This is a genomic window from Parafrankia discariae, assembly GCF_000373365.1.
Classification (GTDB): domain Bacteria; phylum Actinomycetota; class Actinomycetes; order Frankiales; family Frankiaceae; genus Parafrankia; species Parafrankia discariae.
On the sequence record NZ_KB891232.1, the window covers coordinates 1 to 46,031 of the forward strand.

Here is a 46,031-nt window from a genome sequence, read left to right on the forward strand (position 1 = left end):
GTCGCGGACCCGGTCCTCGGACGTGAACGTCACCTCCGCGATCTTGCCTGGGGTCATGGCCTGCGCGGAGAGCAGGATCATCTGCGCCCGCCGCCACGTCACCACCGACCCCGACGAACGGCGCACGATCCGCAACAGCCGCTGCCCCTCGTCCGGATCGATCTCCCGGACCCCCACCCGTTCCGCCACACCACAGATCATCAGCCGGACAGCCAGGCCTCTGCGGGACCCGACCCGGCGCGCCCTCACAACGGGCAAACCTTCACGGATGCGGCACTAGCCCGGCTGCTCGCCGCGGCCGGGCGGCCGACGATCGCGGCGCACTGGAGTGACACCATCTTCCGCTCGCTGCGCTGGCGGGCCCGCCTGCCGCGCGAGGTGCTGGTCCTGACTGTCGCCGAGGTGTGCACGCTGCGCTACTTCCAGGTGGTCCGTGACGGCGTCGGCGACCGGCTGACCCGCGAGGTCGTGGCGCGCATCCTCAGCGACGAGCAGGAGCACGTTCCCTTCCACATCCGCCGCCTGCGGCTGGACCTCGCCGGCCTGCCCGTGCCGAAGCGCGCCCTGCTCGCCGCCGCGTGGTGGGCCCTCCTCGCTGTGTCCGCGGCGGTGGTCGCGATCAACCATCGCGCCGCCCTGCGCCTGCTCGGTGTGTCCTCCACCCGCTACTTCGCCGACACGCTCCGGCTGTTCGCCCCCGTCGCCAAAGCCGCGCTCGCCGCCGGTCCGGCTGACCGATCCGAAACTCTTACCGGCCCGGGCCGCACAGGCCGGTAAGGGTCGGATTCAGAGGTCGTTCGGCCGACCGGGGAGGCCCACGACGCCACGGCCAATTGCCCGGACCGTCGCGCAGAGCTGGCCGCATATCCGCGCCGCGCCCGGACGCCGTATGGAAGTGGTTCGAAGATGGCCTCGCCTATCTCGACGCCGACCTGGCGGAACCCGAACGGATCCTCACCTCGTCCGAGCTACGCGACACCCTGGACCTGACCCGACCGGTCGCACTCGGCCTGATCTCCGTCGTGCATTTCCTTCCGGACTCCGCCGACCCCCACGGTCTCGTCCGTCGGTATCTGGACGAGCTTCCGTCCGGCAGCTATCTGGCCCTGACCCATCTCACCGCCGACTTCGCGCCGGACGAGATCTGGCGGATGGCCGCCGTCTACGGCCAGCGCGGCGTCGTCGTCAACCCACGCCCCCGCGCCGCGGTCGAGCGTTTCTTCGACGGCCTCGAACTGGTTGAGCCCGGCGTGCAGGCGGTAAGGCCGCTGGCGCCCGCAGGACGTGGGCGACGAGGTGACCGACGCCAAGGTCAACATGTACGGCGGCCTCGCCCGCAAGCCCTGATCCCCTGATCTCCCGGCGCCGCCACCCCGGGTGGCCCCGGTGGAAACGTCGAGCGGGGGCGCCGGCTGCTCGGCCACTGGCTCCCCGGGGCGATGAGCGGACGTGGTCGGCGGCCGTGCTCGGCGTCGATGGCGAGCCGGTCGAGCCGGTCGAGCCGGCAAGTTTGCGGCTAATACGGGGTGCGTGGCTGAAGTCGTCGCAATGCGGCCAGCGCGTCGGCGAGGGGGATGCGTTCCTGTTCGATGCGCCGGTGCCGTGTCCAGGCGGGGTCGGTGAGGGTGTCGTACATGGCGCGCTCATCGGTGGTCAGGTGGGGTAGGTCGCGCCGCTGGCCAGGGCCGAGTGGGACACCGCGGCGGTCGAGTGCGGTACCGAATGGCTCGTACCGGTCGAATGTCGCGATGTCCATGAGCATCGAGGCGGCGGGGACGCCGTCGGCGCGGAAGCCGTCGAGGATTTCGAAGCCGGACGCGTCGAGGTCGCCCCAGTAGACGAGCAGCGGCGCGGTGGTCAGCCAGGGAAGGGCGGCAGCTGTGGCGCCGCCGAATCCGCCGCCTTCGATGCTGACGCCGCCGGGTACCGGGGGGAACGCGACGGCGGTGTCCTTGTTCTCCGAAATGACGACGACCTGCGGTGGGTAGGGCAGCGTGACATGGTCGCCGATGCTGATGCAGTCGTGGTGCCGGCCGCCGGCGGCGCGGTGGCGCGGGTCGAGGTAGGTGAGGTGGACGCGTGCCGGGTGTGGTGGGGCGAGGGGCAGCGTGTCGAGGTCGGCGAGTGCGGCGACGAGGTGCTGGCGGGTGTTGAGCCATTTGGCGTGCATGCCGGGGACGGGGACCTGGCGTGGGGTGAGGCCGGTGGCGTCATGGTCGCGGAACCAGGCGGCGGCGTCGCACAGCAGCGTGAAGTCGGTGGCGCTCCAGGTGTCGACGTCGCGCAGGACGCGCGGCAGGTCCTCCCGCGCCCCGAATCGTTCGACGAGCGTGGTGGCGCGGCTTCTGGCCCGTGCGAGTCGGGTCGTCCACTCGCGGCCGCACAGCGCCGCCGCGGCGTCGACGCCGTCGACCCGCAGGTGCGTCGGGATGGTCTGGGTGGTGCCGTGGACCCGGCGAGTCGCGTCGATGAGCGTGATGCCGGGTCCGTCCTGGCTGGCGTGCCATTGCCGCCAGGCGAGGACCTGGCTCTGGTAGGCGGGAAAGTGCTGCTCGAGTTCTTTCCCGCTCGGCCCTCCGAGGGGAAACGAATGGGGCCACGTCGGTGTCTGGGAAGCCCCCGGTGTGTGCGCGTCCGCGTGCGCGGTCCCGCTCAGCGCGGCGGCGGCCTGCGGCCAGCTGCGGGTCAGGCGGGCGGTGACCTCGGTGACGATCCGTTCGGGAGTCTTCACCGCGGCGGCTTGGCCGGGGTGGTCCTGGCTGCCGGGATCGTGTCGTTGACGGCTCGCAGTCGGGTGACGTGCGAGTAGCCCTTCGGGGACTTGGTGACGGTGAGGATGAGTGGCATGGCGGGCTCGAGAGCCGTCACCTTGTCCAGGGGGGCGCTGACGATCAGTTGGAATCCGAGTTTCTTCCAGGCCTGGACCGACCGGCCGGCGAACTCGGAGTCGGACTTGATGAATCCCTCGTCGAGGAAGATCGGGGCGAACCGGGGCAGGCGGTCCTCGTCGCCGAGTTGGTAGCGCAGCGCGGCGCCGACGACGAACGCCATGAGTTCCTGGGTCTCGCCGCCGCTCTTACCGCCGAGGGACGCGTAGGTGGCGAGCTCGCGGCCATGTGCGTCGACGCGGACCGCGGTGATCTCCACGTGTCGGCGTACGTCGAGGTACACGTCGCGATTGACACCTGCCGGCCGGGCGCCGTCGTCGGGTTTGCGTAGCAGGCCGATGAAAGCCCGTAGCTGCTGGAACCGCTGCTCGGCCTGCTCGTCGCTGACGTTGTCGGTGACGCCGGAGGCGAGGCGCGTGAGCTCCTTGCGGAAGCGGGCGACATCGTCGGAGTGCAGCACCCGCAGGGAGATGCACAGCCGGTCGTTGGCGGGGCCGAAGGGCAGGGTGGCGAGGATGTCGTTGCTCGGGTCGAGGCGGGCGCGGATCTCGTCGAGGGCGGCGGCGAACGCCCCCGAGAGTGGGACGAGGTCCTGCCCGGTCCATTCGGAGAGGCGACGACGCCATTCCTCGCGGCGTTCCGCGAGGCCGGTCGCGACGATCTTGTCGAGGATGTCGCGGTACTCGGAGTAGGAGTCGACGCCGACGCCGCGGTTGGGGTCGGGCCAGCGGGCCTGGAACTGCCCGAAGATGCCGGTCATGGTGGTGGTTGCGTCGGTGGCCTTGGCCTGGGCCTGGGATGATTTTTCGATCAGGCGGGAGCGGAGCCTGGGCAGGCTGCGATCGAAGTCGGCGAGGGTGTCGAGGTTGCCGACCTCGGTGAAAGCCGTGTCGAGGTAGTCGTGCTGGTCGTCGGTGAGGGTGACGGTGCCCTCGGCGTCGATGCGGTCGAGCGCGAGCGTTGTCTCTTCCTGCCGCTCGCACAGCTTCCCGTGCGCGACCTCGTCGATGGCGAGTTGGTCTTTCGCCCGGACGAACTCGGTTCGGGCTTCTGACAGCTCTCTGTCGAGGCGCGAGTGCTGCTCGTCGAGGGCGGCGAGGACGTCGTTGTTCTCCAGCAGCTCGGCGAGCTTGCCCTGCTTACGGGTCAGCTGTGCCTGGGCGCCGTCCACGTCGATGTCTGCCCATGCGGTGGCCTGCACCCGTATGTACGCGCCCTCAAGTTGGCGCAGCTGCTGCTCCTGCGCGTCGAACCCGGCTTCGCGACGTCCGAGGTCGCCCAGCTCGGTGCTGAGATCCTTGATCTCGGCATCGATCTCGACGAGGCGGTCGGCGGAGGAGAACCCGATGATGGACACCTCGGCGAGGTCGCCGTGCGCGCCGCGGCGGCCGTGGCGGGTCTGCCCGTTGCGGGTCACGCGTGGCCCGTCCCCATCGAGGTCCGCGGGTGTCTCGACGCACAGATGGTCGGCCCCGCGGCGGGTGACGCGCTCGCGGATCCACCAGCTGAACGGTGACTGCTTGAACAGCAGCTTCCCGGACACGTACCGCGGATCGCCGGGTTCCTCGACGTGGGGGCGCAGCGCGACACCTTCGAACTGCACGCGCAGCGGCAGACGGATGGGGTCGATGGCGCGGGAGAGCTGCTGTAGGCGCTGGTCGTCGACGAGCATGATGCGTGCGATCGAGTGAAGGGTGACTTCGGCGGCCGTGCGCCAGGCCTGCTCGTCGGGTGCGACGTCGATGAGTTCGGCGACGAACGGAAGCTGGGCCGGGTCGAGACCGGCCGCGTCCGCGATCGCCAGTCGTGCCTCGTGGAGCCGGCGCGGGACGCGGCCGCTGCGCCCGGTGAGCGACTTCCGCTCGGCGATCAGGTCGGCGTGGCGTGCCTGCGCGGGCCAGCCCTTTTTACGTAGCTGTTGCTGCTCGTCGGACAAGTCTTTGATCTTGACCGGGAGTTCGGAGATGAACGCTTCGGCGGCGGTCTGCGCGGCGGCGAAGTCGGCCTCGGTCGCCGGGTCGATCCCGAGGGCGGCTGTACCCTCGGCGAAGCGAGCACGCCGGTCGCGGGCGGTGTCACGGACGGCCTGGGCGGCCTCGATCTCGGCCTTGAGCTGTTCGATGGCATCGCCACCGGCGTCGCGTTGCGCCTTTTCGACAGCGGTGAGTTCGCCCTTGAGTCGCTTCTCCTCATCACGAGCGGTACCGACTCGCTCTTGGAGCAGTGCGAGGGATCTGAGGGTGGTACGGACAGCGGTGTCGAGGAGCTCGTCGCGGGTGCGCAGCTGCCACAGCAGGAACGGCGTGTCGCCGGCGCGGGTGGCACCGAGGATGTCGATGAGCCGCTCGGTGGCACGGGCCTGCTCACGCTCGTCCCACAGCTCCGGCAGCCGCGCGAGTGTCTGCTGCTTCTCCGCGGCAGTCTGCATCTCCTGGTGGGACGCGTCCAGGTCGTCGAAATGCTTCGCGGCGTTGTCGGCGGCAGCGTAGGTGGCGGGCTGCTCGAGGACCATCGCCTTGTACAGCCCGTCGACGGTGCGGACCTGCTGCCCGGCCTGGATACGGGCGAGCAGCCGCAACGCCTTGGCGCCGTCGCCCCCGGCGCCGATGCTGAGCCGGCCGAACAGCCACTGCGCGAAGTCGGTGTAGCCGGTCGCGACGAACATCGACGGCCAGCGGGTCGTCAGGGTCTGCTTGTTGAACCTGGCCGCGGCCAGCGGCTCGAGTTCGCGCAGGTCGAGGCGCCCGTTGAGGGCCGCCATCTTCATGGTGATGTCCTTGAACGCGACCGCGCCGCGTGGCACGTGGTAGCAGCGCAGCGCGGTGATCCGGCGGCTGACACGGTCGGTGAACGTCACCGCGATCGCACCCCAGGTGGGACCGTCGACGCCGCGCAGCACCTTGTCGGTGAGCACCCCGGTGCCGGCCTCCCGGCTGTCGTCGGTCTTGCCACGCAGGTAGGAGAGCAGGTTGCGCTGCTCCGGGTTACGGGCGCGGCCGGTGGCCGCATCGTTGGACGCGCCGTTGAACGGGGTGTCCGAGGGCATCATCAGCGCGAGGTAGGCGTCGAGGATGGTCGACTTCCCGGTGCCGGAGGCGCCCGAGATCAGGGTTGCTTCCGCGTCGAACTCGATGACGGTGTGCCCGTGGAAACCACCCCAGTTGACCAACTGCATCGCCTCGGCACACCACTGGGTCTCGCCGGCCTCGGCCGGGTCGGGCAGCAGCGCCGGCTGGCTCATGCGCGCCCCGCTGCCGGGTCGGTGTCGTCGGCGGCGGCGGTGATCCAGCCGAGGTCCTCCCCCGGGCCGGTGCTGTCGACGGCGGGCTCGGTGCCGAGGTCGAGCTCATCCGCTTGGGCACGGTGACCGGTACCGGCCGGGCTGCTCTGGCGGTTGAAGGTGAGCAGGAGTTCGCGGAGCTCCCGCAGGCGCGGCAGCGGGAGGAGGACCTCGATGACGGGGGCGACGCGCAGCCGCTGCTCGTCCGCGGTCTTGAGCAGGATGCCGGAGCGCTGCAGCTGCAGGATCGCGTTCTCGACCTTGCGGGCATCGCCGGAGCGGTCGTTGGCATCCGGCGGACGGAAGTGCGCGACGGCGTCGAGGAGCTGGTCTCGGTCGACGAGGACGGCGTCGGCGCCGTCGGCGCGTTCGGACCGGAACCGCTGCCGCAGGAAGATCAGCAGGATGGTCTCTTCACGGGTGTGCGCGGTGTCGCGTAGCAGCGTGGGGAACTGCCCGTCGCCTTCGGGGATGGCTCGACGCTTGAACGCGACCTGCGCGTGCGGGTCGACGTGCAGGTCGAGGAACAGGTCGTTGAGCCGGGACCGCAGCACGAGGCGCGAGTCCAGGAGAGTGTGCCATTCGGCAGGGTTCTGCTCGGCGCTGACGTAGCGGTGTTTGAGGAGGTAGACGAGGGTGCGGCGCTGCTCGTAGGTCAGCGAGCCCTCGTCCCCCTCGAACAGCGACAGGCTGCGGCCGTCGATGTCGGCGTCCCCGATGACGCCGGGCCCGTCGACGAACGGGTCGCTGCCGGCCTCGCCGGGATCATCGTCGGTGTCGAGATCGTCGACGGAGCCCAGCGCGGCCGGCTTGAAGGCGGCTGCCGGAACCTGCGCGCGGTGGCCGTCGGGGTGTCGCTGGGCCGGCTGGCCGGGGTTGCGGTCACTGGAGGCGGTGCCGGCTGTGGTGGTCAAGGCCGGGCTCCTTCCGCGAGGTCGTCGGCGTCGGTCGTGCGGAGCGGTAGAACCGGCAGAGCGAAGATCCGGCGGGTGCCGTCAGGGCGGATCGCCTCGACCTGTTCCTCCCGCGTGAGCGCGGCGACGAGCGTTTCGGCGTCCTGCACGTCGCTGTCGGGGTCATCGGCGCGGGCGCCGAGAAGCAGGTGGATGAGCCCGAGGAGCTCGACAGGCCGGCGCAGGTCGTCGGGCAGCGCGGCAAACACGTCGGCGACGCTGTCGAGCCCGCCGGCGGCCGCGGCGGCGATGAGTGCCTCACGGAGCCGGGTGAGCGTGGGACCGCCCTGGTTACGGATGGCGTCGAAGTCGAGCGCGGGCGGGGCGGTGTCGGAGACGTTCTCCAGCGGCGGTGGCGGGGCGGCCTCGGCGGGATCCCAGAAGCGTTCTCGCAGGTACTCGATTTCGATCTTCTCGGGGACGAGTTCGACGCCGATGGTGGAGCGTGGGCCGGCCGTGCGCATCCATATCTCGAGCTGCTGGTTGATCTGCCGCAGGGTGGCGTCGAGTTCGCGGTCACGGACGACGTCATAGTGGCGGATGTGATCGGCCAGCGTCGCGGACAGACGTTGCCGCTGGGTGAGGACATCCTGAATCCCATCTCGGATGATCTTCACGGTGCGGCGGAACTCGCGCTGCTCGGCGGGCATCTGAGTGCCTGCGCGAACGGGTGCGTCAGGATGATGTCGAGGTCGCGGCGTAGGTCGACGAGCAGCGGTTCGTCCCGTAACAGGGCGAACGCGCCCTCGAACGCGCGGCCTTCCGCGGTGAGCTTCATCAGCGAGTCGGACTTCGCGAGGTAGTCGTCGAGGACTTCGGCGATCGGGCGGGTCTCACCACGGAAGTCGCTGATGATCTGCCGGTGCATGCCGGCGACCGCTTCCTCGACCCGCTTGAAGTCGCTGGGCAGCTGCCCGATCAGCGACAACAGGTTCGTGTAGCCGTCGAGCATCTGGTCGTCGGTGGCAGGCTCGATCTCGCCACCGGCTTCGAGACGGTCGCGTTCACCGGTCAGCTCCTCGATCCGCGTGTTGAGCCGCTCGACGCGCGCCTGCCGGTCGGGGCTCGCGTCGGTGGCGAAGCGGCGGACGACGTCGAGGATGGTGTGGATCCGTGACTCGCTGATGAGGGTGCGGTTACGGGTGAGCGACTGGACCAGGTCGAGTGCTTCGAGGGCGTGCGAGGTGAGGGTGTAGTGCTCGGTGCCGTCGTCGGCGCGGGTGCGGACAAGCCAGTTGTGGCTGAGCCACTGCACGCACAGGGCCCGGCCGGCGCCGTCGGGAACCTGCTCCCCGACGAGACGGAGCTCGTCGAGATAGCTGTCGACCTGCTGGTGCAGGCGCTCGGCAGGAACGGCGCGCTCGTCCCGAGTGAATGTCGTGCGGAAGACGGCGAGGACCAGCGGCGCCCACTTGCGATCGAGCAACTGCAGGGTCGGCTTGTCGAAGGCATCACGAACGCGTGCGAGCTCGCCGAGGATTTCGTTCACATCGGCCGCCTTCCTGCCAGGTGCCACCACACGTTAGATGCTGGATACGACAGTTCCACGGTGATCGACCGAATCGGCGACCTTCTCCGGAAGGGGCACAGCAGAATGCGGCCGCAGCCCACAATCAAGGGCTGCCTGTGGTCTCTGACCAGGGAAAACGTCTTCGTTCGGTCATGATGGGCCGGTGCTGATCGTGTGCCGCTGGTGCGTCGAGGAGATCCTGGTGCCGATCGTCGGGGCAGCCGGGTACTGCTCGGTGGACTGCCAGGAGGCGGCCGTCCACCGCCCGCTGCCGACGACGAGCGGCGCCCACCGCTGGCCGGCCGAGGCTACCAAGGCGGGTTCGGGTGCGCCGACGGCCTGTCCGACCGGCCCTGCGCGATTCTTGAGGGCCCCCTCGGAGGCACGCCCGGTCTGCCGGGGAGCGAGGTGTCACTCGTGCGCGGACGACGCCGGCCGCCAGCGGTGGCGGGGTGTCCAGCCCAGCAGGGAACGGGCGCCGGCGGTGTCGATCAGCGACCGGAACGGTTCGTCGTCGTACTCGGGGCCGCCCCGCCACGGCACGTCGGGAAGAAGCCGTCCCACCAGCTCGCGGGAGCCGTGCTCGGCCGAGGAGATGTCGGCGGCGCACAGCAGGAGCCGGTGATGGCCGGCCAGCGGGACGGTCAGCGCACGCTCGACCGCGGTGGCGAGGTCGCGCACATCGAGGAAGGCGCCGTACTCCCAGATCGGGGACCATTCGAAGGAGGGGCTGTCCCGCCGGGCCCACCGGATGCCGGTGTAGGTCGCGGCAGTGAACACCCCCGGTGGGCGCAGGCAGACCGTGGCGACGCCGGTCGCGGTGGTGGCGGCCGCGCACATCTGCTCGGCGAGCCACTTCGACAGGGCATACGGCCCCGCGGGGGCGGCGGGGTGCTGGTCGTCGAGGGGCAGGTAGACGGGTTTGCCGCGGCCGCCGAAGCATCCCAGTACGTGCACGCTGCTCATCAGGATCACCCGCGACAGGCCGTGGCGTTCGGCTGCCCGCAGGACGTTGCCGGTGCCGAGCACGTTCGTCTCGAAGATCAGCCGGTCTGGTCCGGTGGTGGCGGGTCCGAACCGTGCCAGGTCCGGGTCGGTGGCGGGTTCGTCGACGGCGGCCAGGTGCACCACCGCGTCGCAGCCGGCGCAGGCGCGTTCGACAGCGGCGGTGTCGCGGACGTCGTGACCGTCGACGAGGTCGAACCCGACGGTCTGATGCCCGGCCGTGGCCAACGCGGCCGTGACCGCCATGCCCACGGGGCTCCGGTCGCCGGTGACGAGGACGCGCACAGCGTGAGCCAACCAGCCGAACGCCGCCTCAGCGAACCCATTTCGGGCCGGCCAGGCCGGACGGTGAGTGCGGGGCATTCGCGCGTCCGGGCCGGTAGGAGTCCAGGTGGTGCTCAGGCGGTGCGGAGCTCGACCTGGCCGAGGGCGGTCCGGTAGGTGGGGTCGCGGGCGACCGTGGGCGTGACGGCCAGCTAATAGATTTCGTTGGTGGAAAGACATCGGGATGTGTTCCCTCTGTCCGTGGCGTGGGGGACCGTGCGAGACGTCCACGAGGACGAGGACGTGACGACCAGCGCCGACGAACCACCGCTCGTCCCCAGCGAGCATCTGCTGGCCGGCCGCGGAAGCCTCGAGAACATGGTCGCGGCGGTGCTGACCGAACTGCTTCCGTACTCGCGGCGGCTCTCCGTCACCATCGCCGATCCGGAGAACTCCGAGCTGGCCCGCGTACAGGAATGGGTGACCAGCAACAAGATCACCGAAGCTCAGGTCGGCGAATGGGCGGGAACACCCGTGGCCGGGCCGGACGTGCTCGGCTGGATCAGCCACTGGCCGGTGTCGGCCCAGGGACGGACCGGCACGGCCGCCAGGTTCTTCCAGCCCGGCGGTGACGCCGCCGAGCTCGCGGTCGACCTCGCGGACTGGCTGCACACGGTCCTGGCCGACAACGGTGTCTCCGGACCCGTCCCGCCCTGCCCCGGGCATCCCCATCCCCATCCGATGCGGCCGGTGGTGCACGAAGCGGCCCCCTGGTGGCAGTGCCCGCAAGGCGGGCTTGTCCGTCCCTGGCTGGCCCTCCCTGCGCGGTGAACATGACCGCTGGCAGCGGACCGGTTCGCCCGTGGGGCTGGCGGGGCTGATCAATGCCTCCCCTGGCCCGACAACTCGGGCGGAGAAAAGGTGAGGCTTGCTGGAGACGCTCCTCGCTCATCGCGCCGGACCCGCCTGAGCGTCCTACGCGCCGACCGTCCAGAAGGATCATCGTTGAACGTCGCGATCTCGACCCCCGACATCGACCCCGAGGTCACCAGCGGCGCGACCGCCGTCCTGGCCGCGACCGGCTTCGACGACGTCACAGTCATCGCCGGGACGGTGCCTTCGGTGACCCGCGGGGCGCGTCCCATGATCGGGTGATCGCCGCCGTGGGGATGTGGGACATCCCGAGCGCCTGGTGCGATCAACTCGCCCCGCGCGGCCGGCTCGTCCTTCCGCTGCGCTGGCGGGGCCAGACCCGCGCGGTCGCCTTCCGGCACGACGAGCATGGCGGTGACCGGATGGTGTCCGACGCCGTCGAGCTGTGCGGCTTCGTCCCCATGATCGGACAGGAAGGCCAGCGGAGCGCCCCGATCCACCCCGGCGACCTCGTCGCCCTGCACCAGGACCAGGACATCGACCCCGACGTCCTCACCGGTGTGCTGGCCCGGGAGCGGACGGTCGCCCTGTCCGGCGTCGAGGTCGGACCCTACGACCCGTTCGACGGGATCTGGCTGCGCCTGACCGCCACCGAGCCCGGCTGCTGCCGCATCGCGGCCAACCCCGAGGCCGTGGGCTCCGCGCTGTGCACCCCCGCGATCGCCCAGCGCAGCCCCGCCATCGTCGACGGGGACTCGCTCGCCTACCTCAGCCTGGCCCGTCACCACGCGGGACCCGGACTGAAGATCGCCTTCTGACACGTGCCGCACGCGAATCTCGGTGGCGCCGTGGTCGGTAAGACGCTGCGTGCGAGCGACAAGTCCCTGCTCGCGTTCGGCGACTGGCACGGCCTGCCCGTGGTGATCAAGGCGCTGCGTACCGACGAGGAGTTCTGGCAGACCAGGTTCATCCACGAAATCCGGCTCTACCAGGCATTCGCCGAGAACCCGCCGCCAATACGGGTGCCCAGGCTGGTGCACACCGACGGGTGCGGCGTCCTGATCGTCGAGCACGTTCCCGGCGGTCCGGTGGACGTCGAGCGCTATCCCGAGCGGCCGCTGTCCGCGGCGACGCTGGACGCGGTGCTGGACACCGTCACCGCGTTCGCCCGGTGGACCCCGCCGCCCGGCGTGCTGGCGCCGGTGTTCGACTACCCCGGCCGGGTCGAGCGCTACCACCGCGCCGGGTTCTTCGACGCCGACGACCGGGCCGCCCTGCACGTCTTGCTCGATGCGGCTCCTCCACCGGGGCAGGTGGGGCACGGCGATCCGCTGCCGGCCAACCTGCTGCTCAGCGAGGCCGGCGGGTGTGTGCTGCTGGACTTCGAGTTCACCGGCCTGTTCCTGCCCGGCTTCGACCTGGCGATGCTGCACACCCTGCTCGCCGACACCCCCGGCGCCCAGGACGCCGTCGACGCGCTGGTGGGCGAAGCCGGGATCGCGGTGCCCTTCCTGATCAACCAGGCGATGGTGCTCTCCCGCGAACTGCGCCTGCACACCGAACTCGACGCGGGCGAGTTCCGCGAGAAGCGGCTGGCGCTGCTGCGTCCGCAATGGGACGCCTTCCACGCCCGGCTGCACGCCCATCGTCGTCGACCGCGCCGAGCCCGGCCGTGACCGTGTACCGGTACGGGCATCTGTTCAGGGGCCTGGACATCGCCAACGTCGGCACCGGGTCGGGGTACGAGGCGGCCCTGCTCGCCCGCCGTTACGGGTCCCGGTACGTGCCACCACCTTGGACGTCGACCCGTCCCTGGTGTCCGCCGCCGCCGGCCGGCTGGCCGCCCTCGACCTGTGCCCGACGGCGCTGACCGTGGACGTCACCGGCCCGCTGCCCGGCACCTACGACCGGATCGTCTCCATGGTCTCGGTTCCCAGCATTCCGCCGAGCTGCCGGGCCGCGCTGCGCCCCGGCAGCCGGCTGGTCACCACCATCCGCGGCACGTGGATCATCCTCACCGCGACGAGAACTCCCGCCGGGGTGTTCGGGCGGGTGGAGCGGGACTGAGCCGGGGTTCAGGAGGTGCACCAGGGCGGGCCCCACCGGCTGTGGGACGCACTCGACGCCGTCCGGGACGACTGGCTCCGCCTCGGCTGGGCCCCGTTCCCCGGCGCGCAGGCGATGATCATCGACGAGGCACCATAAAGCTCCTTCGCGGCGACTGCGGGCCGCCGTCCACGCTGTCCCGGCACCCTGGAATCCGATCTTCGGAGAGCGTCGACGTCCATCGGCCGCCGGGCGGGAGCCACCAAGCTCGCGAGAATGGGTGAGTGGATCCCGTCTATCGACCCGGCGTCATTCCGCTGCCTCCCCAGCTGTGGGAGGGTTGGATACAGCTCCGTCCGTGGAAGGACGAAGATCTTCCTTGCATCGAGGAGGCGAGCCGGGACCCGGTCATCCCCCGAGGTACGACGGTGCCGAGCCGTTTCACCCCGGCGGCCGGGCACGCTTTCATCGAGCGACAATGGGGACGCCACACATCGGGAGAGGGGCTCAGCCTCGCCATCACCGAGGCCGATACCGACACGGCCATCGGCCTGATGACGGTGCTCCACCGACAACAGTCCGGTGTCGTCGGAGTTGGCTACTGGACGGTCGCCAGCCGGAGACGCGCAGGGGCCGCCAGCACCGCCCTGACCCTCCTGAGCCGCTGGGCACTGGGCCTGGCCGCCATCGTCCGGCTGGAAGGCCACGTCGAACCAGCCAACCACGGGTCCATCCGGGTACTCGAGAGCGCGGGCTTCCACCGGGAGGGACGGCTCAGGCAGTACCTGGACATCGGTGGGAGCCGCCGCGACGTGTGGCTCTACTCGCTCATCACCAGCGACGTCAGCGACACGTCCCACCGACCCAGGCCCATCACGTGATCCTCGCCAGAGCCAGAAAAACCCGTCGAGCCACCTTTGCCCTGGCCGGGGCGGCGGAGGAGCTCGCCCCGTTCGCGTTTCTGGCATCGGCGCGTTGTCCGGGGACCGGCGAAGCCGCAGTGACCCGGGTCCGAGCGCCCCACACCGTGCGGAAGGTCCGAGAACCGCTGGGCGGGCCGGTACTGTGGCGGAGCGTGGCCGCCGCGGGGTGGTTGACTCGCGGACAGGAGCGATGCGCGATGGTCGACGCGGGGACGTCAACGCACCCCGCTGACATTGAAGAAGGCTCCGCCGCCCGGGCGTGGGTACCGATCCCACTCCCGGACGGCGAAACACCAGCCCGCCGCGGGCCGTCGCGCGCTCAGCCGACGATGACCGTGGTGACGTCCATCTGATGGACGGCCATCGACGTGCAGGCCGTGGCGACCGCCGCCGGGTCGAGCGACAGCGGGTGCATCGATCCCGGCGGGTGGACCTTCAGGGCCCGTACGGGCGCGGTCTCCCCCGGCTGGTCACAGCCGACCTGCAGGCCGGGCTGCACGGTGTGCAGGACCGCGCGTGCGGATTCGCCGGGCTTCAGGAACACGACCGGGCCGGTCGGGCCGATGTGGGCGGCCGGGGCGCCGACCTGCTGGCCGTTGTCGCCGACGAAGGACACATGGGGGAATCCCTGCAGCCAGCAGGCCGCCGCACCGGTGTTGGTCAGGACGAGCTGCTGGAAGATGTTGCCCGCGCCGGGGTCCGGGCGGGTCGAGCTCAGCGCCAGCGACGAGCCCGGACACATCCCGGACGGACCAGCGGCACCGCCCGACCACGCACCGCCCGACCATGTACCGCCGGGCGGCGCGCCCGCCGGAGGACCACCCGCCACGGCGCTGGCACCCCCTCCCACGGCCAGCCCGACGAAACCGGCGGCGGTCAGCGCGGCGCTGGCGAGCAGCAACGCCTCCCGGGAACGAGCCGCGTGCCGGCGGGAAACCGGCCGGGAAAGCGGCTCAGGCCGGCCCAACGACTCCTGCCGGCCCAACGACTTCTGCCGGTCCTGCGGTCCGGGCCCGTCCGACGACCGGTGCCAGCTCAGCCGCCCCAGCACGCCCGAGTGTCCCGGTCGAGTCGAACGCCTGCTCCTGGTCGGCTTTCCGTGGGTGTGCGGCTCGTTCACGGCGACCTCCCCAGTCCGGCGCCCGGATCGGCGCGACGCCGGAATGCTCATGCGGTGCCTGATACGCATCCAGTTGCGGAGCCTCGGTGAGATTTCTCTGCTGGGCGCGACACCGCGTCCAGCAACGGTGCCCGGCCTTTGTCGACCGCTTTCCTTCCCCGGTAACGGTGCGTGACACCCGGGGTGCGGGCTGGCCCGGAGGGCGGGAACCCGGCTGGTCCGATCGGGCGGTGCCGGGTAGGGCGCAGGCCAGTTCCGAGCGGGTCCCGTCAAAGCACTCCGCACCCGAACCGCTTGGACCCCTGCGAAACTGGCGTGATGGAGACCGAACGATTCGAGGTACGGCGGCGGATAGCCGCATCGCCGGAGAGAATCTTCGCGGTGCTGTGCGATCCGCACGGGCACGTCACGATCGACAGCTCCGGGATGCTCCAGTCCGCGCAGGGCGATCCGGTCACCGGGATCGACGACGAGTTCGTCGTCCACATGGACCGGGAGTCCCTGAACGACTTCCCGCTGGGGAGGTACGACGTCACCGTCGTGATCACCGGGTTCGTTCCGAACACCGAGATCGAGTGGACGATCACCGTCAAGGACTGGCCGCCTATCGGGCACCGGTACGGCTACCGCCTCGAAGCGAGCGAGGGTGGCACGCTGGTGACGTCGTACTACGACTGGAGCGCGATCGGTGACGAGTACCGGGAAGGTGTCTTCCCGGTCATCCCGGAGGCCGGCCTGCGGGCCACCCTGGGGATCCTCGCCCGCACCGTCGAACGGCAGCGGTAGCCCGAGTCGTCGACGACGTCGCGGAACAGGGGTCGGGGCAGCCTGTTCCTGTTCGGTGGAGCTCCGCGGGCGGCGCCCGACACGACGCCGGTCGGCCTACCGCCGGCCGGCGGCTCTCAGCGGGCCCGCGCACCAGCGTTCGACGGCGGCGCGGTCGTCCAGACGGACGATCGGGAGTTCGGGCCGCCGCTCCTGCAGGGCTGCCACCTGCAGGGTGCTCTTGTGGTGGGTTGACCAGGCCCAACGTACGACGTGCTCGCGGTCGGTGAGGATCGTGCGCAGGGGCGGCTCGACGTTGCCGTTCCACAGCACCTCTTTGCGCAGCCGCCGGAGCAGTGTCCGACGCACCACCTGCCGCATGACCGTCCGGCGCGGCAGGGCCAGCCAGACCAGCAGCTCGGCGCGCTGCGCGAGCAGATCTCGCACGAGGCCGTACTGCCACTCGGTCACCCACCGGGGTCCGGCGCTGAACGTGTGGACGTCCGCGAGGAAGGTCTCCCGCGGCGTCCAGGCCGGGCCGTGGCGCAGCGCGTCGAGCTCGACGTGCGGGATGTCGAGGACCGTTGCCATCCGACGGGCCAGCGTCGTCTTGCCGGAGCCCGACGTCCCGGCGACGAGCACCCGTCGAGGACGGCCGGGCAGCGGGTCGTCGGCGGACAGCATCATCACCGACCCACGGTAACGATCTACCTCCGGCCGTCCCGCCGCAGGTCGATGCCGATGGCGGCTCTGACCAGCCCGGTCCCATGCAGTGGACGTGGACGTGACCGGTGTGGCCGGCGTCAGGGCAGGACGTCGTAGGAGTACCAGGTGCCCGGATCGAGCACCTGTCGCGGGGTGAGCGACGTGTCGAGCAGGGCGATCATGGCGTCGTCGATCCGGTGCCCGGCCGGGGCTGCCGGCTCGTCGTTCCCGGGCTCGTAGATCCGCCCGTGGCTGGTCATCCAGGACTCCCAGATGCGGTCCACGTTGCAGTGGTTGAGGAAGAAGACCGGGTCGTTCGGGGAGGTGCCGGGCAGCATGTCGCCGCCGACCCAGACGTGCACCCGGTTGTGCAGCTGCGGCCCGTTCACCCAGCCCTCGACGAGGTTGCGGTGGCTGACGAGGGAGGGGGAGGCGTCCCACGGGGCGCTGTCGTAGTCGTCGTTGTCCAGCGCGGCCCGCACGTCGGCCGACCGGGGAAGGGTGGGGGTCTGGGTGCCGGCGGCGCGCTCGACCGGGCGGGGCGGGATGGACCAGATGCCGTCGTCGCGTTCCTCGATGCGCACGAGGTGCGCGGCGAGCGGGCCGGTCGTGACGGTGCCGCGTGACCTGCCCAGGAGCGTGTCGCTCCACAGGCGCTGGGTGCGCTGCGCGGTGGTCGGGAGATCACCGCCGTCTCTCGCCCAGTCCCAGTAGGGCAGGCCGGCGTCGGGGTCGCCGCTGTGGCGCTGGAGCTGCTGTTCCAGCCGGAGCAGGTACATCCGGTGCCAGGGCAGGAACACCGGGCCGCCGTGGGCCCGGTTGCGCATCGTCGCGTCGGGGGAGGTGCCCAGCTGCATCGCGGCCCAGTGCCAGATGACGAACAGGTCCCACACCGACAGGGGCTGCTCGATGCCGCGCATCCGGAACCCCGGGATCACCCGGGCGAGGACCTGGCCCGCCGAGCGCGCGGTGACCGACGTGAGCTCACTGCTCAGGTCGGCGGCCGCGGCGAGGTAGCGCCGCGCCGCGTTGGGGTCCTGAAGGATGTTCGTCCGGACGGCCGTCACCGGTGATCTCCGTGATCGCTTCCGGCGTGCCCCGTGTGCCCCGTGTGGTCCTGGTGCCCGGTGTGGTCGGGGTGCTCGTGGTTCGGCTGGCCGGGTCCGTCGGTGTCCGCGAGCTCGTCGCGGACGGGTGGTTTCTCCCAGAGGGTGTCGATGACGGTCTTCACCACGTCGACGGCGGAGCTGGGCGCGTACTGCGGGAAGCGGTGGTAGTGGACCGCTCCGGAGGGCAGCACCTCGACGTGGCCGGCGAGCGGCCGGCCGTCGATCGTGATCCGGTAGGTGGTCTCGATCCTCACCTGATGGCCCTGGTAGTCGAACTCCCGCGTGCTCGTCGACGTGCCGTCCCCGGGCCCGGACCCGTGGTCGTGCGGGGGCTCCCCCACATCGCGCAGGCCCTCCCCGGAGAGGAAGTACGCCGCGAGATCCTCCGCCGAACCGGCACCCTGCTCGTCCACGGCACCCTCCTGCCTGTCGTCGTCCGCATCTCATCAGAGGCGCGGAGGGTGACACAACGCTCACGACCCGTCGGGCTGGCGACAGTGAGGGCGGCCAGCCGGCGACCCGGCGGCGGCGCGACAGCCGGGTGCCGAGGACGGCGGGGCACGCGGTCGGGTGGTCGGGGTGGTCAGTGGCCTGGCCGGGTGGCTGTGAGTCCGAGCAGTTCCGGGACCGGCTGGTCGCCGTCGTCCTCCGCGGTCTGTCCGAGGACGAGCCCCGCGCCCGTCAACGCGTTCAGCAGCACGGGTAGCGGGACGTTGACGACCCCGACCCGGGAGCGGATCCCGTCACCGAGCAGCGGATGCCGCTCGACGCGCCGGTGGCGGCGATAGCCGGGGTGGACGGTGCAGGCGCCCCGGCTGTCGCGTTCGACGAAGACGCCGCCGAAGCAGGGATGCGCGCCGACGACCACCAGGCGTCCGCCGGGCCGCAGCACGCGGTGGGCCTCGGCGAACACCGGGGGCAGGTCGTCGAAGTCGGTGCTCGTCATGATCATGGTGGCGGCGTCGACGGACCGGGCACCGAGCGGGAGCCGCTCGGCGCTGGCGACCACCGCGGTGAGGCCCTTGCGGCGGGCGAGGCCGATCTGGGGCGCGGAGACGTCGACGCCGACCGGCTGCCAGTCCAGGCCGGTCAACGCGGGGGCGTGCGCACCGCCGCCGCAGCCCAGGTCGAGGCACAGCCGGCCGTGGCCGGCGCCGAGAAGCCTCGCCAGGAGGCGGTCCGCGGCGCGGGCGAACGGCAGTCCCACACCCCGGGTCGCATAGGCGTCGTACCAGTCAGCGAAATCGTCGTAGCGCTGTCGCATCGGACAACCCGAGCAGAGAACCGCCACACCCCGCCACCCAATTGACGGGCGACCAGGTCGGATCCGATGACGCGGGACCAGCGACCGGCCACCATCACCGACCCGGTGGCTCCCGTCAGGCGTCGAGGACGATGTCGGTGACCGGGGCCGTGACGCAGGGGAGGATCTCCCCCTCGGCCAGGTCGCACGTGGGTTCCGTGAGGTAGTGGACCGTCCCGGACACCAGCGTGGACCGGCAGGTGCCGCACACCCCGCTCCAGCACATCGAGTCGAGCTGGACACCGGCCGAGTCGGCGAGCAGGAGAATCGTGTCCTCCGCCGGATCCCAGCGCAGTTCCCGGCCCGAGCGGGTGAACGTCACCCGCGGGTCCGAGAGCCGGGACAGCAGGTCCACGGGATGGCCGGGTTCGCTGCCGCGGCCGAGGAGACCCGGGCCGTGGGACTCGTCGGCGAACGCCCGGCGGTCCGCCGGGCGGGCGTCGAGGCTCACCGGGGTGAAGCCGTGGCGGTGGAACCATCCGGCCGCGGTCCGGGGCAGCAGGACGACCTGGTCGCACCCGGCCGCCGCGGCCCGGGTGAGGGCGCAGGCCAGCAGCAGCCGGCCGAATCCGCGCCGCCGCCAGTCCCGTGCCACCCAGAGGTCGTGCAGCTCCGCCGTCCCTGTTGTCCCCGCCGTTCCTGTCGTTCCCGGGGCCAGTGGTCGCAGGCCCACGGTCGCCATCACCGCGTCGTCCACCGTCAGGACGTGGAACTCCGCCGCGTCGGCGGCGTCACCAGGGCCGCGCCGGACGGGAATCCGTCCGACGGCGGAAGGCACGACAGCGGACGGTTCGACGGCCTGGGGGTCGGAGATCGGGTGGACGTCCACCAGGTCCTCCGGGCGGGCCGGGCGGAAAACCACGCGCAGCGGGGTGCCCCGGGCCGAGCCGATCACGAACTGGACGGGGACGGCGACATCCGCCCGGGGTCGGAAACCGGCGTGGGGGTGCGTGATACTCACGTGGTCTCCTGCTGGGGTGCAAGGGCGGCCTTGTCGAGGACGATCCCGTCGACGACGGCCGTTTCAAGGGCGACGGTTTCGAGGGCGTGAATCACCCAGCGACGGTCCGTGTCCGCGTCCGGGGTCCGGGTCTGCGGCATGAGCCGCCACAGCCGCCACAGCAGGCCCGCGCCGACGACCAGGGCGACGCCCCCGATGACCGTGACGAGCCATGGAAGCGGCAGGAATCCCGCGCCGGCGGCTACGAGCAGGCCGGCCAGGGGCATCGAGGCCAGGTTCAACAGCACGATCACGCCGACGACCCGGCCGAACTCCGCCTCCGGGACCAGGCGGGCCCGCACCACGCGGATGAACACCGTGAAGACGCTTTCGGCCGTCAGGAAGAGGACGGCCAGCACCACGAACCAGCCGAACCCGGGTGCCACGCCCAGCGCCGTGCACGCGGCGAGGGAGAGCAGGGCCGAGGCCACGCCGACCGCGACCAGCCCCATCCGGTCGATCACCCGGCTGGTCACCGCGAGGACGGCCATCGAGCTGAGGCCGCCGAGCAGGTAGACGACTCCCAGGGCGCTGCCGCTGCGCCCGTGGGAGGTCTGGACGAGCGCGGGGCCGCTGGCCAGCAGCAGGCCGAGGGCCAGGTTCACCGTGAAGGCGACGGCCACGACGAGCCGCAGCACCGGCGAGCCGAAGACCCGCCGGACGCCGGCGGCGAGATCGGACCGCAGGTCGGCGAGGCGCGGCGTCGCCGTGGGGGCGGCCGCGGCGCCGACGGCACCCGGGGCTGCACCCGCCGGGGGGTGGTCGGTGCGTGGGAGGGTGCGGGCCAGCAGCAGGCTGACGGTGAACAGTGCGGCGATCACCGTGACGGTCGCGGCCGGGCCGGCCGGTAGGAGCGCCGCGCCCACCGCCGGCCCGGCCAGCAGCATGGCCTGGTCGATCCCGCCGAGCAGCGACTGCGCCCGCTGCATCCGCGCCGGGACGACCAGCACCAGCATCGCTTTCTCGCCGGCGACGAACGACTGCTCGAACGACGCCCCGGCGATCAGGGCCAGCGCGATCAGACCGGTCCGTGCCGCCGACGGGTCGACCGTGACGAGCAGCGCGACGAGCCAGGCCGCCGCGCACCGCACCCCGTCGCTGACGACGTAGACCCGCCGCAGCGAGAAACGGTCCACCAGCGGGCCGGCCAGGGGCAGGGAGGTCAGCCGGGGCAGCCATTCCACGAACAGGGCCACCCCGGACCAGGCCGCGCTTCCCGTCGCCTCGTAGACCAGCACGGGGACGGCGAACTGCAGCAGCTGGTTCGCCAGCGCCCCCACCGCGCGCAGCACGAAGTAGGTCCGCAGCGGCCCCCCGCGCCCCCCGTCGTCGGGGTCGTCCGGTGTCATGGCGCGCACATCATCCGGCGGTGGCGGTGGCGGCGACGGGCCGGGACGGCGACGACCCCGGCGCCGCCGCCAGCGCAGTCGCCGCCGCCGTCGCCACTGGTTCGGCGGTGGCCGTCGGCGCTGGCCGTCCCGCCGGTACCAGGGGTTCCGTGACGATCCGGAAGCCGTCGATGATCCCGCGGATCGCGGCGCGGACGGTCGCCTCGTCCGGTCCCAGCAGCCGGAAGCTGCCGCCGACGTCCTCGTAGCCGCCCGTGCCGTCGAAGACCCGGCCCGGCACCGGGATCCGCTCCGCGACGATCTCGGGAACCCGGTGCCGCATCGAGGTGACGCTGACCAGGCGGCACGGCCAGGGCCGCGGCTCCGGGAAGATCAGCCACCCGCCGGACGGCCCTCCGCCCAACGGGCCGCCGGCTGGCAGACGTCCGAGGGCCGGTAGACGTCCGAGGGGTGGCAGGGCCAGCGCGGCGCGGAACGCCTCACCGACGAGATCGACGCCGAACAGGTCACGGTGCAGGAACGGAACCTCGGCGCCACCGGAGCGCATACCGACCTCGAGGAAGACGAGTCCGCCCGCGGCCGGTTCGATCAGTTCGAGGTGGAACGCGCCGTCGGCCAGCTCCAGCGCGTCCAGGCAGCGGGCGGCGAAGGCGACCGCACGGTCACGGCGCCGTCCCGGGTCGAGCAGGACCGAGCCCAGCGGCGCGCCCGCGGCGAAGTCCAGGCAGGTGTGCACGTACTCGGACACGCTCACGAAACGGAGCCGTCCGCCGCGGCGGACCCCGTCGACGTGCAGGATCGGCCCGTCGACGTACTCCTCAGCCTCGAACCCGGTCGCCTCGACGGTTGGCAGGGCGGCGTGCAGTTCGGGCCGGGAACGCACCTTCACCACGCCCACCGACGCCGCCCCCGAACGTGGTTTGAGGATCAGCGGCAGGCCGAGCCGTTCCACGACGCCGTCGACGTCCGTCGCCGCGGTGAGTTCGACGAACCGGGGGACGGCGAGGCCGGCGGCGGCGACCATCGCCTTCATCGTCGGCTTGTCCCGGAACCGGTGGACGAAGGCGGGCCGGGCGCCGGGGACGTCCAGGTGTTCGCGCAGCCGGGCGGCGGTGGTCAGGTCGTACTCCGACAGGCCGGCGACACCGGCGAACGGGCCCCACCGGGCCGCCAGCTCCTCCGCCACCGGCAGGACGGTCTCGAACCGGGTGTCGGGCACGACGGCGATCTCCAGCGGCTCGTCGGCGTCCACCGGACGTCCGAACCGGCTGCCGTCGACGGCAGCCAGACCGCCGGGGGTCGTGATGTGCACCAGCCGGCAGCCCGGCGGGGTGTAGCGCGCGTAGTCGCCGAACTCGTCGTCGAACCGGTTGAGGACCAGATGAACCGGGGTGCCCGGGTGAACCGGGGTACCCGGAGGGGTCCGCCCGGGCACCGGCCGCGGTCCGGATCCGGATCCGGGCCTGAAGCCGGACCCGGCCCCGGGGCTGGGCCTAGTCAAAGCGCACCTGCTCGCCGAGGTGGTGCCAGCGCCGCTCCGCCTCGGCGGCGGAGTCCGCGGCGAAGAGCACGTGGCCGAGCCGGCACCGGAAGTCCTCCGCGGGTGCGATCGACTCACCCGGCGCGACCGCGACCGCGACGTCCCACACGCCGGGCTCGCGCCCCACCGCGTCCAGGCCCCGGACCGACGAGTAGCTGACCAGCCCGGGGGCGGTGAAGAACCGGATGCCCGCGTGCTTGGCCTGCGGGGCGCGCACGGCCACGTCGGCGTCGAGGCCGGCGGCGAGGGCGACGGCGGCCCGCGGCAGCGAGACCCCCGTCACCGCCTCGACCAGGTCGACGATGTGGTCGCCGGGCAGCCGCGCGCCGAGCTCGATCAGGACCGGGTCCCGGCCGCCGGCGAGGCGCAGCTCGCAGTGGAACGGCCCGGTGGTCACGCCGAGCGCGGCGGTGACGGCGGCGACGTACCGGTCGATCTCCGCGCGGGCCGGGGCGGGGAGGTCGGCGGGCACGAGATGCCCGGTCTCGACGAAGAACGGCTCCGGCCCGAGCATCTTGCGGGTCACCGCCACGACGGTGCTCCGCCCGCCGGCGACGTAGCCCTCGGCGCTGACCTCCGGCCCGGCGATGTACTCCTCGACGAGGACCCTGCCGTCGAGTGCCCGCCCCAGGTCACGGCGCGGGTCGTCGAGCATCCGGCGGTGGGCGGCGCGCAGGCCGGCCAGGGTGTCCGCCCGGGTGACGTGCACGCTGCCCGCGGAACGGGTCGGTTTGACCACGCACGGGAAGCCGACGTGCTCGGCGGCGGCGGCGAGGTCCGCCGCGGTCGCGGCCACCGCGTGGCGGGGCACGCGCAGACCCGCGGCGGCGACGGCGGCGCGCATGAGTTCCTTGTCGCGGCAGGCCTCGGCGGCCCGGACGGGCAGCGCCGGGCGGCCCAGGCGGGCGGCGAGCCGGGCGGCGGCGGGGACGTAGAACTCGAACCCGGGCAGCACCGCCGCCACCCGCCGGCCGGTGAGGGCGGTGAGGACGGCGTCGTCGAGCGCGCGGTCGTCGTTGGTGTCGACCCGCACGACGGTGCCGGCACGCCGGACCGACGGCGACAGGGTCCGGTCCTCGGCGTCGAACGACGCGACCACGACCTCGAACCCCAGGTCGGTGGCCGCCGTCACCAGTGCCTCCCCCGCCGACATCGGCTCCACGACGACGACGGTCCCGGGGCCGTCCTGGCTCTGGCCCCCTTCCTGGCCCTGGCCCCGGGCCGCCGTCGCCGCGGGGGTGGCTGTCACCGGCGGCCGGTCGGTGAACGGTGCGCCGGACATCTCAGGAGCTCACGAGCTGGGCGGACGAGCGGCCCCGGCCCTGGTTCTGGCCCTGGTCCCGGTCTCGTGCCGTCGCGGCGTGGAGCTCACCGAAGTAGTCGCCGATGAGGGAGACGAAGGTGTCGAGATAGCTCTCGGCGGTGGCCGCGGTGCTCCAGGTCTCCACCGCCCGGCTGACCACCCGGAACATCAGGTCGTCGTGGTCGTGGGCCGTGTCGAACTCGATGTGGGTCTGCGACCCGCGGACGAGGTCCGCGCCGAACTCCTCGGCCGCCCGGGTGGTGATGGTCTGGTTGTAGCGGTCGGAGTACCACTCGACGAACCAGTCCCACACCGTCGTCGGCGCCGGGCCCTCCTTGTCCGCCGCCAGCCGAAGGAAACCCATCAGCTTGTTCGTCGACGGGAAGACCGGTGTCCGGTCGAGCTCCTCGGCGGGGAACCCGAACCGGACGAGGTCGCGGGTGAACATGTGTTCGTGACCGAACTCCTCGGCGAGGTACTTCGCGAGGTTCGCGGCGAGCGCGTCGTCCTTCGAGCCGACCCGGAACAGCGCGTAGGTGTCGACCTCGTTGTTGAGGCGGATGCGCAGCACCGTCTCCACGAGGTGACGGACGTAGTAGTCACGTTCGATCCAGGTGCCTTCGTGTAGTTCACGCATCCGGGGAACCCGGTCGAACTCCCGCTCCATGTACTCGGCGGCGAGGTTCTCCAGACGCGCGCGACTCAACGTTGACATGAGTTCTCCCAAGCATCGACAGACCGTGGTCTCCGACATACCCGAGACGGCGGCCGGTGGCGGCCGTCCGTCTCCGTTGCCTCCCGCGTTCCGGAGAACGGCGGGAGCGGTTCACTCGCACCGGAGCAGGTGGCGCCTTCCGAGACCTGACGACCGTGCGGTGCGGCCGAACATAACCAGGAGATCCATTCAATTCAAGATCGAGTTCTGTCGAAAACCGGTGGGCGTGTCGCGGCGGCGTCCTTTTCGGCCGGCAATACACCGGGATCCGGTGCCGCCGGCCCACAACAGACGGACCGGTTTTCCTGTCGTGCCAGCGGGTGGGTGCGGGAGCTGTCTTCAGCGCGACGCCGCACGTGCTTGCCGACCGCGCGCCGCGCGTCAACCGGGCCGGCGCGCGGACACCGGCCTCGCTCCGTCGGCCGGTCGGCGCGATCCCTGCGGCCCCCACTGCCCGGCCCTCACCCGGTCGTTTCTGACACGGCAAGGACCCGGGCGGCGTGGCGGCCGGTCGGTCTTCTCGGGGCGGACGCTCCCGACTTCGTCCGGTGACGGCCGCGGCGGTCCGGCCTTCGTACCGGACCGCCGCCCGGACCGCCGCGGCCAGAGCCCGGCCGCGGCGCGCCCGCGACCCGCCGGACGGGAAGATCCGCCGCGGGCCGACGACGCGGCGCACGGGAATGGCGGGCTGGGCCCGTGCGCCGCCGTGGTTATCGCCGGTGTGGTGTGAACGTGCGGCAGACGATCCCGGTCGAGGGCTTCCCGGACGAAGGGGGTGCGCTGGCGAGGAGGTTCAGGCTCGAACCTTCCTGACCTCGCGCTGGTCAATTTGCTGGCAGCCCGCGGGAAGTGAGGAAAACACCACATCCCCGTCCGGGTTCGGCTTGGCGTTCCGCAGAATCTCGGTGCATTCCTTCGAGGCCTCGACGATGGAGATCTTGAAGTTGTTCCCGATGTCCGATGTCCCGCCCCCGATCGGCCGGTCGATGAAGCTCCACGCCCCCTCGGCGACTTCAAGAGGAATATCGTTGTTGCGGTAGAAAACCCGCTTCCCGTCGGCGTCCAGAGCAAAATCGAAGATCCAGATCGTGCTGTCGCCGAGATTCTGCGCCGTCCCGCTTATTACCACCCCTTCGGCGCCTGAAATCTCAGTTCCGTTCAGTGGCGCGGCAACCGTGATAATCGGCGGCGAGGTGCTGGGGGGAGGCATGGGAGAAGCGGTACCGGTGACCGTCGGAGACGGTGTCGCGGTAGGAGTCCACGTCGGCCCGGTCGTAGGGGGATTTTTTTCGGAGGCAGCCCTGGACGGGCTGTCCGCAAGATATATGTGACCCACGATTGGGCCCACGATGGCGATGGTCAGACCCAGCGCAAGAACTGCCAATCCCGGCGGAAACCTGAATGAAACAGCATTGATTATGGCTTCGGTTTCGGTCGTGTCGCCTTTGGTGAAGTGCTCATACAGGAGATAGGCTCCGAAGCCGGCCGTGGCGAGCCCTACCACGATACATATCGTCAGGAAAAAATAGAACAACACTGCTGCCCGCCCCCCGCGGTTGTGTATCTGTGGATCTGTAGCGACGCGGATCGTAGCAGACCGGACTCGCAGGGTTATGTAGAGGTTGGGGTGGTTCTTCCGGACCCCGCTACGCCGGCCGCGGCGGATCCGGACCAGGCCGAGGGCGAGCCGGATCCCGCCCGCACCCGGGTCAGACAGCGGAGTAGGCGTCCCAGGCGTCGAGGGCGGCCTGGAGGCGTCGGGTGAAGGCCGCGTCGAGGCCCTGTCGGCCGGCCACGCGCCGCAGGTACTCCTCGGCGCCCTGCAGCAGCCCGGACTCGGGATGGGTGAGGATGATGCCGCCCTGGCTGCCGTACTTCTCGATGTGGCTCCACGAGTCGATGTCCGGACCGCCGTCGGCCACGGGGAGGTGGCCCTCGACGAACTGGTCCTCGCGGTTGTGGCACCCCCAGGTGAAATCGTGGAGGGCGCAGGCCGGGCAGGCGATCGTCCCGACCATCAGGGGGAAGCGGCGGACCCACTCCCGGTCGAGGGCGTAGGCGTCCGAGCCCGGGGGGATCGTTCGGCGGCACAGACAGCAGGCGAGGAGGAAGCGGGGGCGCGTCACCTGGCCTCCAGGGATCTCTAGCTACTCGACAGGTCGGTCGTCGGTCACGGCCGTAGTCACGGCCGTCGCTCAGCGCTCCGGCACAACTGATCTCTGCGGCGCAGAGACGAGCATGCCGGTGATGACGGTGGATGCGTCCTGATGTCCCCACACGGACCACAGAGCCGCCACTGTTTCCCGCGTGGCGAAGGAGTTCCTCTCCCGCAGGGGGTGGCATGGGCGTCGCCCGCACTCCGTCAGGCGCCCGGGTCGGGTCATCGTCCACCGGATCGTACGAGTGTTCCGTAGACCTGGCGGTTTCGGACAGGTCGACCCGCCTGGCGGCCGTGCTCGTCGGTGTCGTGGTCGCGTTGTCCTTCTTGGTCGGGCCAGCTGCCGGCGGGGCTGGGCCGGTCGCGGCATCAACGGGGCGTGACGAAAGGTCGACGTTAGGGTGGGGCTATGGCCGGGTCGTTGGTTTCTGCGGTCTGGGGTCGGTCTTCGCCGGGTGTCAGCTTTCTTGCCCGGGTAGGGCGTCGCGCGGTTGTGGAATCGCTGTACCTGCTGACCGCGCCGGTGAGCGCGGCGGCTGGCCTGCTGCTGGTGCTCGGCGGGCTGTGCGTGGGAACGGTGGGTCGGCTGGTCGTGGGCAGGGCGCCGGTTGTGGCCGGTGTCGCGGCGCCGGTGCGGTGGCTTGCCGATGTCGAGTGGTGGCGGGTCGGCATGGTCCGCTCGGCGGCTGCCGGCGCGGAGCGTCCGGGCCGGCGGTTGAGGCCGAGCGGGGCCGCCGCCGCGTCGGATCCGGGGCTGTGGCTCGGCCTGGCCCATGCGGTGGTGGTGCTGCCCGTCGCCCTGGTCACCGCGGTGGTGACGGCGCTGTGGTGGCTCGTCGGGGTCGCTGCCGCGACGACGGCTGTGCGTAACTGGGGTGCCTCCGCCGGGACGATGGCGCCCATGACCTTGAGCGCGGGTGGCGCCCAGTCCCACATCGATGTGAGCCTGGGCCTGACGTCGCCGGCCGAGCGGATGACGTTCGGGACCGTGGTGGGGCTGCTGCTGCTGACGGCGCTGCCACTGGTCACTCGGGTGTGCGTCGCCGTGCAGGCTGGGCTGGGGCGGGCGCTGCTGTCGGATGCGTCCCCGTTGCACCGCCGGATCCGTGGGCTGGAGCAGGAACGCGACACCGCTCGCGCGCAGACCGTCGCCGCTGTGACGGCCGAGGCGGCGGCGCTGCGCCGGCTCGAGCGCGACATCCACGACGGGCCTCAGCAGCGGCTTGTCCGGCTGGCGATGGAGCTGGGTCGCGCGCAGCGCCACTTCGACCGCAGGCCGGAGACCGTCCGGGAGGCGCTCGCCGACGCGATCGTCCAGGCCGAGGAGGCGTTGGAGGAGCTACGGGCCCTGTCGCGTGGCATCGCCCCACCGATTCTGGTCGACCGCGGCCTGCGCGAGGCGCTCGCCGAGCTGGCCGCGCGCTCGACGGTGCCCGCCCAGCTCGAAGCCGGGCTTCTGAGTCACCGGCCGGAGGCCGCCGTCGAGACGGCCGCGTATTTCGTTGTCTCCGAGGCCCTGACGAACGTGGCCAAGCACAGCCACGCCGGCCAGTGCCTGATCGGACTCCGTCACGATGCGGGAGCTCTGCGGGTCTGGGTGGCGGACGACGGGGTGGGCGGCGCGGCCTTCGACAAGGGGCACGGACTGCGAGGGCTGGACGACCGGGTGCACGCGGTCGGCGGCCGGCTGCGGGTCACCAGTCCCCGCGGCGGGCCGACGACGATCACCGCGGAGTTGCCGTGCCGCTGACCGCCGACGACACGACCCCCGAACCATGGTCGGGACCTGCGGCCGGCGGTGGGCTGCGGATTGTCGTGGCCGACGACGCCGTGCTGTTGCGGGAGGGCCTCATCCGCCTGCTCGCCGAGGAGGGGCACCAGGTGGTGGCCGCCGTCGGTGACGCCCCCGCCCTGGTCGAGGCAGTGCTGCGGCACCGCCCGGACGTCTCGATCGTCGACGTCCGGATGCCACCGACGCACACCAACGAGGGCCTACGGGCGGCGATCAGCGTCCGTTCGCGCCTTCCCCGCGCACCCATGCTGGTGCTCAGCCAGTACGTCGAGACGTCCTACGCGGCCGACCTGCTCGCGGACGGCTCCGGCGGGGTCGGCTACCTGTTGAAGGACCGGGTCGCCCGGGTCGAGGAGTTCCTGGACGCCCTGGAGCGAGTCGCCGGCGGCGCGACGGTTCTTGACCCCGGAGTCGTCGCGCAGCTGCTGGCCGGGCAGCGCCGTGGTGACGCGTTGGGGCCGCTGACCCCACGGGAACGACAGCTGCTGGCGCTGATGGCCGAGGGCCATTCGAACACGGCCCTCGCCCGGCGACTGGTCCTGTCCGCCAGCGCGGTCGAAAAGCACATCGGCAACATCTTCGCCAAGCTCGGCCTGCCACCCGACGACGCCCAGCACCGCCGAGTGCTCGCCGTCCTCACCTACCTCCGCGCCTGATGGCGACCGGCGCGCGGCCCGTCACCCATCGCGGCGCGGCCACCGGGGTGGGGCCTGCCACACCCCGGTTTGTCCGGCACACTCCGGTGACCAGGCGACCCTTCCACGAAACCGTGGTGGCCATGGTCACCCTTCCACACCCGACAGGCCCGAACGCGGATCCGGACACGAAACGGGCACTGGTTGCTCGCAACGCCACCTCGCCCCCGGACGCCGCGGACCCGCCTCGCCGACCAACCCGCGGGTCAGCGCGCGGCCACAGGGCTCGGTCGAGCCGAAGGAATCCCTCGCGCGGTGCCGCGTCGCCCACACGGTCCGCGGGCACCTCCGGTCGCGCGCTCGTGGCACTCGGCGTCCTTGCCGCGGCCCTCGTCGGCGCCTTCGTCATCGCCCCGGGTCGGCTGGCGGCAGACGGCGCTTCCGGCGACCTCGCCGACCACCACCACTTCGTCGAAGTCCTGCACAGCGCGTTCATCGAGTACTGGCGTTCCGGCGACCGGGATCTCTCCCCGGACCTCGCGCGGGTTGTCGACTACTGGTTCCGGTACCACGTGGCCAAGGCTGTGATCGCCGCGGTCCTGCTGATCGTGCTCGTCGCGCTGACGGTCCTCGTCTGGAAGGCGTTTCTGAAGGCAGGCGGCCTCGGGGCGGTAACACGGGCGGCCCTCGCGTCGGCCGGCGCTCTCGCGGCGATGCTCGCGCTGCTCTCTCTGGCGGCGGTGATGGCCAACATCCAGGGTGCGCTGGCGCCGTTCTCCTCCCTGACACCGATGCTGACCGAAGGCGCAGCCGACCAGGAGTTCGCGACCACGCTCGGCCAGGTCAGGCAACGGCTGGCTGACTCCTCTCCCTCGGGTGCACGGACCCCGCCGGCCATCGACGTGATGATCGCCGACTTTTCTCGGTACCACGCGGTGATGGCCGTGGTTGCCGTGATCGTGGCGGCTTCCCTCCTCGGCACCAGCGTGCTGCTGTGGAGGAGGTTCGCGCGAACGGCCTCGTCCGACAGGCGAACGAGACGCGTGGTGGGGGCCTTCGGTCTCCTGTCCGCGTTGCTGACGCTGGGCCTGATCGTCCACGCGGCGGCGAACGCGGCCACCGCGGCCGACCGGGGACCAGCGCTCCTCAACGCTCTGAAAGGCGGATGGTGACGCACCTCGCCGCACCCGGCGCTCATGGTCGTTTCGTAACCTGCCCGTCTGCGTGGCCGATCCACGACGCCGTGGCCCCGCAGGTCAGCGAGGACGTCTACCAGGGGCTGGCCGACGCCGGGAAGACCTCGAGCACCCGTGAGCTGCTGCACGGGGCGGTCCGGCGCCTGCGCGGCGCGGCAGCCGGACACTCACCGGCCGTCCGGGCGCCCCACATCCACATCGGCCCCTGACCCGGCGACCACCGCCGGTGCCGCGGACCTCCTCCCCCACCGAACCGAAGGAGAACCGGATGCCCACGACGCGCAGCGTCCCGCACGGTGAGCTCGGGCGTTTCACCGATCGGGTGGTGCTGATCACCGGCGGTGGGTCCGGGATCGGCCGCGCCACCGCCCTGGCGTTCGCCGGGGAGGGCGCCGCGGTCGTCGTCGCCGGCCGCCACCTCGACGCGCTGAGCTCCACGGTGAGAAGCATCGAGGACCTCGGCGGGCGCGCCGCGGCCGTCCCCACCGACGTCACCGTCGCCGAGGACGTCGCCGCCCTGGTGCGGGCCACCGTCGACCGGTTCGGCGGGCTGCACGTCGCGGTCAACAACGCCGGCCTGGTCGGCCCGCCGGCACCGGTGGCCGACCTGCCGATCGACGCCTGGAACACCGTGGTGGGCACCAACCTCACCGGCGTCTGGCTGTCCCTGAAACACGAGGTCGCGCACATGCGGGACAACGGCGGCGGCACCATCGTCAACGTCGCCTCGAACATCGGCGTCCACGGCCGCCGACCGGGACTGGCCGCCTACGCCGCCAGCAAGGCCGCGGTCAGCGTGCTGACCCGGGCCGCGGCCCGCGACCACATCGCCGACAACGTCCGGATCAACGCGGTGAGCCCGGGTGCCACCGACACCGAGCTCTCCCTGCGCCCCGGCGAGTCGGTCGCCGACCGCGACACCCGGATACGTGGCACCGTCCCGGCGGGCCGGGTCGCCGACACGTCGGAGATCGCGACCGCGATCCTGTGGCTGGCCAGCGACGAGGCCCGCTACGTCGTGGGCACCGATCTCGTCGTCGACGGCGGAACCACAGCCTGAGCCCGACCCCTTGGACGTCCGAGCAGCGCGATAGCCGGGCCGGCCGAGCGGAGTACGTCCACGGTGTCTGGGGACAGAAGGCGATCAGGTGGGTGGTCGGCGTTCACTCGGCCGGGCGCCAGGTGCCGGGGTCGTCGGGGTCGTCGGGGTCGATGCCGGCCCATCGCAGGGCGGCGAGGTCCAGGGCGAGCAGGTCACCGGGTTCCGCACCGCGGAGGAGCTCCTTGTAGGCGCGGAACGCCAGGTCCGCGGCCAGGAACTCAGCCTCGTCGCCCCGTATCCGCCGGCCGGCCGGCAGCCGCTGTTCCACCTCGTCGGCGAGCAGCAGCGTGGCGTGCTCCGCTTCGAAGGCTCGGCACCGCGGGCGTGGAGAGGCGGGGGAAGAGATCCACGAAGCGCATCATCGGACCCCACCGGCGCGGCCCGATCGTGACCGGGTGGGGGCGTTCGGTGAGCCGGCCGACCACGGGGCCGATCACGTCGGCGGTGAGCAGCGGATCGGTCGTGGCGGTCGGTGATGGGTTAGTCGGTAGTGGTCGGGGTCAGGCGCCTGGGCCTCCCGGGCCGAGCCCTCCGAGGAGTGGGCCCGAGCGCGCGAGGACCCGGGCCAGCCAGCGCTCGCGTGCCGCGAGGGTGTCGGTGGCGAGTGCGGTGCCAGGCGCGGCGTCCTCGTAGCCGTGGAAACCACCAGGCCACACATGCAGTTCCGCGTCGCCCCCGCACGACCAGACCGTCGTGGCGAACGCGACGCCCTCGTCGCGGAAAAGATCGACAGAGCCGACGTCGAGGAAGGTCGGAGGCAGACCGGACAGGTCGGTCGCCCGGCCGGGCGCGGCGTAGATGGACACGTCGTCGGTTCCGACGCGGTCTCCCAGCAGCATCCGCCATCCGACCCTGTTACTGGTCGCCGACCAGGGCAGCTCACCCGCCATCCGGGCCGACGCCGTCCGCATCCGGTCGTCAAGCATGGGGCTCGCCAGCAGTAGCCCGGCCAGGCTGGGACCGCCCTGGTCACGGACCCGCAGCGCGGTGCCCGCGGCGATGCCTCCGCCGGCGCTGCCGCCGGCCAGCACGAGCGCGTGGGCATCGATCCCCAGCTCGTCCGCGTGGCTGGCGGTCCAGAGCAGGGCGGCGTAGCAGTCGTCGACGGGCGCGGGGTCGGGATGCTCCGGAGCGAGCCGGTACTCGACGGACACGACGACGGCGCCGCTCGCCAAGGCCAACCGGAGAGCCGGGAAGACCATGAAACGGTCACCGGTCACCATCCCCCCGCCGTGGACCCACACGATTCCCGGGCTTACCGCGGTATGACCGGCCGGTGTGAAGACCGAAAGGACGATGTCGGCTTCCGGCCCCGGAACCACACATTCCCGCTCCGTGAAGGGGAATGCCTGCAGGAGAAGGTCGCGGGTCACCACGCTCGCCCCGCGTGCCTTCGGAATCGCTTCTTCCGTCAGCGTCATTACTCCACCGAAATGGCGGTCCACGACGGTCCGCCAGGCGGCCGCGCACTCCCCGTCCATGGCCGGCGTTGCAAGACCCACAGCGTCTTCCTCGCAATTCTCCGTGGAGACCGCCCGTACCCAGGGACCGATCATTGATCCGGCGTCGGCTCTCGACTTTTCGCCGCCGAAACTAGCACGTGATAGCCACGGGACCCTATCATTGTTGAATTCACATGCGCAAGCCTCCGTCGCTCCGCACCGCCACTCGGCGCGGTGTGAAACGTCAACGGGCCGGGCCGGGGCGGGGACCCGCCCTCCAAACCCCGCATGTGCGGTTCGCCGGCTACCGGCTGCTGACCACCGGGGACGACGCCTGGCAGCGGATGGCCGTCAACCTGCGCCTGCTCGACGACGCCGACGAACGGCTGCGGGCCGGCGCACGGGCCGATCTGACCGCCTGGCTCGACCACGAAGCCGCCACCACCCACCACCCGCCGAGCCGCGACCGCGCCGCCGAACTCGACAGCCTGATCGAACGCACCCGCCCGGTCCTCGGCGAGCGCCGGGCCCGCCTGCTGCGATTCCACGCCGGCCTCGGACGGGGGACGTCGGCGGTCGTCGCCCTGGCGGACAGCGTCCGGACCGAGTCACGTCCGCCGACCCGCGCCGAGCGCGGCCGGGGTCGACGGCCACCCGCCTAACTGTCCGTGGGGCGGCTGGGCTCCGCGGGCTGGTTCCGCGCCTCGGGCGTGATGTGGGCGAGGCACGGCGTGGCCACGGGGGCGCAGGTACCCACGGTGCTCACCTCGCTGGGGGATCCGAAGGCTGTGGTGAGGTCCTTGAGGTGCAGCAGGACGGCGGAGCGGCGGCCGACGCCCTGGTCGTCGAGGTGGATGGTTCCGTAGGCGCCGGGATAGTCGGTGCTGTCGCAGAGGCCGGCGGTGGGGCCGCGCAGGCACCGCAGGATCTGGTGGCGGGCGTCCGCCGCGGTGGAGGGCATCCCGGCGCGCAGCAGCGCATCGTTGACCATGAGGAGTGAGTCGTAGCTGAGGGAGGCCCAGCCGCCGGACAGCCACCGGTCCTGCTCGCGGCTGCCGGGTCCGCCGCAGCGGCCCAGGTACGCGCGGATGTCGCCGTAGAAGTCCGTGCGGCGTCCGGCGTCGAACAGCGACTCGTCCGCGCCGGCCTGGGGGTCGCCCAGCCCGGCGCAGGTCTGGATCCGGCCCCGGTAGGCGATGAGCACCTGCACGCCGTGGGGGACGTGGCGGGCCAGTTCCCGGTCGGCGAGGAAACGGGCCGAGGAGTCGGCGACGGCCACCTGGGGCATCCGGGAGCCGCAGGCGAGCCGCAGTGCCTGGGTGAACTCGGCGACGTCGGTGTAGCGCCCCCCGAAGAAGACCAGCGGCAGCGTGGCCCCCGGCGTCCGCGGTGCGGCCTGCGCCGCGCCCGGCATCCGCCCGGTGCTCCCGGTGCCTGCCGGGGTCTGTCCCACCGCGGGCTGGGTGTCGGTGTTCGCCGGTGGGCAGGCCTGGCTGGCGGTCGTGGTGAGTGACCGGCCCGGTGACCACGGCACCAGGGAGACGGGTACCGGTGGCGCGGTCGGGCCGGGTTCCCCGTCCGAGAGCACAGGTTCCGAGAGCACAGATGCGGAGGACGCGGCCGACAGCGCCCGTTCCGTGGCCTGCGACGGGGGCGCGCAGGTGGACGGCGGGCCACCGGCCGGGTCCTGGCCGGATTCCGTGGCCTGGGCGGATCCGGTGGCCTGGGCGGGTTCCGGGTGCTGCTGGCGGCGCAGTACGTCGCAGTACAGCGAGGTCAGGTAGAGGTCGTCGGCGTCCGGTCCGGTCCGGGTGGTGTCGGTGACCGGGTAGAAGAAGGTCAGGGGGCTGCCCTGGCCGCGGGCGTACTCGTAGATCAGTTGGACCTGGTCGTCGTTGGTGGAGTTGATCTGGAAGAACATCGGCTGCCGGCGGGTGGCCGCGCCGAGGCCGTCCGCGTTCACGCCGGGGCCGTCCGGGTCCGTGGCGGGGCTGGCCAGGTTCGCACCGAAGCCGTCCGCGCTCATGGTGGGGCTGATCATCGGGACACCGGCGGCACCCAGCGACGCGCCCAGGACGTCCCGCAGTCCCGTGGTGCTGTTCCCGGTGACGACGGCGGCGGCCAGCGTCGGATCCTCGGCGAGCTGCCGCAGCTTCCCCTCGAGGATTTTCAGATGATCACGGACGGTGAGGTCGCTCATGCCGGCGGTGAGGTCGCCGCTGTTGACGACCGCGAGGCGCACATACGGCAGGGAGGTGCCGCGCATGGCGTTGATCCGGAGCTGGGCGGCGTAGGCACCGGCCAGGCCCTCCCGCTCGGCCACGACGGAGCGGACCGCCCGGGTCGGGGCGGCGGAGGTCAGGGAGGAGACCAGCGCGACGGTGACGATCGGGCGCCGGTGGTCGGCCAGCCGTTCCACCCGCTTGTTCTCCCGGTAGATCAGGGTGTCGTCGAACAGGTCGGAGACGTCGTCGGGCCCGGGCCGGTGCACGGTCAGCCGGGCCGCCACCGAGGAGAGGGTCTCGCCGACGACGTTCCCGGCCAGCTGACGCCAGCCGAGGCAGGTGCGGTAACCGATCCACTCGCCCGCGGAGGTGTCGGTGGACAGGTCCCGTTCCGAGCCGGCCATCGGCCGCAGGCAGTAGGGCTGACCCGGGCTGAGCTGCACGTACACAGCCGTCCCCGCCAGGACGGCGGCGAGGCCGTACGCGGTCAGCCGACGCATCCGCGCGCGGGCCCGCCGCGGCCACAGGAAGACGACGAGCCACCGCACCAGCCGCACGAGGCCTTCCCCCGGCGGCAGGAGCACGGCGCGGGCCACCGCCCCCAGGCGGCGCCACGCCGGGCCGGGCAGGCCACCCCACCAGGCGGCGAGGCCCGCTGGCAGCCCCCGCAACGTCCGCCGGGACGTCCGCAGGCACGTGCGCAGCCGGGCGTGGTGCTCCGCGCGCCGCCGCCACGCGGCCCGGAGCCAGACGCCGGCCGTCACCGGCATCGGATGGTCGGTCACGACGACGGCCGAGGGGCGGCGCAGGGCGGCGGTCAGCCACCACAGCCACCGGGGCAGCCGTGGGGAGTGCCAGCGCAGGTACTCCTCGAGCAGCACCGGCCGCCGGCCGTCCCCGGCGGTGGCGACGAGCAGGACGGGCAGCCGCCGGGGCACGTCACGGGCCCGGAACCAGCCGGTGGGGACGATCCGCCGCGCGTCGTACCGCAGATCACGCAGGAGAGCCCGGGCCAGCTCCCGTTCCGTCGGCGCCGCCCGGATACTGCCCCGGACCAGCCGCCACAGTCCCGCGAGCAGCCGTGTCCCGATGAGCAGGATGGCGGTGAACAGGAGGAACGTGCCGACGTTCCAGGCCAGGTCCCCGCGGCCGAACTGTTTGACGTTGGCGGCGCTCATCAGGGCGGCGCCCAGGCTGGCGACACCGATCCAGAGCAGGCCGACCGGTTCCACGACGTACTTCCACCGCTCCCGCCGGGCGGCGGTCCGCCGCCGGTCCAGCAGGTCCCCGTCCCCGCCCGGTCCTGTCGGCTGGCGCAGCGCGGCGGTGAGATCGTCATAGCGCCGGGTGTCCGGGGCGGCCGGGCCCGCCTCGCGCAGCGCCTCGTCGACCGCCTCCCGCAGGGGCAGGTCCGCGGGCAGCACCCGCACCACCCAGGCGCCGGGCACCTGATCGCTGATCGCCTCCGCCAGAGCGTCGTCCACGACCGACGCCGGGACGACGGGACGGGCCCCCCACCACCGCGCGTCATGGGACACCCGTCCCACGACCTCGCCCACCACGTCCGGCACGTCTCGCCGGCCCGCCGAACCCGCCATCGCCCACCCCGTGATCGCTACCGGCGTACGGGGCAAGAACTGTAGTGGCAGTCGTACGAAACGTGGCCGGCAGGTCCGGGACCGACCGCCTACGCCGCCGGCAAGGCCGCGGTCAGCGTGCTGACCCGGGCCGCGGCCCGCGGCCACATCGCCGACAACATCGCCGACAACGTCCGGATCAACGCGGTGAGCCCGGGTGCGCCGGTGGTGGGAGGATGCCCGGGGCCAGGGCTGGGTCGGCTTCGGGGACTCCCGGGACGCTGCGCATCGGAATCACCCCGGCCCAGTGGGGCAGGGTGAGGTCGGCGGGGTCGTCGTTCGGCCCGCCGGTCCGGGTCTTCACCGCGACCTGGGTGTCCGGCCCGGTCAGCGGGACGGCGAGGACGGCGGTGGCCGCCAGCTCCCTGCGGTTCGGCGGCCGGCAGGCCGCGGACCGGCCGGGGGCGCTCCGGTCGACCAGGGCGTCCAGGGCGGCCCGCCGTTCGGCGTCGTCACTCACGAGTCTCGCGGCCGCCCGGATCATCACCGACCGGTAGTTCACCGAATGGTGGAACGCGGAGCGGGCCAGGACCAGACCGTCGAGCAGTGTGACCGTGACGCACACCGGCAGCGTCCCACCACGCCCGGCGGCCCCCTGACCGTGCCCGGCGGCGAGTAGTCGGGAGGCGGTCGATCCGTGCAGGTAGAGGGTGTCTTCGCGGCGGGTGTGCAGGGTGGGCAGCACATGCGGCCAGCCGTCTACGACCAGGCCGACGTGACAGACCAGCGCCTCGTCCAACACCGCGCGGATGCGGGCGGTGTCGTAGCCCACCCGGTCGCGCGCCCGAACGGGTGCCAGCGGACCCGGAGCGGCACGCACGTCGCCGCCGCCGTCCTCGGTGACTTCGGGAATGACGTCCACGCGTTCGCACTCTGGCATCCACCCGCCGGTTCCGACAGTGATTTTCCATGCCCCGGCCCCGGCGCCCGCGGTCCGCGGCTCGGACCAGCCCCACCGGCCGGCAACCAGCCCGCAACCAGCCCGTGGTCCGACCAGCCGCGACGACCGTGGGCACAGCGCGATGATGGGCGGGGAGCCCATGACCCGGCGAGAGGAGCCAACCGATGCCCGGCCCGACGTTCGGCGACGTGGACTACGAGACCCACGGGGGCGGGTACGCCCACGGGCGCCGTACCGACCCGCGCATCGCCAGCCTCGTCCACGCCGCGCTCGCCGACGCGCGCACGGTGCTCAACGTGGGCGCCGGTGCCGGCTCGTACGAACCCGGCGACCGCCATGTGCTCGCGGTCGAACCGTCCGCCGCGATGCGCGCCGGGCGGCCACCGCACCTGCCGCCGGCGGTCAACGCCGTCGCCGAGGACCTGCCGTTCGACGACGCCAGCGTCGACGCCGCGATGGCGATGGTCACCGTCCACCAGTGGCCCGACCCCGACCGTGGGCTGCGGGAGCTGCGGCGGGTCAGCCGCGGCCCGGTCGTCGTGCTCACCTTCGACCCCGACGCCCTCGACCGGCTCTGGCTCGCCGACTACCTGCCCGAGCTGACGGCCACCGAACGCCGCCGCTTCCCGCCGATCGAGCGCATCCGGACGGCTCTGGGCGGCACCACGACGGTCACCCCGGTGCCCGTGCCCGCCGACTGCGTCGACGGGTTCGCCGAGGCGTTCTACAACCGCCCCGAACGCTTCCTCGACCCGGCCGTACGAAACTGCCAGTCCGCCTGGGGCTTCCTCGACCCGGCCATGGCGCGGCGGGGACTCGCCCGGCTGCGCGCGGATCTGGAATCCGGAGCCTGGGACCACCGACACGGCGCGCTGCGCCACCAGCCGACGTTCACCGGCGCGCTCCGGCTGGTCACCGCCCTGCCCGCCGGCGCCGGAACCGGCGATCACCGGCGTCCGGCATAGCGCCGAGGGGAGGCTGGCCCGTCATGGCAGGCAAGGCGTGCCCGGCGACGGTGCACAGCCTGATCGCGGATCTGACGCTCGACGGCCCCGCGGGCACCGTGGTCGATCTCGGCGCGGGAGACGGTGGAACCCTCGCCGCGATCAGAGGCCGGTCACCGGCCAGCCTGTTGACGGCTCTCGACGTCGACGACACCGCGCTGGCAGCGTTGGCCGCGCGCCTTCCGGACACCCGGATCGTGCGGCATGACCTGGCCGGTCGGCTGCCGCTGCCGGACGGCGGCGTCGACGTCGTCGTCTCGCACAACACGCTGGAATGTCTGACCGACCCGCCCGCGCTGCTCGCCGACGTCGCCAGAGCCCTGCGCCCGGGCGGGCGTGCGGTGCTCGGGCACACCGACTTCGAGTCGATCCTGGTGGCGACCGAGAACCGTGATCTTTCCCGTCGGGTGCTGCTCACCTACGCGGAGCTGCCGGTTCTCTACCGCCACATGGCGGCCGCCGACCCGCAGATGGGCCGTCGGCTGGCCGGTCTCGTCCGCCGTAGCCCGCTGCGCCTGGAATCGGTGCACGCGCACACCACGGTCCTGTCGACGCTGTCCGAGGCGACCACGCTGCGCCTCGGGGAGGTCGCCGTCGCGGTCCGCCGCAGCGCCCGGCGCGGGCTGGGACACGTCACCGTCGGCGAGGTCGACGAGTGGCAGGAGCAGCTCCGCTCCGCGGACGCCACCGGGGAGTTCTTCTTCAGCGAGACCGCCTTCGTCGTGACCGCGTCCCGACCCGCCGTCCCGCCCGAGGAACAGCGGTGGAAGTGACGCGTCCGTGGGCGCCGGCGGACCAGCACCTGCTGCCCGACCAGCAGCCGCTCCACAAGGAAAAACCCGGCCCGCGAGGGGGCCGGGTGGTTCAGGGACCGAGCTAGGCATGCGCCCTGCCCGCCGTCAAAACTCACCATCCAGGCGGGCGGGTGAGACCGCCGATCTCCACCGGGAGCTGTGCCGCGGTGAGGTCGGTGCCGCGCAGGCTGTACCCACCAGTGCCGGCCCGCGCCGGTGTGCGGCACCCCCGCAGCTCCGGGAGGTGCAGGCCGCACTCCCCCATCTGACCATCGATGGAGCAGCAGGCACTGGACGCGCAGACGGTCAGGTCGTCGCAGCCCGCGGCGACGGCCGTCGCCAGGGCCGTGCGGATGGTGGTCAGATCCGCGATCTTCGCGTCGACCTCGGCGAGTTTGACCGCGGCCCGGTCCTGAAGACCCGGCACGGGACGGCCGTGGCGGTAGCGGCCGGTCTCCCAACAGGTCGGCGACCTCCTCCAGCGTGAACCCGAGCCGCTGGGCGGCCTTGATGACCCGCAGCGCGGTGACGGCCTCCTCCCCGTAGAGGCGGTGACCGCCCGGGCTGCGGTCGGGTGCGGCCAGCAGACCGCGCCGCTCGTAGTAGCGCAGGGTCTGGATGTTCACTCCGGCCGCGCCCGCGACCTGCCCGCTGCGCGGACCACCGCCGCTCACGGCACCTCCCAACCGGCCGCCGCGGCGGCCCGCTCCTGCAGAGCGTCCAGCACGGCCTCGTGCGCACCGTCGACCTCGACGTCCAGACCGATGCGCCGCGAGCCCGGGTGGACGGTGAAGGTGAAGAACGAGCAGCAGCCACTTTCCCGGGCCACCAGGTCCCGTACCGTCTCCTCCACGCCCTCACCACCGGTGAGCACCAGCTCCAACCGCAGCCGGTCGGGCCGGGACACGCCGGCCATCCGCCCGGCGAACAGCGCGCCGAATTCCGCCACCCGCAGCGGCCGCTCCGCGGTGGGCAGCGTGCAGGACCGCGGTACCCAGGCCGTCATGGTGACCACTCCCGTCGTCGTGTCCGCGCCCGGTGCGGGCGGGGACACCTCGGACGGTAAACCCGTACCTGGGTACCGATTGCAAGCGCGACAGCGGTGGACACCACTTCCCCCGGCCCCGACAGCAGGGCCGGCGTCGCCCGGCGCCTGATCCGCCTGGTCAGCTCCAGGCGTGGCGGCTGGCGGCGAACAGGACCAGGGCGGCAGCCTGGACAGCAAAAGTGACGGCGACGAACGCGGGTGTGGAGACGGCGTGGAGAGCACCGGCCGACGACACCGCTTCCCACCACACAGGAGGAAAATCACGCCGTGACCCCTCTACGCGCCTTCCCCCTGGAACCCACCCCGATCCAGGTGCCCGACGACGTCCTCGATGACCTGCGCGCCCGTCTCACGCTGACCCGTCCGCCGCTGGACGAGGGGAACGAGGACTGGTCCTACGGCGTCCCGGCCAGCTACCTGCGTGAGCTGGTCGCCTACTGGCGGGACGGCTACGACTGGCGCCAGGCCGAGGCCGCCATCAACGCCTACGAGCACTACCAGGTGAGCGTCGCCGGTGTCCCGGTGCACTTCCTGCGCAGGCCCGGCCGCGGCCCCCACCCGATCCCGTTGATCCTCACCCACGGCTGGCCGTGGACGTTCTGGCACTGGTCGAAGGTGATCGACCCGCTCGCCGACCCGGCCGCGTTCGGCGCCGACCCCGCCGACGCGTTCGACGTGCTCGTGCCGTCCCTGCCCGGCTTCGGTTTCCCCGGCCCGCTCACCGGCTTCCCGGACGTCAACTTCTGGAAGGTCGCCGACCTCTGGCACACCCTGATGACCGAGACCCTGGGCTACGAGAAGTACGCCGCCGGGGGCTGCGACATCGGCGGGATCGTCACCAGCCAGCTCGGCCACAAGTACGCGGATGAGCTGTACGGCATCCACATCGGCTCCGGGCTGCCGCTCGACTTCTTCACCGGCCCCCGCGCCTGGGACCTCGCCCGCAACCGGCCCCTCACCGACGACCAGCCCGCCGACGTCCGCGCCCGCATCATCGAGCTGGACCACCGCTCGGCGTCCCACCTCGCCGTGCACATGCTCGACGGCGCCACCCTAGCCCACGGGCTGAGTGACTCCCCCGCCGGGCTGCTCGCCTGGCTGCTGGAACGCTGGAACGCCTGGAGCGACAACGGCGGCGACGTCGAGTCCGTCTTCACCAGGGACGACCTGCTCACCCACGCCACGATCTACTGGGTGAACAACTCCATCGCCACGTCGATGCGCTACTACGCCAACGCCAACCGCCACCCCTGGGCCCCCGCCCACGACCGCACCCCCGTCGTGCAGGCCCCGGTCGGCCTCACCCTCGTCACCTACGAGAACCCGCCCGGCATCCACACCGCCGCCGAGCGCGTCCGGGCGTTCACGACCGGCCCGCAGGCCGACTGGTTCAACCACGTCAACGTCAACGCCCACGACCACGGCGGCCACTTCATCCCGTGGGAGAACCCCGACGCCTGGGTGAGCGACCTACGCCGCACCTTCCACACTCGTAGACCCTGAACAGCCCTGCAGGCCCACCGGGCAACGGCCGCCGTGCGGCCCACGACCATCCCCCGTTTCCGGGAAGATGATCATTGTGGTGTTCGGGGGCAGGGTGGGTTGTAGGGGAGTTCGGGCACGACGGTTTTCTACTCGGCCTCGGTGAGTCGGTTGGCCTCTTTGGCGCAGGCTGCCGCGACCAGCCGGTTCGCGTCCACATCCAATATCCGGGCGGTGTCGTCGCTGCTGTTGGTGGCGAGCAGGGCCAGCATGCTGCTGCGGGCCTGGGGGGTGGGGAAATTCCCGCGCGCTGGAAACAGAACAAACCAGGACAGCGTGTGGCCGGCCCGGGTAGGTGGCAGGGTTCGGGCCGCGCTGTTTGGCGAGGCGGGCGGTAGAACACCTGTATGCCACTGCTACCCCCTTGTCAGGAACCCCCACCGCCTTCCCCGCAGAGCCCCTCGCCGTCGGCGTCCGACCATCTCCGACAGGCCGTCGAAGTGTTCGGTGAGCGGTTGGGTGCGGCCGACCCGATGGTGCTGTCGAGTCCGTCGCCGTGCGAGGGGTGGACGGGTACGGATGTCGTCGTGCATGTCGCCCTTAACCTCCTGGGGTTCTCGGAGGCCCTGAGGGGTGGCGACTATCGCGCCACGCAGCCTCCGTCAGACCTGGATCCACACCAGGCATGGGTACGGGCGCGAGAGAGCGTCCTGACCGACCTCGCTGCTTTTGACGCACGAGGAATCCCCGACACGAGGGTGCGGATCGGGGAGGAGACGCGCACCGCCGAGTTCCTGCTGGTCGCCCTCGTGCGGGACGTGACGATCCACGCCTGGGACCTCGCTCGCGCCGTCGGCGGGGACGACCGGCTGCCTGCTGATCTCGTGGATGCCGTCCTCGCGGACATGCCTGCGATCACCGAGCAGATGCGAGCATCGGGACGCTACGGCCACATCCTCGCGACCGCGCAGGAGGCCGGGGCGCAGGAGCGCATGCTCGCCCTCGCCGGCCGGGCGATGCTCTGACACGCCGGTTATCCCGTCCCTGCCAAACCGCGCGGACGGAACCCTGCCACCTACCGGGGCCGGTCACAAAACAGGCAGGAAGGGGGGTCAGGAACCCCCACCCGACGGGTCCGGAGGCGGCTCGTACGGCGGCCAGGACTCCGGCCGCGCCCCACCGTCCGGCAACCGTGTCCCCGCATCCCCCCGCGCCACCGCCACCCGCACCGCTGTCAGACCCCCCGCGCTGGTGAGGTTCACCCCATCCAGCCGGGCGTTGGTGAGGTTCGCCTCGCCCAGCCAGGCGCCGGTGAGAGTCGCCTCGAACAGCTGCGCGCGGGTGCGAGCCGCCTCGAACAACTGGGCGCGGGTGAGGTCGGCACCTGCCAGGTCGGCGCGGGGGACACCGCCACGGGCAGGAAGCCGTCCCAGGACCGTCAGTGCGGCCTGCACGTCCGTCACAGGCAGCCGGCCAGTCCCGGCCGTCGCCGATCAGTCGCTGGCAGTGCTCAAGCCGTCCACCAGTTCGACCTTGAGCCGGGCTAGATCGGCCGCTCGGTCCAACATCCTGTGGATCCGGGGGGAAAAGTCCTTCTTGGCCGGATGTCGCGTTTCATGATCGTTTTGTCTCTTCTTCTGGTGTGGTCTTCGCCATCCCTGGCAATGCAGCCCGCGACACGGGCGGCAGCCCATCACACAACGTTTGCGCTATCAGACGTCCTGTTCATCCCACTCTGAACCCGACAGAAGAAGGCGCAACACGCGACACGCGCCGTGGTACACCACGTCCCCCACCTTGGTGCTCGTGTGCGATAGAGATCAGCTATGTCCAGCATGCGTTCACATCCGACTCACGGGCGCCGCTCCCAGGCCCGCTCCGGGTGGCTACGTGGGCGTACGTCGCCCGAGGTGGAGGAGTTGGCGAAGGCGGCCGCCGCCGCCGAAGGGCTGACGCTGTGCCGTTGGCTGGAGAAGCTGGTGCTCGAAGCTGCTCCACCGCTGCTCGGCGTGTCCGTGCCCGACGCTCCACCTGCGTCCGAGTCACGTCCAGCCCGGCGCCGGCCACGGCGGCCGGAGGACAGCGAGGAGCTTCCGATGGCGGGCTAGAACGAGAACGAGGTCGCACCCTGCCACAGGTGCGACCTCGTCTACGTGAGTGCGGGGCCGAGCGACCAACTCGATCTCCCGCGGTACTGCCAGTAACAACCCCTCTTGGATCGCTCCGGCCCGAGCTACCAACTCGGACCGGTCCAGAGTCACTTCCTTACTTGGATTACAGATGCATTGTTGCATGCCTGCCCGCCACAGCCGTGGGACTCACGGCGCGTCGCCGTGTCCTTTTTCCCGGTCAGTGCGGTATGCGCTGACCTGGTTGCTGTTTGTCGTCCCGACAGGGGGCCACCGATGGGCCACATGCGGTGTGCGTCCAGCCGGCTACATACACGCCCTAGCTAGGGCGTTTGCGCTGGTCGTGCCGACGCGGGTGGGTGCGTCCGGCTGATGACCGCGCCCGCCGTCTCGCCGCGCTCCCCCATCCCGCCTGAGGGTCAGGGCGGGATCGTCGGCGTGCCTGGGGGGGCGTGGTTGGAGTTCGACGCGGCCGCGTGGGGACGGTCGGGGCGGGCGTTGCCGGGACGGCCGCGGCGGGAGTTGTCTCCACGGATCGCGGGACTGCTGGGCCGAGGAGACACCGGAGGCCACTTCGGGCATGGGCGTAGCGCGGTGTCGATGTCGGTGGCGCTCGGCGCGGTCGGCGCCGGCTGGTCGCTGGAGGAGCTGCGTAAGGCCTTCGTCGCGGTGGCGCATGTGGTCGGCACGCCCGGGGACTGGATGGTGCGTGACCCGCGGGGCCGGCGTCGGTCGGTGGCGGATCAGGATCATCGGCTTGAGCACATGTGGCGCAACGCGGTGGTGCGTTGGTGTACGCGGTCGCCGGCGTCGGACGTGCAGCAGACGATGGTGGAGATCGCGGTGATGCGGGAGGCGGCGGACGCCCGGCCGTTCCTGTGGGGTGGGCAGGCGGGCGGGTCGAACCGGGCGGTCCTTGAGGCGCTGTGGGAGATCGGTGCCCGGGCGGGCCGGCTGGACCCGACCGCGAGCATCCGTCAGATCGCCGAGGCGACGACGGTGACGGACTCGACGGTGGACCGGGCGGTCCACCGGCTGATCGCGGCGGGTTGGCTGCGTGTCGACGAGCCCGCCGGGGTGGTCCTGGTCGGTGAGGAGGATGAGCACGGCCGCCGTGGCGGTCAGCTACGGGCCCGCCGGCTGCACCTGCTGCTGCCCCGCGCGTTGCCGGATCCGGTGGATCCCGACGAGCTCGCCGACCCCCGATCGGGAGAGCTGCCCGCGACCCGCTGGCGAGGGCGGGCGGTGCATGACGTGTTCACCTGGCGGGGATTGGGCACGGTCGCCGGGCGGATCTATGACACCTTGGAGACCACCGGGGTGCGCTGCGGGTTGCTCGCGGCCCGGGTGGGGTTCACCAGGTCGACGGTCCGTAAGCACCTGCGCCGGCTGGCCGCGGCCGGCCTGGCCCGCCGTGGCGGGGACGGCTGGGTGCGTGGGAGCGCCGGGCTGGACGTGGTGGCGGTGGCGCTGGGAGTGGACGGCACGCTGGCCGGGCGCGCCGAGCGGCATGCCGTCCAGCGGGAGCAGGCGCTGGCGTACTTCGTGGAACGGGCGAACCGACGCGGCTGGCGGGTGGAACGCGGCATGTACCGGCCCTCAGGCCGACCCACCGGGACCCCGACGCGCCTTCCGCTGCCGGTACAGCGGGCCGAGACCCGGATTCCGCTCGGGCTCTGACACCTGCCGTCAGGACAGCCCTGCCCACTGACGATCACAGTTGGTAATCGACGTGGCGTGCCGTCAACCACTACGGGTCGTCAGATCTCCTGGAACGACAGGGATCCTGGTCTTCCACACCTGTTCACACACTGTGCACGAGGCCCGGCGCAGCG

General features: G+C 71.9%; 49 protein-coding genes and 3 pseudogenes. 23 read left to right on the plus strand and 29 right to left on the minus strand.

The genetic code is table 11. The features are described 5' to 3' along the window. Positions 1-189: pseudogene (locus tag B056_RS37620) on the minus strand (IS630 family transposase); the annotation flags it as partial. Between the two features lie 189 nt (positions 190-378). On the opposite strand from B056_RS37620, the gene B056_RS37625 reads away from it, so the two are divergent. After that, a complete protein-coding gene (locus tag B056_RS37625; protein ID WP_018504170.1) occupies positions 379-777 on the plus strand; it encodes a hypothetical protein in 399 nt (132 codons plus the stop codon). Between the two features lie 56 nt (positions 778-833). Further along, positions 834-1,355, plus strand: a complete 522-nt coding sequence (locus tag B056_RS37630; RefSeq protein WP_051105718.1) for an SAM-dependent methyltransferase — start codon at positions 834-836, stop codon at positions 1,353-1,355. Between the two features lie 161 nt (positions 1,356-1,516). Here the strand turns inward: B056_RS37630 and B056_RS39630 are convergent, their stop codons facing one another. The 7 genes from B056_RS39630 to B056_RS0122835 all read right to left on the minus strand — a co-directional run bounded on the left by B056_RS39630 (position 1,517) and on the right by B056_RS0122835 (position 9,999). Next, on the minus strand, positions 1,517-2,731 hold the full coding sequence (locus tag B056_RS39630) for a Wadjet anti-phage system protein JetD domain-containing protein (protein WP_018504172.1): 1,215 nt from the start codon (positions 2,729-2,731) through the stop codon (positions 1,517-1,519). Continuing rightward, positions 2,728-6,129, minus strand: a complete 3,402-nt coding sequence (locus B056_RS37640; RefSeq protein WP_018504173.1) for an ATP-binding protein — start codon at positions 6,127-6,129, stop codon at positions 2,728-2,730. Before B056_RS37640 ends, B056_RS39630 begins: the two co-directional genes overlap by 4 nt. Then, positions 6,126-7,082: a DUF4194 domain-containing protein gene (locus tag B056_RS39635; RefSeq protein WP_018504174.1), complete on the minus strand. Its 957-nt coding sequence runs from the start codon at positions 7,080-7,082 to the stop codon at positions 6,126-6,128. Before B056_RS39635 ends, B056_RS37640 begins: the two co-directional genes overlap by 4 nt. Beyond that, complete coding sequence (locus tag B056_RS44645; RefSeq protein WP_026240030.1) at positions 7,079-7,771, minus strand: DUF3375 family protein; 693 nt, start codon at positions 7,769-7,771, stop codon at positions 7,079-7,081. The genes B056_RS39635 and B056_RS44645 overlap by 4 nt, the downstream gene beginning before the upstream one ends. Further along, on the minus strand, positions 7,735-8,610 hold the full coding sequence (locus B056_RS44650; protein ID WP_026240031.1) for a DUF3375 family protein: 876 nt from the start codon (positions 8,608-8,610) through the stop codon (positions 7,735-7,737). Before B056_RS44650 ends, B056_RS44645 begins: the two co-directional genes overlap by 37 nt. Before the next feature lie 171 nt (positions 8,611-8,781). Then, positions 8,782-8,946, minus strand: coding sequence for a hypothetical protein (locus tag B056_RS43000; RefSeq protein ID WP_018504175.1), 165 nt, complete (start codon positions 8,944-8,946; stop codon positions 8,782-8,784). Between the two features lie 96 nt (positions 8,947-9,042). Continuing rightward, entirely contained in the window at positions 9,043-9,999 is a 957-nt protein-coding gene (locus tag B056_RS0122835) for an NAD-dependent epimerase/dehydratase family protein (RefSeq protein WP_268258387.1), read from the minus strand. 162 nt (positions 10,000-10,161) lie between these two features. On the opposite strand from B056_RS0122835, the gene B056_RS0122840 reads away from it, so the two are divergent. The 7 genes from B056_RS0122840 to B056_RS37660 all read left to right on the plus strand — a co-directional run bounded on the left by B056_RS0122840 (position 10,162) and on the right by B056_RS37660 (position 13,700). Beyond that, on the plus strand, positions 10,162-10,731 hold the full coding sequence (locus B056_RS0122840) for a hypothetical protein (protein WP_020572647.1): 570 nt from the start codon (positions 10,162-10,164) through the stop codon (positions 10,729-10,731). Positions 10,732-10,905: 174 nt separating this feature from the next. Further along, positions 10,906-11,055 carry a hypothetical protein gene (locus B056_RS44655; protein WP_018504178.1) on the plus strand — a complete coding sequence of 50 codons (150 nt, stop codon included), beginning with the start codon at positions 10,906-10,908 and terminating at the stop codon, positions 11,053-11,055. Continuing rightward, positions 11,052-11,591 carry a class I SAM-dependent methyltransferase gene (locus tag B056_RS37650; RefSeq protein WP_018504179.1) on the plus strand — a complete coding sequence of 180 codons (540 nt, stop codon included), beginning with the start codon at positions 11,052-11,054 and terminating at the stop codon, positions 11,589-11,591. The genes B056_RS44655 and B056_RS37650 overlap by 4 nt, the downstream gene beginning before the upstream one ends. A 3-nt stretch (positions 11,592-11,594) precedes the next feature. Further along, positions 11,595-12,449 (plus strand): phosphotransferase, encoded by an 855-nt coding sequence (locus tag B056_RS0122850; protein ID WP_018504180.1) that lies wholly within the window; start codon positions 11,595-11,597, stop codon positions 12,447-12,449. A gap of 118 nt (positions 12,450-12,567) precedes the next feature. Then, positions 12,568-12,840, plus strand: coding sequence for a hypothetical protein (locus B056_RS43680; protein WP_018504181.1), 273 nt, complete (start codon positions 12,568-12,570; stop codon positions 12,838-12,840). Between the two features lie 15 nt (positions 12,841-12,855). Then, the gene (locus B056_RS45455) at positions 12,856-12,978 is read left to right on the plus strand and encodes a hypothetical protein (protein ID WP_018504182.1); all 123 of its coding nucleotides are present in this window, start codon (positions 12,856-12,858) and stop codon (positions 12,976-12,978) included. A gap of 125 nt (positions 12,979-13,103) precedes the next feature. Further along, positions 13,104-13,700 carry a GNAT family N-acetyltransferase gene (locus B056_RS37660; RefSeq protein ID WP_230203133.1) on the plus strand — a complete coding sequence of 199 codons (597 nt, stop codon included), beginning with the start codon at positions 13,104-13,106 and terminating at the stop codon, positions 13,698-13,700. 361 nt (positions 13,701-14,061) lie between these two features. On the opposite strand, the gene B056_RS0122870 is transcribed toward B056_RS37660, so the two are convergent. Further along, positions 14,062-14,862: a DUF4232 domain-containing protein gene (locus B056_RS0122870; protein ID WP_026240033.1), complete on the minus strand. Its 801-nt coding sequence runs from the start codon at positions 14,860-14,862 to the stop codon at positions 14,062-14,064. Positions 14,863-15,180: 318 nt separating this feature from the next. On the opposite strand from B056_RS0122870, the gene B056_RS0122875 reads away from it, so the two are divergent. After that, complete coding sequence (locus B056_RS0122875; protein ID WP_018504185.1) at positions 15,181-15,648, plus strand: SRPBCC family protein; 468 nt, start codon at positions 15,181-15,183, stop codon at positions 15,646-15,648. Between the two features lie 96 nt (positions 15,649-15,744). On the opposite strand, the gene B056_RS0122880 is transcribed toward B056_RS0122875, so the two are convergent. The 11 genes from B056_RS0122880 to B056_RS0122930 all read right to left on the minus strand — a co-directional run bounded on the left by B056_RS0122880 (position 15,745) and on the right by B056_RS0122930 (position 26,777). After that, a complete protein-coding gene (locus B056_RS0122880; RefSeq protein ID WP_018504186.1) occupies positions 15,745-16,314 on the minus strand; it encodes a P-loop NTPase family protein in 570 nt (189 codons plus the stop codon). A 116-nt stretch (positions 16,315-16,430) separates the two neighbouring features. Continuing rightward, positions 16,431-17,399: a tyrosinase family protein gene (locus tag B056_RS0122885; protein ID WP_018504187.1), complete on the minus strand. Its 969-nt coding sequence runs from the start codon at positions 17,397-17,399 to the stop codon at positions 16,431-16,433. Then, positions 17,396-17,854, minus strand: a complete 459-nt coding sequence (locus tag B056_RS0122890) for a hypothetical protein (protein ID WP_018504188.1) — start codon at positions 17,852-17,854, stop codon at positions 17,396-17,398. The genes B056_RS0122885 and B056_RS0122890 overlap by 4 nt, the downstream gene beginning before the upstream one ends. 170 nt (positions 17,855-18,024) lie before the next feature. Further along, complete coding sequence (locus tag B056_RS0122895) at positions 18,025-18,705, minus strand: class I SAM-dependent methyltransferase (RefSeq protein WP_018504189.1); 681 nt, start codon at positions 18,703-18,705, stop codon at positions 18,025-18,027. 115 nt (positions 18,706-18,820) lie between these two features. After that, the gene (locus tag B056_RS0122900) at positions 18,821-19,705 is read right to left on the minus strand and encodes a GNAT family N-acetyltransferase (RefSeq protein ID WP_018504190.1); all 885 of its coding nucleotides are present in this window, start codon (positions 19,703-19,705) and stop codon (positions 18,821-18,823) included. Continuing rightward, positions 19,702-21,093: an MFS transporter gene (locus B056_RS0122905; RefSeq protein ID WP_018504191.1), complete on the minus strand. Its 1,392-nt coding sequence runs from the start codon at positions 21,091-21,093 to the stop codon at positions 19,702-19,704. The genes B056_RS0122900 and B056_RS0122905 overlap by 4 nt, the downstream gene beginning before the upstream one ends. A gap of 10 nt (positions 21,094-21,103) precedes the next feature. Then, positions 21,104-22,528 carry an ATP-grasp domain-containing protein gene (locus tag B056_RS37665; RefSeq protein ID WP_018504192.1) on the minus strand — a complete coding sequence of 475 codons (1,425 nt, stop codon included), beginning with the start codon at positions 22,526-22,528 and terminating at the stop codon, positions 21,104-21,106. Positions 22,529-22,586: 58 nt separating this feature from the next. Beyond that, a complete protein-coding gene (locus B056_RS39645; protein ID WP_018504193.1) occupies positions 22,587-23,915 on the minus strand; it encodes an ATP-grasp domain-containing protein in 1,329 nt (442 codons plus the stop codon). A 1-nt stretch (position 23,916) separates the two neighbouring features. Then, a complete protein-coding gene (locus B056_RS0122920) occupies positions 23,917-24,651 on the minus strand; it encodes a hypothetical protein (RefSeq protein ID WP_035752493.1) in 735 nt (244 codons plus the stop codon). A 793-nt stretch (positions 24,652-25,444) separates the two neighbouring features. Beyond that, positions 25,445-26,155 carry a hypothetical protein gene (locus B056_RS43010; protein ID WP_154677190.1) on the minus strand — a complete coding sequence of 237 codons (711 nt, stop codon included), beginning with the start codon at positions 26,153-26,155 and terminating at the stop codon, positions 25,445-25,447. A gap of 205 nt (positions 26,156-26,360) precedes the next feature. Next, complete coding sequence (locus B056_RS0122930; protein WP_018504196.1) at positions 26,361-26,777, minus strand: hypothetical protein; 417 nt, start codon at positions 26,775-26,777, stop codon at positions 26,361-26,363. Between the two features lie 525 nt (positions 26,778-27,302). Here B056_RS0122930 and B056_RS0122935 point away from each other — a divergent pair. The 5 genes from B056_RS0122935 to B056_RS0122955 all read left to right on the plus strand — a co-directional run bounded on the left by B056_RS0122935 (position 27,303) and on the right by B056_RS0122955 (position 31,492). Further along, complete coding sequence (locus B056_RS0122935; RefSeq protein ID WP_018504197.1) at positions 27,303-28,559, plus strand: sensor histidine kinase; 1,257 nt, start codon at positions 27,303-27,305, stop codon at positions 28,557-28,559. Between the two features lie 53 nt (positions 28,560-28,612). Continuing rightward, complete coding sequence (locus tag B056_RS0122940; RefSeq protein ID WP_026240035.1) at positions 28,613-29,257, plus strand: response regulator; 645 nt, start codon at positions 28,613-28,615, stop codon at positions 29,255-29,257. 341 nt (positions 29,258-29,598) lie between these two features. Continuing rightward, positions 29,599-30,408, plus strand: a complete 810-nt coding sequence (locus B056_RS0122945) for a hypothetical protein (RefSeq protein WP_018504199.1) — start codon at positions 29,599-29,601, stop codon at positions 30,406-30,408. A 71-nt stretch (positions 30,409-30,479) separates the two neighbouring features. After that, positions 30,480-30,641 carry a hypothetical protein gene (locus tag B056_RS43015; protein ID WP_018504200.1) on the plus strand — a complete coding sequence of 54 codons (162 nt, stop codon included), beginning with the start codon at positions 30,480-30,482 and terminating at the stop codon, positions 30,639-30,641. A 59-nt stretch (positions 30,642-30,700) separates the two neighbouring features. Then, positions 30,701-31,492, plus strand: coding sequence for an SDR family NAD(P)-dependent oxidoreductase (locus B056_RS0122955; RefSeq protein WP_035752497.1), 792 nt, complete (start codon positions 30,701-30,703; stop codon positions 31,490-31,492). A 103-nt stretch (positions 31,493-31,595) separates the two neighbouring features. Here B056_RS0122955 and B056_RS0122960 read toward each other — a convergent pair whose 3' ends face one another. Next, positions 31,596-31,802, minus strand: a complete 207-nt coding sequence (locus tag B056_RS0122960) for a hypothetical protein (RefSeq protein ID WP_018504202.1) — start codon at positions 31,800-31,802, stop codon at positions 31,596-31,598. Between the two features lie 232 nt (positions 31,803-32,034). Further along, a complete protein-coding gene (locus tag B056_RS0122970; protein ID WP_326828245.1) occupies positions 32,035-33,090 on the minus strand; it encodes an alpha/beta hydrolase in 1,056 nt (351 codons plus the stop codon). A 176-nt stretch (positions 33,091-33,266) separates the two neighbouring features. Here B056_RS0122970 and B056_RS0122975 point away from each other — a divergent pair, with 176 nt between their 5' ends. Next, positions 33,267-33,638 carry a hypothetical protein gene (locus B056_RS0122975; RefSeq protein WP_018504204.1) on the plus strand — a complete coding sequence of 124 codons (372 nt, stop codon included), beginning with the start codon at positions 33,267-33,269 and terminating at the stop codon, positions 33,636-33,638. Here the strand turns inward: B056_RS0122975 and B056_RS0122980 are convergent. Beyond that, positions 33,635-36,799, minus strand: a complete 3,165-nt coding sequence (locus tag B056_RS0122980) for a sulfotransferase family protein (RefSeq protein WP_018504205.1) — start codon at positions 36,797-36,799, stop codon at positions 33,635-33,637. The genes B056_RS0122975 and B056_RS0122980 overlap by 4 nt on opposite strands. 75 nt (positions 36,800-36,874) lie before the next feature. On the opposite strand from B056_RS0122980, the pseudogene B056_RS46145 reads away from it, so the two are divergent. Then, positions 36,875-37,000 (plus strand): annotated as a pseudogene (locus B056_RS46145) (short-chain dehydrogenase); the annotation flags it as partial. Here the strand turns inward: B056_RS46145 and B056_RS0122985 are convergent. Continuing rightward, on the minus strand, positions 36,978-37,700 hold the full coding sequence (locus tag B056_RS0122985; RefSeq protein ID WP_018504206.1) for a pyridoxamine 5'-phosphate oxidase family protein: 723 nt from the start codon (positions 37,698-37,700) through the stop codon (positions 36,978-36,980). The pseudogene B056_RS46145 and the gene B056_RS0122985 sit on opposite strands and share 23 nt — an antisense overlap. A gap of 203 nt (positions 37,701-37,903) precedes the next feature. Between B056_RS0122985 and B056_RS37675 the strand changes: the two genes are divergently transcribed. Together B056_RS37675 and B056_RS0122995 are read left to right on the plus strand one after the other, a co-directional pair. Next, entirely contained in the window at positions 37,904-38,704 is an 801-nt protein-coding gene (locus B056_RS37675) for a class I SAM-dependent methyltransferase (RefSeq protein WP_018504207.1), read from the plus strand. A 23-nt stretch (positions 38,705-38,727) separates the two neighbouring features. Continuing rightward, positions 38,728-39,516 (plus strand): methyltransferase domain-containing protein, encoded by a 789-nt coding sequence (locus tag B056_RS0122995; RefSeq protein ID WP_018504208.1) that lies wholly within the window; start codon positions 38,728-38,730, stop codon positions 39,514-39,516. Positions 39,517-39,811: 295 nt separating this feature from the next. On the opposite strand, the pseudogene B056_RS46150 reads toward B056_RS0122995, so the two are convergent. The 3 genes and pseudogenes from B056_RS46150 to B056_RS45460 all read right to left on the minus strand — a co-directional run. Further along, positions 39,812-40,211 (minus strand): annotated as a pseudogene (locus B056_RS46150) (MerR family transcriptional regulator); the annotation flags it as partial. Beyond that, entirely contained in the window at positions 40,208-40,543 is a 336-nt protein-coding gene (locus B056_RS0123005; RefSeq protein ID WP_035752527.1) for a hypothetical protein, read from the minus strand. The pseudogene B056_RS46150 and the gene B056_RS0123005, both read right to left, overlap by 4 nt. 160 nt (positions 40,544-40,703) lie before the next feature. Next, positions 40,704-40,835, minus strand: a complete 132-nt coding sequence (locus B056_RS45460) for a hypothetical protein (protein ID WP_268258388.1) — start codon at positions 40,833-40,835, stop codon at positions 40,704-40,706. Between the two features lie 17 nt (positions 40,836-40,852). On the opposite strand from B056_RS45460, the gene B056_RS0123010 reads away from it, so the two are divergent. After that, positions 40,853-42,088: an epoxide hydrolase family protein gene (locus tag B056_RS0123010; protein ID WP_018504211.1), complete on the plus strand. Its 1,236-nt coding sequence runs from the start codon at positions 40,853-40,855 to the stop codon at positions 42,086-42,088. A 128-nt stretch (positions 42,089-42,216) separates the two neighbouring features. On the opposite strand, the gene B056_RS45465 is transcribed toward B056_RS0123010, so the two are convergent. Continuing rightward, entirely contained in the window at positions 42,217-42,339 is a 123-nt protein-coding gene (locus tag B056_RS45465) for a hypothetical protein (RefSeq protein WP_018504212.1), read from the minus strand. Between the two features lie 135 nt (positions 42,340-42,474). Between B056_RS45465 and B056_RS39650 the strand changes: the two genes are divergently transcribed. Next, positions 42,475-43,092 carry a TIGR03086 family metal-binding protein gene (locus tag B056_RS39650; protein WP_084647230.1) on the plus strand — a complete coding sequence of 206 codons (618 nt, stop codon included), beginning with the start codon at positions 42,475-42,477 and terminating at the stop codon, positions 43,090-43,092. Positions 43,093-43,179: 87 nt separating this feature from the next. Here the strand turns inward: B056_RS39650 and B056_RS0123025 are convergent, their stop codons facing one another. Further along, positions 43,180-43,521 (minus strand): pentapeptide repeat-containing protein, encoded by a 342-nt coding sequence (locus B056_RS0123025; protein WP_230203134.1) that lies wholly within the window; start codon positions 43,519-43,521, stop codon positions 43,180-43,182. Between the two features lie 456 nt (positions 43,522-43,977). On the opposite strand from B056_RS0123025, the gene B056_RS0123030 reads away from it, so the two are divergent. Beyond that, entirely contained in the window at positions 43,978-44,175 is a 198-nt protein-coding gene (locus B056_RS0123030; RefSeq protein ID WP_018504215.1) for a hypothetical protein, read from the plus strand. A 393-nt stretch (positions 44,176-44,568) separates the two neighbouring features. Beyond that, entirely contained in the window at positions 44,569-45,876 is a 1,308-nt protein-coding gene (locus tag B056_RS0123035) for a winged helix-turn-helix domain-containing protein (RefSeq protein WP_230203135.1), read from the plus strand. Positions 45,877-46,031 lie beyond the last annotated feature (155 nt).

What these genes read in the sequence shown, in the direction of transcription:
- B056_RS39645 (WP_018504193.1), bottom strand. Translation starts at nt 23,915, where the DNA reads ATGTCCGGCGCACCGTTCACCGACCGGCCGCCGGTGACAGCCACCCCC.
- B056_RS0122875 (WP_018504185.1), top strand. Translation starts at nt 15,181, where the DNA reads ATGGAGACCGAACGATTCGAGGTACGGCGGCGGATAGCCGCATCGCCG.
- B056_RS0122905 (WP_018504191.1), bottom strand. Translation starts at nt 21,093, where the DNA reads ATGACACCGGACGACCCCGACGACGGGGGGCGCGGGGGGCCGCTGCGG.
- B056_RS0122995 (WP_018504208.1), top strand. Translation starts at nt 38,728, where the DNA reads ATGGCAGGCAAGGCGTGCCCGGCGACGGTGCACAGCCTGATCGCGGAT.
- B056_RS37675 (WP_018504207.1), top strand. Translation starts at nt 37,904, where the DNA reads ATGCCCGGCCCGACGTTCGGCGACGTGGACTACGAGACCCACGGGGGC.
- B056_RS39650 (WP_084647230.1), top strand. Translation starts at nt 42,475, where the DNA reads ATGCCACTGCTACCCCCTTGTCAGGAACCCCCACCGCCTTCCCCGCAG.
- B056_RS0122895 (WP_018504189.1), bottom strand. Translation starts at nt 18,705, where the DNA reads ATGCGACAGCGCTACGACGATTTCGCTGACTGGTACGACGCCTATGCG.
- B056_RS0122980 (WP_018504205.1), bottom strand. Translation starts at nt 36,799, where the DNA reads ATGGCGGGTTCGGCGGGCCGGCGAGACGTGCCGGACGTGGTGGGCGAG.
- B056_RS0122920 (WP_035752493.1), bottom strand. Translation starts at nt 24,651, where the DNA reads ATGTCAACGTTGAGTCGCGCGCGTCTGGAGAACCTCGCCGCCGAGTAC.
- B056_RS0122880 (WP_018504186.1), bottom strand. Translation starts at nt 16,314, where the DNA reads ATGATGCTGTCCGCCGACGACCCGCTGCCCGGCCGTCCTCGACGGGTG.
- B056_RS0123035 (WP_230203135.1), top strand. Translation starts at nt 44,569, where the DNA reads ATGACCGCGCCCGCCGTCTCGCCGCGCTCCCCCATCCCGCCTGAGGGT.
- B056_RS44645 (WP_026240030.1), bottom strand. Translation starts at nt 7,771, where the DNA reads ATGCCCGCCGAGCAGCGCGAGTTCCGCCGCACCGTGAAGATCATCCGA.
- B056_RS0122835 (WP_268258387.1), bottom strand. Translation starts at nt 9,999, where the DNA reads ATGCCCCGCACTCACCGTCCGGCCTGGCCGGCCCGAAATGGGTTCGCT.
- B056_RS37640 (WP_018504173.1), bottom strand. Translation starts at nt 6,129, where the DNA reads ATGAGCCAGCCGGCGCTGCTGCCCGACCCGGCCGAGGCCGGCGAGACC.
- B056_RS45465 (WP_018504212.1), bottom strand. Translation starts at nt 42,339, where the DNA reads ATGCTGGCCCTGCTCGCCACCAACAGCAGCGACGACACCGCCCGGATA.
- B056_RS0122955 (WP_035752497.1), top strand. Translation starts at nt 30,701, where the DNA reads ATGCCCACGACGCGCAGCGTCCCGCACGGTGAGCTCGGGCGTTTCACC.
- B056_RS0123005 (WP_035752527.1), bottom strand. Translation starts at nt 40,543, where the DNA reads ATGACGGCCTGGGTACCGCGGTCCTGCACGCTGCCCACCGCGGAGCGG.
- B056_RS0122970 (WP_326828245.1), bottom strand. Translation starts at nt 33,090, where the DNA reads ATGATCGGTCCCTGGGTACGGGCGGTCTCCACGGAGAATTGCGAGGAA.